Annotated in this window: 56 protein-coding genes and 1 pseudogene (2 of these 57 only partly in view); 34 read left to right on the forward strand and 23 right to left on the reverse strand. The window is 64.2% G+C overall.

Going from position 1 to position 55,586, the window contains the following annotated elements; all coding sequences use genetic code 11:
* On the forward strand, positions 1 to 514 hold the 3' end of the coding sequence (ligA, locus tag ACUXVA_RS12300; RefSeq protein ID WP_445492392.1) for an NAD-dependent DNA ligase LigA. The gene continues 1,649 nt to the left of window position 1, outside the view; the window shows 514 of its 2,163 coding nt (coding positions 1,650-2,163); its start codon lies off the left edge, out of view; it ends in the stop codon at positions 512 to 514.
* A gap of 137 nt (positions 515 to 651) precedes the next feature.
* On the opposite strand, the gene ACUXVA_RS12305 is transcribed toward ligA, so the two are convergent.
* Positions 652 to 975 carry a hypothetical protein gene (locus tag ACUXVA_RS12305; protein WP_445492394.1) on the reverse strand — a complete coding sequence of 108 codons (324 nt, stop codon included), beginning with the start codon at positions 973 to 975 and terminating at the stop codon, positions 652 to 654.
* A gap of 36 nt (positions 976 to 1,011) precedes the next feature.
* Complete coding sequence (locus ACUXVA_RS12310) at positions 1,012 to 1,269, reverse strand: hypothetical protein (protein WP_445492396.1); 258 nt, start codon at positions 1,267 to 1,269, stop codon at positions 1,012 to 1,014.
* 233 nt (positions 1,270 to 1,502) lie between these two features.
* On the opposite strand from ACUXVA_RS12310, the gene ACUXVA_RS12315 reads away from it, so the two are divergent.
* Positions 1,503 to 1,919: a nuclear transport factor 2 family protein gene (locus ACUXVA_RS12315; RefSeq protein ID WP_445492398.1), complete on the forward strand. Its 417-nt coding sequence runs from the start codon at positions 1,503 to 1,505 to the stop codon at positions 1,917 to 1,919.
* A gap of 23 nt (positions 1,920 to 1,942) precedes the next feature.
* On the opposite strand, the gene metH is transcribed toward ACUXVA_RS12315, so the two are convergent.
* Both metH and metF read right to left on the reverse strand, forming a co-directional pair.
* Positions 1,943 to 5,830, reverse strand: coding sequence for a methionine synthase (gene metH, locus ACUXVA_RS12320; protein WP_445492400.1), 3,888 nt, complete (start codon positions 5,828 to 5,830; stop codon positions 1,943 to 1,945).
* Position 5,831: 1 nt separating this feature from the next.
* Positions 5,832 to 6,725: a methylenetetrahydrofolate reductase [NAD(P)H] gene (gene metF / locus ACUXVA_RS12325; protein WP_445492402.1), complete on the reverse strand. Its 894-nt coding sequence runs from the start codon at positions 6,723 to 6,725 to the stop codon at positions 5,832 to 5,834.
* 419 nt (positions 6,726 to 7,144) lie between these two features.
* Here metF and ACUXVA_RS12330 point away from each other — a divergent pair, with 419 nt between their 5' ends.
* Together ACUXVA_RS12330 and ACUXVA_RS12335 are read left to right on the forward strand one after the other, a co-directional pair.
* Complete coding sequence (locus ACUXVA_RS12330) at positions 7,145 to 8,161, forward strand: LLM class flavin-dependent oxidoreductase (RefSeq protein ID WP_445492404.1); 1,017 nt, start codon at positions 7,145 to 7,147, stop codon at positions 8,159 to 8,161.
* A gap of 253 nt (positions 8,162 to 8,414) precedes the next feature.
* Complete coding sequence (locus tag ACUXVA_RS12335) at positions 8,415 to 8,801, forward strand: YciI family protein (protein WP_445492406.1); 387 nt, start codon at positions 8,415 to 8,417, stop codon at positions 8,799 to 8,801.
* 15 nt (positions 8,802 to 8,816) lie between these two features.
* On the opposite strand, the gene ACUXVA_RS12340 is transcribed toward ACUXVA_RS12335, so the two are convergent.
* Both ACUXVA_RS12340 and ACUXVA_RS12345 read right to left on the reverse strand, forming a co-directional pair.
* Positions 8,817 to 9,677: a prephenate dehydratase gene (locus ACUXVA_RS12340; RefSeq protein WP_265080053.1), complete on the reverse strand. Its 861-nt coding sequence runs from the start codon at positions 9,675 to 9,677 to the stop codon at positions 8,817 to 8,819.
* Between the two features lie 19 nt (positions 9,678 to 9,696).
* Positions 9,697 to 10,437, reverse strand: coding sequence for a 3-deoxy-manno-octulosonate cytidylyltransferase (locus ACUXVA_RS12345; protein ID WP_265080052.1), 741 nt, complete (start codon positions 10,435 to 10,437; stop codon positions 9,697 to 9,699).
* 198 nt (positions 10,438 to 10,635) lie between these two features.
* Between ACUXVA_RS12345 and ACUXVA_RS12350 the strand changes: the two genes are divergently transcribed.
* From ACUXVA_RS12350 to ACUXVA_RS12390, 9 genes are all read left to right on the forward strand, one after another.
* Positions 10,636 to 11,184, forward strand: coding sequence for a c-type cytochrome (locus ACUXVA_RS12350; protein WP_265080051.1), 549 nt, complete (start codon positions 10,636 to 10,638; stop codon positions 11,182 to 11,184).
* A 213-nt stretch (positions 11,185 to 11,397) separates the two neighbouring features.
* Positions 11,398 to 13,296, forward strand: coding sequence for an extracellular solute-binding protein (locus tag ACUXVA_RS12355; protein WP_445492409.1), 1,899 nt, complete (start codon positions 11,398 to 11,400; stop codon positions 13,294 to 13,296).
* Positions 13,297 to 13,301: 5 nt separating this feature from the next.
* Positions 13,302 to 15,197: an extracellular solute-binding protein gene (locus ACUXVA_RS12360; RefSeq protein ID WP_265083821.1), complete on the forward strand. Its 1,896-nt coding sequence runs from the start codon at positions 13,302 to 13,304 to the stop codon at positions 15,195 to 15,197.
* Positions 15,198 to 16,307 carry a microcin C ABC transporter permease YejB gene (locus ACUXVA_RS12365; RefSeq protein ID WP_265080049.1) on the forward strand — a complete coding sequence of 370 codons (1,110 nt, stop codon included), beginning with the start codon at positions 15,198 to 15,200 and terminating at the stop codon, positions 16,305 to 16,307.
* Positions 16,307 to 17,485 carry an ABC transporter permease gene (locus ACUXVA_RS12370; protein ID WP_265080048.1) on the forward strand — a complete coding sequence of 393 codons (1,179 nt, stop codon included), beginning with the start codon at positions 16,307 to 16,309 and terminating at the stop codon, positions 17,483 to 17,485. Before ACUXVA_RS12365 ends, ACUXVA_RS12370 begins: the two co-directional genes overlap by 1 nt.
* A 36-nt stretch (positions 17,486 to 17,521) precedes the next feature.
* Positions 17,522 to 17,737 carry a hypothetical protein gene (locus ACUXVA_RS12375; protein WP_445492412.1) on the forward strand — a complete coding sequence of 72 codons (216 nt, stop codon included), beginning with the start codon at positions 17,522 to 17,524 and terminating at the stop codon, positions 17,735 to 17,737.
* Complete coding sequence (locus tag ACUXVA_RS12380; protein ID WP_445492414.1) at positions 17,737 to 18,177, forward strand: type II toxin-antitoxin system VapC family toxin; 441 nt, start codon at positions 17,737 to 17,739, stop codon at positions 18,175 to 18,177. The genes ACUXVA_RS12375 and ACUXVA_RS12380 overlap by 1 nt, the downstream gene beginning before the upstream one ends.
* The gene (locus ACUXVA_RS12385; protein WP_445492416.1) at positions 18,177 to 19,814 is read left to right on the forward strand and encodes an ABC transporter ATP-binding protein; all 1,638 of its coding nucleotides are present in this window, start codon (positions 18,177 to 18,179) and stop codon (positions 19,812 to 19,814) included. Before ACUXVA_RS12380 ends, ACUXVA_RS12385 begins: the two co-directional genes overlap by 1 nt.
* A 7-nt stretch (positions 19,815 to 19,821) precedes the next feature.
* Complete coding sequence (locus ACUXVA_RS12390) at positions 19,822 to 20,478, forward strand: NUDIX domain-containing protein (protein ID WP_445492418.1); 657 nt, start codon at positions 19,822 to 19,824, stop codon at positions 20,476 to 20,478.
* Here ACUXVA_RS12390 and ACUXVA_RS12395 read toward each other — a convergent pair.
* The gene (locus ACUXVA_RS12395) at positions 20,462 to 21,319 is read right to left on the reverse strand and encodes a C40 family peptidase (RefSeq protein WP_265080043.1); all 858 of its coding nucleotides are present in this window, start codon (positions 21,317 to 21,319) and stop codon (positions 20,462 to 20,464) included. The genes ACUXVA_RS12390 and ACUXVA_RS12395 overlap by 17 nt on opposite strands.
* Positions 21,312 to 22,695: pseudogene (locus tag ACUXVA_RS12400) on the reverse strand (leucyl aminopeptidase family protein). Before ACUXVA_RS12400 ends, ACUXVA_RS12395 begins: the two are co-directional and overlap by 8 nt.
* A 203-nt stretch (positions 22,696 to 22,898) precedes the next feature.
* Between ACUXVA_RS12400 and ACUXVA_RS12405 the strand changes: the two are divergent.
* Positions 22,899 to 23,705, forward strand: a complete 807-nt coding sequence (locus tag ACUXVA_RS12405; protein ID WP_445492420.1) for a tetratricopeptide repeat protein — start codon at positions 22,899 to 22,901, stop codon at positions 23,703 to 23,705.
* Positions 23,706 to 23,863: 158 nt separating this feature from the next.
* Here ACUXVA_RS12405 and ACUXVA_RS12410 read toward each other — a convergent pair whose 3' ends face one another.
* From ACUXVA_RS12410 to ACUXVA_RS12455, 10 genes are all read right to left on the reverse strand, one after another.
* Entirely contained in the window at positions 23,864 to 24,838 is a 975-nt protein-coding gene (locus tag ACUXVA_RS12410) for a type II secretion system F family protein (protein ID WP_445492422.1), read from the reverse strand.
* A gap of 9 nt (positions 24,839 to 24,847) precedes the next feature.
* Positions 24,848 to 26,110: a type II secretion system F family protein gene (locus tag ACUXVA_RS12415; protein ID WP_445492424.1), complete on the reverse strand. Its 1,263-nt coding sequence runs from the start codon at positions 26,108 to 26,110 to the stop codon at positions 24,848 to 24,850.
* A 10-nt stretch (positions 26,111 to 26,120) separates the two neighbouring features.
* Entirely contained in the window at positions 26,121 to 27,599 is a 1,479-nt protein-coding gene (locus ACUXVA_RS12420; protein ID WP_265080039.1) for a CpaF family protein, read from the reverse strand.
* Between the two features lie 21 nt (positions 27,600 to 27,620).
* Positions 27,621 to 28,895, reverse strand: coding sequence for an AAA family ATPase (locus tag ACUXVA_RS12425; RefSeq protein WP_265080038.1), 1,275 nt, complete (start codon positions 28,893 to 28,895; stop codon positions 27,621 to 27,623).
* Positions 28,892 to 29,632: a CpaD family pilus assembly protein gene (locus tag ACUXVA_RS12430; RefSeq protein WP_265080037.1), complete on the reverse strand. Its 741-nt coding sequence runs from the start codon at positions 29,630 to 29,632 to the stop codon at positions 28,892 to 28,894. Before ACUXVA_RS12430 ends, ACUXVA_RS12425 begins: the two co-directional genes overlap by 4 nt.
* A 16-nt stretch (positions 29,633 to 29,648) precedes the next feature.
* Positions 29,649 to 31,061, reverse strand: a complete 1,413-nt coding sequence (locus ACUXVA_RS12435; RefSeq protein WP_265083820.1) for a type II and III secretion system protein family protein — start codon at positions 31,059 to 31,061, stop codon at positions 29,649 to 29,651.
* A 56-nt stretch (positions 31,062 to 31,117) separates the two neighbouring features.
* Positions 31,118 to 31,912 carry a Flp pilus assembly protein CpaB gene (gene cpaB / locus ACUXVA_RS12440; RefSeq protein ID WP_265080036.1) on the reverse strand — a complete coding sequence of 265 codons (795 nt, stop codon included), beginning with the start codon at positions 31,910 to 31,912 and terminating at the stop codon, positions 31,118 to 31,120.
* Between the two features lie 124 nt (positions 31,913 to 32,036).
* Positions 32,037 to 32,558, reverse strand: coding sequence for an A24 family peptidase (locus ACUXVA_RS12445; RefSeq protein WP_265080035.1), 522 nt, complete (start codon positions 32,556 to 32,558; stop codon positions 32,037 to 32,039).
* 85 nt (positions 32,559 to 32,643) lie between these two features.
* On the reverse strand, positions 32,644 to 32,787 hold the full coding sequence (locus tag ACUXVA_RS12450; protein ID WP_265080034.1) for a hypothetical protein: 144 nt from the start codon (positions 32,785 to 32,787) through the stop codon (positions 32,644 to 32,646).
* Between the two features lie 114 nt (positions 32,788 to 32,901).
* Entirely contained in the window at positions 32,902 to 33,066 is a 165-nt protein-coding gene (locus tag ACUXVA_RS12455) for a Flp family type IVb pilin (protein WP_265080033.1), read from the reverse strand.
* 276 nt (positions 33,067 to 33,342) lie between these two features.
* Here ACUXVA_RS12455 and ACUXVA_RS12460 point away from each other — a divergent pair, with 276 nt between their 5' ends.
* From ACUXVA_RS12460 to ACUXVA_RS12475, 4 genes are all read left to right on the forward strand, one after another.
* The gene (locus ACUXVA_RS12460; protein ID WP_445492429.1) at positions 33,343 to 34,170 is read left to right on the forward strand and encodes a sterol desaturase family protein; all 828 of its coding nucleotides are present in this window, start codon (positions 33,343 to 33,345) and stop codon (positions 34,168 to 34,170) included.
* A 203-nt stretch (positions 34,171 to 34,373) separates the two neighbouring features.
* Positions 34,374 to 34,871, forward strand: a complete 498-nt coding sequence (locus ACUXVA_RS12465) for a pilus assembly protein N-terminal domain-containing protein (RefSeq protein ID WP_413776542.1) — start codon at positions 34,374 to 34,376, stop codon at positions 34,869 to 34,871.
* 142 nt (positions 34,872 to 35,013) lie between these two features.
* Positions 35,014 to 35,556 (forward strand): TadE/TadG family type IV pilus assembly protein, encoded by a 543-nt coding sequence (locus ACUXVA_RS12470; protein ID WP_265080031.1) that lies wholly within the window; start codon positions 35,014 to 35,016, stop codon positions 35,554 to 35,556.
* 59 nt (positions 35,557 to 35,615) lie between these two features.
* Positions 35,616 to 36,179 (forward strand): TadE/TadG family type IV pilus assembly protein, encoded by a 564-nt coding sequence (locus ACUXVA_RS12475; RefSeq protein WP_445492431.1) that lies wholly within the window; start codon positions 35,616 to 35,618, stop codon positions 36,177 to 36,179.
* Between the two features lie 125 nt (positions 36,180 to 36,304).
* Here ACUXVA_RS12475 and ACUXVA_RS12480 read toward each other — a convergent pair whose 3' ends face one another.
* The 3 genes from ACUXVA_RS12480 to ACUXVA_RS12490 form a co-directional block, all read right to left on the reverse strand.
* Positions 36,305 to 36,517 carry a cold-shock protein gene (locus tag ACUXVA_RS12480; RefSeq protein ID WP_011474122.1) on the reverse strand — a complete coding sequence of 71 codons (213 nt, stop codon included), beginning with the start codon at positions 36,515 to 36,517 and terminating at the stop codon, positions 36,305 to 36,307.
* Positions 36,518 to 36,803: 286 nt separating this feature from the next.
* Complete coding sequence (gene infA / locus ACUXVA_RS12485) at positions 36,804 to 37,085, reverse strand: translation initiation factor IF-1 (protein ID WP_143575210.1); 282 nt, start codon at positions 37,083 to 37,085, stop codon at positions 36,804 to 36,806.
* 25 nt (positions 37,086 to 37,110) lie between these two features.
* Positions 37,111 to 38,547, reverse strand: a complete 1,437-nt coding sequence (locus ACUXVA_RS12490; protein ID WP_265080029.1) for a DEAD/DEAH box helicase — start codon at positions 38,545 to 38,547, stop codon at positions 37,111 to 37,113.
* A gap of 574 nt (positions 38,548 to 39,121) precedes the next feature.
* Between ACUXVA_RS12490 and urtA the strand changes: the two genes are divergently transcribed.
* The 14 genes from urtA (at position 39,122) to ACUXVA_RS12560 (ending at position 53,278) form a co-directional block, all read left to right on the forward strand.
* A complete protein-coding gene (gene urtA, locus ACUXVA_RS12495) occupies positions 39,122 to 40,408 on the forward strand; it encodes an urea ABC transporter substrate-binding protein (protein WP_445492435.1) in 1,287 nt (428 codons plus the stop codon).
* Between the two features lie 74 nt (positions 40,409 to 40,482).
* On the forward strand, positions 40,483 to 42,099 hold the full coding sequence (gene urtB, locus ACUXVA_RS12500; protein WP_445492437.1) for an urea ABC transporter permease subunit UrtB: 1,617 nt from the start codon (positions 40,483 to 40,485) through the stop codon (positions 42,097 to 42,099).
* 200 nt (positions 42,100 to 42,299) lie between these two features.
* Positions 42,300 to 43,469: an urea ABC transporter permease subunit UrtC gene (gene urtC, locus ACUXVA_RS12505; RefSeq protein WP_265080026.1), complete on the forward strand. Its 1,170-nt coding sequence runs from the start codon at positions 42,300 to 42,302 to the stop codon at positions 43,467 to 43,469.
* Between the two features lie 5 nt (positions 43,470 to 43,474).
* On the forward strand, positions 43,475 to 44,323 hold the full coding sequence (urtD, locus tag ACUXVA_RS12510) for an urea ABC transporter ATP-binding protein UrtD (protein ID WP_265080025.1): 849 nt from the start codon (positions 43,475 to 43,477) through the stop codon (positions 44,321 to 44,323).
* A 224-nt stretch (positions 44,324 to 44,547) separates the two neighbouring features.
* Positions 44,548 to 45,243: an urea ABC transporter ATP-binding subunit UrtE gene (gene urtE / locus ACUXVA_RS12515; RefSeq protein WP_265080024.1), complete on the forward strand. Its 696-nt coding sequence runs from the start codon at positions 44,548 to 44,550 to the stop codon at positions 45,241 to 45,243.
* 34 nt (positions 45,244 to 45,277) lie between these two features.
* Entirely contained in the window at positions 45,278 to 46,111 is an 834-nt protein-coding gene (locus ACUXVA_RS12520; RefSeq protein WP_265080023.1) for an urease accessory protein UreD, read from the forward strand.
* 16 nt (positions 46,112 to 46,127) lie between these two features.
* Positions 46,128 to 46,430 (forward strand): urease subunit gamma, encoded by a 303-nt coding sequence (locus ACUXVA_RS12525; protein ID WP_445492441.1) that lies wholly within the window; start codon positions 46,128 to 46,130, stop codon positions 46,428 to 46,430.
* 105 nt (positions 46,431 to 46,535) lie between these two features.
* On the forward strand, positions 46,536 to 46,841 hold the full coding sequence (locus ACUXVA_RS12530; protein WP_265080021.1) for an urease subunit beta: 306 nt from the start codon (positions 46,536 to 46,538) through the stop codon (positions 46,839 to 46,841).
* Between the two features lies 1 nt (position 46,842).
* On the forward strand, positions 46,843 to 48,555 hold the full coding sequence (gene ureC / locus ACUXVA_RS12535) for an urease subunit alpha (protein ID WP_265080020.1): 1,713 nt from the start codon (positions 46,843 to 46,845) through the stop codon (positions 48,553 to 48,555).
* A 298-nt stretch (positions 48,556 to 48,853) separates the two neighbouring features.
* Positions 48,854 to 49,153: a putative quinol monooxygenase gene (locus ACUXVA_RS12540; RefSeq protein WP_265080019.1), complete on the forward strand. Its 300-nt coding sequence runs from the start codon at positions 48,854 to 48,856 to the stop codon at positions 49,151 to 49,153.
* A 39-nt stretch (positions 49,154 to 49,192) separates the two neighbouring features.
* Entirely contained in the window at positions 49,193 to 49,822 is a 630-nt protein-coding gene (locus tag ACUXVA_RS12545; protein WP_445492444.1) for an urease accessory protein UreE, read from the forward strand.
* Positions 49,809 to 50,549 carry an urease accessory protein UreF gene (locus tag ACUXVA_RS12550; RefSeq protein ID WP_445493279.1) on the forward strand — a complete coding sequence of 247 codons (741 nt, stop codon included), beginning with the start codon at positions 49,809 to 49,811 and terminating at the stop codon, positions 50,547 to 50,549. The genes ACUXVA_RS12545 and ACUXVA_RS12550 overlap by 14 nt, the downstream gene beginning before the upstream one ends.
* Before the next feature lie 226 nt (positions 50,550 to 50,775).
* The gene (gene ureG / locus ACUXVA_RS12555; protein WP_445492446.1) at positions 50,776 to 51,396 is read left to right on the forward strand and encodes an urease accessory protein UreG; all 621 of its coding nucleotides are present in this window, start codon (positions 50,776 to 50,778) and stop codon (positions 51,394 to 51,396) included.
* 217 nt (positions 51,397 to 51,613) lie between these two features.
* Positions 51,614 to 53,278, forward strand: coding sequence for an HWE histidine kinase domain-containing protein (locus ACUXVA_RS12560; RefSeq protein ID WP_445492448.1), 1,665 nt, complete (start codon positions 51,614 to 51,616; stop codon positions 53,276 to 53,278).
* 131 nt (positions 53,279 to 53,409) lie between these two features.
* Here the strand turns inward: ACUXVA_RS12560 and ACUXVA_RS12565 are convergent, their stop codons facing one another.
* Positions 53,410 to 53,958: a sigma-70 family RNA polymerase sigma factor gene (locus ACUXVA_RS12565; protein ID WP_265080017.1), complete on the reverse strand. Its 549-nt coding sequence runs from the start codon at positions 53,956 to 53,958 to the stop codon at positions 53,410 to 53,412.
* Entirely contained in the window at positions 53,958 to 54,146 is a 189-nt protein-coding gene (locus tag ACUXVA_RS12570) for a NepR family anti-sigma factor (RefSeq protein WP_265080016.1), read from the reverse strand. Before ACUXVA_RS12570 ends, ACUXVA_RS12565 begins: the two co-directional genes overlap by 1 nt.
* Before the next feature lie 216 nt (positions 54,147 to 54,362).
* On the opposite strand from ACUXVA_RS12570, the gene ACUXVA_RS12575 reads away from it, so the two are divergent.
* Positions 54,363 to 55,169 (forward strand): response regulator, encoded by an 807-nt coding sequence (locus ACUXVA_RS12575; protein ID WP_265080015.1) that lies wholly within the window; start codon positions 54,363 to 54,365, stop codon positions 55,167 to 55,169.
* A gap of 311 nt (positions 55,170 to 55,480) precedes the next feature.
* Positions 55,481 to 55,586: the 5' end (the start) of a hypothetical protein gene (locus ACUXVA_RS12580; protein WP_445492451.1), read on the forward strand. It continues 302 nt past the right edge of the window; 106 of the gene's 408 nt are visible here — the first part of the coding sequence; its start codon is at positions 55,481 to 55,483; its stop codon lies off the right edge, out of view.

Below are 55,586 nucleotides of genomic sequence, written 5' to 3' on the forward strand. Positions count from 1 at the left end.
GCTCGGCATCCGCCACATCGGCGAGGGCAACGCGAAACTGCTGGCGCGCCATTACGGCAGTTTCAATGCCTTTCGCGATGCCATGCTGGCCGCCGCCGCAGGGCAGACCGCCGAGGGCAATAGTTCGGAGGCCTGGCAGGATCTTAACAACATCGGCGGCGTCGGCGAGATCGTCGCTGACGCGGTGGTCGAGTTCTTCGCCGAGAAGCGCAACGTCAAGGCGCTCGGCGAACTGCTCGACGAGATCGAGGTGCTCGATGTCGAGCAGGCCAAGTCCGACACCGCCATTGCCGGCAAGACCGTGGTGTTCACGGGCTCATTGACAAAGTTCACCCGCGACGAGGCCAAGGCCGCCGCCGAACGCCTCAGCGCCAAGGTCGCCGGCTCAGTGTCGAAGAAGACCGACTATGTGGTGGCCGGCGAGGACGCCGGGTCGAAGCTGAAGAAGGCTACCGAGCTCGGCGTCAAAGTACTCACCGAAGACGAGTGGCTGGCGCTGATCGAGGCGACGTAACGCGCTGCGGGCTGCGAGAACGCGCGACATCCGGCGAACGACGTCAGGCGGTGTCGGTCCGCTGTCCCATCGCTCAAACCAAAAAGGCCGCCCCTGCGGGCGGCCTCCGGTCCGGCGCAATGCCGAAGATGCTGCAGCTACCACCCGCGACCGCCGCCGAAGCTGAAGCCGATGCTCGGGCCGCCGCCGTAATAGCCGCGGCGCTCATAGCCGCGATTGTAGCCGCGGTAGCCGCGATCGTAGCCGCCGCCGTAACCGTAGCCACGACCATAACCGCCGCCGTAGCCGTAGCGGGGTCCGCGGGTGCGATAGCAGCGGCCGTATTCGTCGCACACCATGCGCACCTGTTCGACGCTGGCGCCAGCCTCGGCGCCGATGGCGACGGGGCTAAGCGGCGCGGCAGCTGCCGCCGTGGTCAGCAGGGCGGTCGCCGCTGCGATCGAGAGGATAAGCTTCTTCATGTCAGTCTCCGGTTTGATTCTGTAGATGGTCGTGGCTTAGCGCCAGCCGCGATGATGGCCGCGCGACCAGCCGTAATGGTGTCCGCGTCCGCGCTGCCAGCCATGGTGATGGCCGCGTCCGCCGCGGCGCATGGCGTGACCGCCGCCGTGACCATGACCGCCGCGAACCTGGATGATGTCGCTGGCGCTGGTGGTCGTCGGCGCCAACGGGCTCACCGGCATTGCCACCGCCGGAAACATCAGGCCGAGCCCGAGCAGTCCTGCGGTCGCAGCCGCGATGATCGTTCGCTTCATGTGATTCCCTCAAGGCGCAACAGGCGCGCGCAACAAGCAATGACAGACAACATTGTTCCGCGTGGGGCGCAAATGATCGGCGAAGGAGGCAGAAAGGTGCGTCGGGACCGGTCGATGCCGCCGTGCGCTCGCGGCGCGATGCGCAGCACAATCTCTGGTGGTTTGTTGCGCTGCTGCTATCATCGTTCGCCGGCAGGCGATGAACGAGCTGGTGGAAAACAGGGAGGTTTGCCATGTCCGATGAAGCGTCGAACGTTGCCGTCCTGAAAGAGGCCTACGACAATTGGCGCGCCAGCAAGGGGGCGCCGGACCACTTCATGAAACTCGTCGATCCGGCCATCCGTTTCGGGTCGCTAGCGGACGGAAAGGAGCCGCTGACCTTCGCCCGCGCATATGATGGCCGCGAAGCGCTCAGCCAGTATTTCGACGGTCTCGCTGCTGAATGGGAGATGGTGGATGCGGTGGTCGATGAATTCGTCGCGCAGGGCGAGGCCGTCGTGATGCGCGGCTCCTGCCAATGGGCCAACAAGCGCACCGGCAAGGTGCTGAAAACCCCCAAGCTGGATTTCTGGCGGATGCGCAACGGCAAGGCCGTGGAGTTCTACGAATTCTACGACACCGCGGCGGCGGGCGCCGCCGCGGCCGAATGAACGTCAGATGCGGGGTGCGCGATCTACTTCGCGCCGACCGCTTTGGCGCGATATTTCATGTGCACGGCGCAGTTGCAGCCGGGCGGATGCGAGGCCATTTCCCGGGCCGCGTCGTTGGCCGGCGCCGGCGTGGCGGCAGGCAGGGCGGTGGCCTCCTTAACGCGGCGGTCCTGATCGGACTGGTCCCGCGTCGGGATATAGTTCAGCACCGGCGCCAGCCAGCGCTCGGCCTCGGCTACGCTCCAGCCTTTTCGCGCGGCGTAGTCCTCGACCTGGTCGCGTTCGATCTTGCCGACGCCGAAATAGGCGCTCTCGGGATGGCCGAAGTACAGGCCCGACACCGACGAGCCCGGCCACATGGCAAAGCTCTCGGTCAAGGTCACGCCTGCGGTGGCCTCGGCATCGAGCAGCCTGAACAAAGTCGTCTTCTCGGTGTGGTCGGGCTGTGCCGGATAGCCCGGCGCCGGGCGGATGCCCTTGTATTTTTCCAGGATCAGCTCGTCGGGCGACAGCGTCTCGTCCGGATCGGTGGCCCAGAATTCGCGGCGCACGCGCTGGTGCATGCGCTCGGCGAAGGCTTCCGCGAGACGGTCAGCCAGCGCCTTGCACAGGATCGATGAGTAGTCGTCGTTGGCATTCTTGAACTTGTCGGCGATGACGTCCTCGCCGATCCCCGCGGTGACCACGAAGGCGCCGATATAGTCGGGAATGCCGGAGGTGGCCGGCGCGATGAAGTCCGACAGTGCCGAATTGAAGCGGCCTTCGCGTTTCTCCGGCTGCTGGCGCAGCGTATGGAAGGTGGCTATCGGCGTGCTGCGGCTCTCGTCGGCATAGACGCGGATGTCGTCGCCGTCGGCATTGGCCGGCCAGAAGCCGACGGTCGCCTTGGCCGTGAACCACTTCTCGTCGACGATCTGCTTGAGCATCTTCTGCGCATCGGCGAACAGCGAGGTGGCCACTTCGCCGACCACCTTGTCGGTGAGTATGGCGGGATAGCGCCCGGACAATTCCCAGGTCTGGAAGAACGGCGTCCAGTCGATGTAGTCGGCCAGCTCCTTCAGCGAATAGTCGCTGAAGGTCTTGGTGCCGAAGAAGGTCGGCTTCTTCGGCGGCGTCCTGGCGAAGTCGATGACCACGGCATTGGCACGGGCGTCGGCCAGCTTCAGCCGCTTCTTGTCGGCCTGGGCGCGGAAATGCGCCGCGGAGATCTTGGCATAGTCGGCGCGGATTTCCGCCGCATAGGCGTCGCGGCGGTCTGCGGACATCAGCGCCGAGGCGACGCCGACGGCGCGGCTGGCGTCGTTGACATGGACGACCGGCCCGCTCTTGTAGTTCGGGTCGATCTTCACCGCCGTGTGCACGCGGCTGGTGGTGGCGCCGCCGATCAGCAGTGGCACCTTGAGGCCCTGGCGCTCCAGCTCGCCGGCGAGGAAGCTCATTTCGTCGAGCGACGGCGTGATCAGGCCTGACAGGCCGATGATGTCGGCGTTTTCGGCCTTGGCCGTCTCGATGATTTTTGAGGCCGGCACCATGACGCCGAGATCGATCACCTCGAAGTTGTTGCACTGGAGCACGATGCCCACAATGTTCTTGCCGATGTCGTGGACGTCGCCCTTGACCGTGGCGAGCACGATCTTGCCGGCGTTCTTGCGGCCATCGCCTTCGATGCCGGCGGCCAGATTGTCGGCCTTCTCCTGCTCCATGAACGGCATCAGCCAGGCCACCGCCTGCTTCATCACGCGGGCGGACTTCACCACCTGCGGCAGGAACATCTTGCCGTCGCCGAACAGGTCGCCGACGATATTCATGCCGGCCATCAAGGGACCCTCGATGACATGCAGCGGACGCGCGACGGTGAGGCGTGCCGCCTCGGTGTCCTCGTCGATATATTCGGTGATGCCGTGCACCAGCGCGTGGCTGAGCCGCTTCTCCACCGGCCATTCGCGCCAGGCGAGATCCTTCTCCTTGACCTCCTTGCCCTGGCCGCGGAATTTCTCCGCCAGTTCGAGCAGGCGTTCGGAAGCGCCGGGATCGCGGTTGAGGATGACGTCCTCGCAGACCTGGCGCAGCTCGGGATCGATGTCGTCATAAACGATCATCTGCCCGGCATTGACGATGCCCATGTCCATGCCGGCCTTGATGGCATGATACAGGAACACCGAATGCATCGCCTCCCGCACCGGCTCGTTGCCGCGGAACGAGAACGAGAGATTCGAGACGCCACCGGAAATATGGGCGTGCGGCAGGTTCTGGCGGATCCAGCGCGTCGCTTCGATGAAGTCGACGCCGTAATTGTTGTGTTCTTCGAGGCCGGTGGCGATGGCGAAGATGTTGGGATCGAAGATGATGTCTTCCGGCGGGAAGTCGAGCTGCCCGACCAGGATATCGTAGGCGCGTTTGCAGATCTCGGTCTTGCGCGCAAACGTATCGGCTTGGCCGACCTCGTCGAACGCCATCACCACCACGGCGGCGCCATGGCGGCGCGCGATCTTGGCCTCGTGGATGAACTTGGCTTCGCCTTCCTTCATCGAGATCGAGTTCACCACCGGCTTGCCCTGAACGCATTTCAGGCCGGCTTCGATCACGTTGAATTTGGACGAGTCGACCATGACAGGCACGCGGGCGATGTCCGGTTCCGCGGCGACGAGGTTGAGGAAGGTGATCATGGCCTGCTCGGAATCGAGCAGGCCATCGTCCATGTTGACGTCGATGATCTGCGCGCCGTTCTCGACCTGGTCGCGCGCAACCTGCAGCGCAGCGGTATAGTCGCCGGCAGTGACCAGCTTGCGGAATTTCGCGGAGCCGGTGACGTTGGTGCGCTCGCCGACATTGACGAAGGGAATGGCCGGCGTGAGGTCGAACGGCTCGAGGCCGCTCAGCCGCAGCCGTGGTTCGATGACCGGCACGACGCGCGGCTTGTGGGGCGCGACGGCCTTGGCGATCGCTGCGATGTGGTCCGGCGTGGTGCCGCAGCAGCCGCCGACGATGTTAACGAGGCCGGACTGTGCGAACTCGCCGATCAGCCGCGCCATATAGTCCGGGCTCTCGTCGTACTGCCCGAACTCGTTGGGCAGGCCGGCATTGGGATAGGCGCAGACCAGCGTATCGGCGACCCGGCCGATATCCGCGATATGCGCGCGCAGGTCTTCGGCGCCGAGCGCGCAGTTGAATCCGATGGTGATCGGCTTGGCATGGCGCACCGAGTTCCAGAACGCTTCCGGCAACTGGCCTGAGAGCAGGCGGCCGGACTTGTCGGTGATGGTGCCGGAGACCATCACGGGCATGTCGATGCCGCGGGCCTCGCAGATTTCCGCGATGGCGTAGAGCGCCGCCTTGGCATTCAGCGTGTCGAAGATGGTTTCCAGCAGCAGCAGATCGGCGCCGCCGTCGATCAGTCCGTTGATCTGCTCGCTATAGGCGATGCGCAGGTCGTCGAAGGTCACGGCGCGGTAGCCGGGCGAGGACACGTCGGGTGAGATCGAGGCGGTGCGGTTGGTCGGGCCGATGGCGCCGGCGACGAAGCGCGGCTTGCCGTCTTCGGCGGAAACCTTGTTGGCCGCATTGCGGGCCAGGCGGGCGCCGTCGCGGCTCATCTCATAGGCGATGTCGGCGAGGTCGTAATCGGCCTGCGCGATGGATGTCGAGGAGAAGGTGTTGGTGGCGACGATGTCGGCGCCGGCGCGCAGATATTGCGCGTGAATGTCCTCGATCGCCTGCGGCTGCGTCAGGATGAGCAGGTCGTTATTCCCGCGCAGGTCGCGGTGAAAATCCTTGTAGCGCTCGCCGCGGAATGCCGCCTCGTCAAACTGCAGGCCCTGGATCATGGTGCCCATGGCGCCGTCGAGCACGAGAATGCGTTCGGCGGCGGCCTTCAGAAGTTCGGTACGCTTGATCGAGACGGGAACGGTCATATCAGGCTGCTTTCTGCGCGCCGTTCGGCCGGAAGCCGAGCAAATGGCTGATGGCGAAGACGAGGTCGGCGCGGTTCATGGTGTAGAAATGGAAGTCGGTGATGCCGTTCTTGGCGAGCTTCCGGACCTGGTCGGCGACGACGGTCGCGGCCACCAGCTTGCGGGTCTCGGCGTCGTCGTCGAGGCCGTCGAACTTTTCATCGAGCCAGGCCGGCACGGTGGTGCCGGCGCGGGTGACGAAATTGCGCGCCTGCTTGAAATTGTGCATCGGCATGATGCCCGGCAGGATCGGAATGTCGATGCCGCGGGCGCGCACGCGGTCGAGGTAGCGGAAGTACATGTCGTTGTCGAAGAACACCTGGGTGATGGCGCGGGTGGCGCCGGCATCGACCTTGGCCTTCAGCACATCGATGTCGGCGTCGAAATCCAGGCTCTCCGGATGCTTCTCGGGATAGGCCGAGACGGTGACGTCAATGTCGGGATAGCGCTTCTTGATGGAGGCGACGAGGTCGGCCGAAGTCTGGTAACCGGCGGGATGAGCGACATAGGGCGTCCCGATGCCGGTGGTCGGATCGCCGCGCAGCGCCACGATGTGGCGGACGCCCACCGCGTGATATTGCGCGACGACGTCATCGATATCCGCCTTCGAGGCGTTGACGCAGGTGAGATGCGCGGCCGGGATCAGCGCGGTCTCGTTGAGGATGCGGGTGATGGTGGAATGGGTACGCTCGCGGGTCGAGCCGCCGGCGCCATAGGTCACGGACACGAAGTTCGGGTTGAGCGGCGCGAGGCGCGTGATGGTTTCCCACAGGCTGCGCTCCATCTCTTCGGTCTTCGGCGGGAAGAACTCGAAGGAGATGGCGGGCAGTTTCGCCGGCTGCGTCGTCTCGCTCATATGACCAAACTCCACGGGGCTGTCCCGGCTTCACATGCGTCTGCTGAAATTCGCTCGCTGCACTGCAATATAATAGGACGGGCGGACGGCTTAAAATAGCCCATTGGCACCCTGATTATTGTGGGAATTTGCCCACTTAAGTCCAGATATGCCCTAAATATTGATCGTGATATCTATGGATGGGCAGGCCGGATCTCAAAGTGAGGCCACTCTTGATCGCGTAAAATCGCGTATATAAAAGGGTTTACCGACAAAAACTTGATCGTAACCAGCTTGAACAAAAGTGGGCAAAAAATGGTTTAAAATCTGTATCGTCGAAGATGTCCCATCATCAGCATCTCCGGCAGCCGTAATCGCGCAGTCGAACCTGGCGTATGGCTCCGGGTTGTGCGTCGATCAGGAGGCGCTAGGTTACCGTCATGATCCCCTTGTCCATTCTCGACCTTTCGGTCGTCACCTCCGGCACGCCGCCCGCCGCGGCGCTGCGCAACAGCATCGATCTGGCCCGTCATGCCGACGACCTCGGCTATGTCCGCTACTGGCTCGCTGAGCATCACAACCTGGCCTCGGTGGCGAGCCCCGCGCCGGACATCATGATCGGCCAGATCGCCGCGGTGACGAAGCGCATCCGGGTCGGCTCCGGCGGCGTGATGCTGCCGAACCACGCGCCGCTGGTGGTGGCCGAACGCTTCAAGATGCTGGAGGCGCTGTTTCCCGGCCGCATCGACCTCGGTCTGGGGCGCGCGCCCGGCACCGATGGCGCAACTGCCCATGCGCTGCGCAGCCGGCTCGACGCCCGCGATGGCGATGATTTTCTGGAGCGCCTCAGCGAGCTGTTGCTGTGGGAGACGCGTGAATTTCCTGCTGGTCATCCCTACAACAACGTCGTGGCCATGCCCAACGATGCGCCGCTGCCGCCGATCTGGCTGCTCGGCTCCAGCGACTACAGTTCGGAACTGGCCGCGCAGGTCGGCATGGGCTTCGCCTTTGCCCATCACTTCGCGTCGTTCGATGCTGCCGACGCGCTGGTGCATTACCGCGCCCACTTCAAGCCGTCGCGCTGGCGCGCCGCGCCGCACGGCATCCTCGCCGTGGCGGCAATCGTCGCCGACACCGCCGCCGAAGCCGAGCGGCTGGCAACTTCGTTCGATCTCAACCGGCTGCGCCGCGACCGCGGCGAATATCTGCCGCTGGCAAGCGTCGAGGAGGCGCTGGCCTATCCCTACACCGACAGCGACCGCGCCAAAATCGCCCGCCATCGGTCGCGGCTGTTTGTCGGCAGCCCTTCTACCGTGCGCGAGAGGCTGCAGCCGCTGATCGCGTCGAGCGCGGCGGATGAACTGATGGTGATCACCGCGGTCTACGACCACGAGGCGCGCAAGAAGTCGTATTCGCTATTGGCCGAGGCGTTTCAGCTGCGGCGAGCGGCGGCGTAGGCCACTCGCTCAAGCGCCGTCATCCCCACCGAACGCAATTGCGTTCGGCTGGAGGTACTCGCCCGAAGGGCGAGCCTCGAAGGATGCGGAGGCGAACGCCGGCGCTTGCGGCCCATCCTTCGAGGCCGTCGCAAGTGCGACGGCACCTCAGGATGACGGGAGAGAGTGATGAGCAGCGTGTCTCAGGCATGTCGGAAACTCTGTCAGTGAATCGTCCTTGATATTCAAATCCTCATGACGAAAGGCACGACCCATGCTTTACGCAATTCTGGCCTATCACGTCGAAGACGTGGTGACCTCCTGGACACCGGAGGAAGATGCCGCTGTCATGGCGGACCTCAGCAAGGCTCATGATCAGCTGAACCGCGACGGCCGGCTTGGGCCGGCAGCGCGGCTGGGGGCGACCAAGGCGGCATTCACGCTGCGCGGTCCCGGTGCCGGCGTGGTCATCGACGGTCCGTTTGCGGAAACCAAGGAACAGCCGCTTGGCTTCTATGTCGTCGATTGTGCGTCGCGCGAGGCGGCGATCAAGGCGGCGCGGGATTTGCGCAAGGCCAATCCGACCGCGGTCTACGAAGTCCGGCCGGTCGCGCTCTACCTTCCCGGCATGTCCGTTGCGGACGACGTCAAGACGGCATGACCCTGGCAGCCGGCGTCAGGTTTGCGTTTCGCCAAAGGTCGCGCGAAACGGATGCGCCGGATAGACGCCGAGGATGCGCAATTCCTTGGAGAAGAATTTCAGCTCCTCCAGCGCGAAGGCGAGCCGGGTGTCGTCGGGATGGCCGTCGACATCCGCATAGAACTGCGTGGCGGTGAAGTTGCCGTCGACCATGTAGCTTTCCAGCTTGGTCATGTTGACGCCGTTGGTGGCGAAGCCGCCCATGGCCTTGTAGAGCGCAGCCGGAATGTTGCGGACCTGGAACACAAACGACGTGACCAGCGGATCCGGGCTCTGCTTGGCCCACTTGGCTTCCTTCGCCAGCACCACGAAGCGCGTGGTGTTGTGGCTCTCGTCCTCGACGTCCTCGGCGAGAATATCGAGGCCGTAGATGTCGGCGGCCAGCCGTGACGCCAGCGAGGCGCAGCTCTTGTCGCCACGCTCGGCGACGATGCGTGCCGAGCCGGCGGTGTCCGCCGCGACGATCGGCTTGATGCCGAGCTTGCGGATGATGCGACGGCATTGGCCGAGCGCGTGCACATGGCTCTCCACGGTCTTGATGCCGTCGAGCGTCGCGCCGCGCGGCGCCATGAACTGGTGGCGGATCGGTAGAAACCACTCGCCGATGATGAACAGGCCAGAGGCCGGCAGCAAATGATGGATGTCGGCGACGCGCCCGGCGATCGAGTTCTCGATCGGGATCATGCCGAGGTCCGCTTCGCCCGAGGAGATCGCGGCCAGCGCGTCCTCGAAGGTCGGGCAGGGCATCGGCTCGGCGTCGGGATAGGCCTCGACGATGGCAATGTGGGAATTGGCGCCGGGCTCGCCCTGGAATGCAATTTTCATGGGTCTTGTCATTTCGTATGGGTTCGGAGTCTCACGATACCTTCAAAATCCGCCGTGCGGTTTCCAGATCCTCCGGCGTGTCGACGCCGAGCGGCACGGAATCGACAATGGCCGCATCGATCCGCATGCCGGTCTCGAGCGCGCGCAACTGCTCCAGCTTCTCGCGCAGTTCGAGCTGCGAGGGCGGCAGCCGGACGAAGCGCTCCAGCGCCGCGCGGCGATAGGCATAGAGCCCGATGTGATGGTAGCGCGGTCCGTCGCCGTAAGGCGCTGTGGCGCGGGTGAAATACAGCGCCCGTAGCCGTGCTGCATCCACCTGGGAGCCGATCAGCTTCACCACGCTGGGATTGCTGTGTTCCTCGTCCTTGCGGATCACGGCGGCCAGCGTCCCGATATCGACGCTGGCGTCGTCCAGCAGTCGGACGGCTGCGCCAATGTCTCCCGGCGGGATGGTCGGCAGGTCGCCCTGGACGTTGACGATGGTCCGCACCGCCCCGGCCGGGTCCAGTTTGCACAGCGCCTCATAGATCCGGTCGGAGCCGGACGGATGGTCCGCACGGGTCATCACCGCCTCGAAGCCGTGGGCGGTGACGGCGGCGGCAATCTCCGGGGTGTCGGTGGCGACCGCCACCCGGCCGATGCCGGCAGCGGCGGCCTGGCGTGCCACGTGGACGATCATCGGCTGGCCGGCAATGTCCAGCAGCGGCTTGCCCGGCAGGCGGGTGGCGGCCATGCGGGCGGGAATCAGCACCAAAGTGTGGGTCTCGGGCATTGTTATGGACTGTCTGGACCCAGCTGAAAGGCGCATGAAATGGCGGGAATTGGTCGAAAGTTCGGGCGTTTATACGGGTTGCCAGAGCGGGGGCAAACCGTTATCTCAAACCGGCTGCCAGTGCAGTGCGAATACACGATTCCGTGGCCGTCTCTGGCGGCTTTCAACAGACTTTCCCGGCGTGGGGCCTGATCGACAATGGACTCCTTCGAACTCAATAAAGTCATGGGCGCCGTGCTGGCCACGTGCCTGATCCTGCTGGTGACCAATTTCACGGCGCAGGCGGTGTTCGCGCCGAAGAAACTGGAAAAGCCCGGCTTTGACATTGCCGTGAAGGAAGAGGCCGGCGCTGGCGCCAAGGAGGCTGCCGCCCCGTCCGAGCCGATCGAGAAGCTGCTGCAGACCGCTTCGGTCGAAAAGGGCGCCACCGCCGCCAAGAAGTGCGCGGCCTGCCATACCTTCGAGAAGGGCGGCCCGAACCGCGTCGGCCCGAACCTGTACGGCACCGTCAACGAGCATGTCGGCCAGGGCAAGAATGGCTTCAATTTCTCGGCGGCCATGAAGGCCAAGGGCGGCACCTGGACGTTCGATGAACTGAACAAGTTCATCGCCAATCCCAAGGGTACCGTTCCCGGCACCGCCATGGGCTTTGCCGGCATCCAGAAAGACAGCGAGCGCGCCGACGTGATCGCCTATCTGGCATCGCTCGCGGATACCCCGGTGCCGCTGCCGACGGCGGCAAAGTAACGGTTTCCGTCCCATCACTTGTTTGATCGAAACGGCCAGGCTCTGCCTGGCCGTTTTCGTTTCCGGCATTACCAAACCTTAAGCGGGACGTTTGGCCGCAACGTGCTCAACTGGCGGGGTGGTATCCTCCGGGAAAACCGACATAATCGGTCGAATCCTCGCCGCATATGGCGTCTCTAATCGCGTTTTCGATTTGCACAGGAAGTTCGCGCTTTGACCCTATCCCGACGACAGCTTCTCCAGAGCGGCGCCCTGGCGGCGCTCGCCCCCGCGCTCGGCAGCGTCTCCGGCCTTGCCCCGATCGATGCGGCGCTGGCGCAGGCCGCGCCCGGCGAGCCGACCTGGCAGCACGCGCTGTCGCTGTTCGGCGAGATCAAATACCCCGCCGACTTCACGCGCTACGCTTACGTCAATCCCGACGCCCCCAAGGGCGGCATGGCGCGCCAAATCTCGATTGGCACCTTCGACAATTTCAACGTCGTGGTGGCCGGCGTGAAAGGGTCGATCGCACCCGCTGTCCAGTACCTCTATGAGACGCTGTCGACCGAGTCGCTGGACGAGATCAGCACCGAATATGGCTTGCTCGCCGAAGCGTCGCAGCATCCCGGCGATTTCTCCTGGGTGACGTATCGCCTGCGCAAGGAAGCCAAGTGGCATGACGGCAGGCCGGTAACGCCGGAAGACGTGATCTTCTCCATGGAGGTGCTGAAGAAATACAGCCCGCGCTACGCCGGCTATTATCGTCATGTCGGCAAGGTCGAGAAGGTTGGCGACCGCGACATCAAGTTCAGCTTCGATGCGCCGGGCAACCGCGAACTGCCGCTGATCGTCGGCCAGTTGATGGTGCTGCCGAAGCACTGGTGGGAGGGCAGCGACAGCGAAGGCCGCAAGCGCGACGTCTCGCAGACAACGCTGGAAAAGCCGCTCGGCTCCGGCCCCTACCGCATCAAGGAATTCACGCCCGGTCGCTCGGTGACCATGGAGCGAGTCAAGGACTACTGGGGCGCGAAGCTGCCGGTGCGCATCGGCCAGCACAATCTCGACGAGCTTCGCTTCGAATTCTTCCGCGACAACACGGTGGCGCTGGAAGCCTTCAAGGCCGATCAGGCCGACTGGATCGCGGAGAATTCCGCCAAGCAGTGGGCGACGCAATACGATTTTCCCGCGGTCGCGGAGAAGCGCGTGGTGAAAGAGGAGTTTCCGGTCCGCAATTCCGGCCGGATGCAGGGCTTCGTGCTCAACCTGCGACGCGACACCTTCAAGGACGCCCGCGTGCGCCGCGCCTTCAACTATGCGTTCGATTTCGAGGAGATGAACAAGCGGCTGTTCTACGGCCAGTACAAGCGCATCAACAGCTACTTCGAAGGCACCAAGCTTGCGTCGTCCGGACTTCCGGAAGGCGCCGAACTGGCGCTGCTCGAAACTTTGCGCGACAAGGTGCCGGCGGAAGTGTTCACCACGCCCTACGCCAATCCGGTGGGTGGCAACCCCGAGGCGGTGCGCAGCAATCTGCGCGAGGCCTCAAAGCTGCTGAAGGAAGCCGGCTTCGAGGTGCGCGAGCGCAAACTCGTCGACCCCGCCGGCAAGCCGGTGAGCGTCGAGATCCTGGTGCGCGATCCCGCGTCGGAACGCCTGGCCCTGTTCTACAAGCCATCGCTGGAACGTCTCGGCGTTACCGTCGCGATCCGCACCGTCGACGACGCGCAGTATCAGAATCGCATTCGCGCGTTCGACTACGACATGATCACCGACCTGTGGGCGCAGTCGCTGTCGCCGGGCAACGAGCAGCGCGATTACTGGGGCTCGCAGAGCGCCGATCAGCCGGGCTCCAACAACACGGTCGGCATCAAGAATCCGGCGATCGACGCGCTGATCGAGAAGATCATCTATGCCGTGGATCGCCCGTCGCTGGTGGCGGCGACCAAGGCGCTCGATCGCGTGCTCCTGTGGAATTTCTACGTAGTGCCGCAGTTCACCTATGGCTTCATCCGCTATGCGCGCTGGGATCGCTTCAGCCACGCCGAGCCGCTGCCGGAGTTCGGCGTGTCCGGCCTGCCGACGCTGTGGTGGTACGACGCCGACAAGGCCGCCAGGCTGGGTAAACGCTCTTGACGCCGATGATGGGTTTCAACCGTCGCGATGTGTTCGGCCTCGGGGTCGGCGCGCTGGCATCGGCGCGTTTTGCGGGCGTCGCGTCGGCGCAGACGGGCGGCGGTGCGGCGTCGTCGCACGGGCTGTCGATTTTCGGTGATCTCAAATATCCCGCCGACTTCAAGAATTTTGAGTATGTGAACCTGACCGCGCCGAAGGGCGGGATATTCTCCACCGTTCCGTCGGTACGCGCGTTCAACCAGTCGTATCAGACCTTCAATTCGCTGAACGCCTATATCCTGAAGGGTGACGGCGCACAGGGCATGGGCCTGACCTTCGCGCCCTTGATGGTGCGTGCCGGCGACGAGCCGGATGCCATGTACGGCCTTGTCGCCAGCGCCGTGCAGGTCTCGGCCGACAAGCTGACCTATCGTTTCACGCTGCGGCCGGAGGCGCGCTTTCACGACGGTAGCCGGCTCACCGCCCATGATGCGGCGTTCTCATTGACCACGCTGAAGGCCAAGGGCCATCCGCTCATCGTCCAGCAATTGCGCGACATGACCGGTGCCACCGCGACTGACGATGCAACGCTGGTCGTGACCTTCGCCGACAAGCGCGGTCGCGATGTGCCGCTGTTCGTTGCGGGGCTGCCGATCTTCTCCAGCGCCTATTACGCGACCAGGCCATTCGATGAATCGACCATGGATGTGCCGCTCGGCAGCGGCCCCTACAAGGTAGGTCGCGCGGAGATCGGTCGTTCGATCGAATTCGAGCGTGTCAGGGACTGGTGGGGAGCGGACCTTCCGGTCAGTCGCGGATCCTACAATTTCGATCGGGTGCGTTACGAATTCTACCGCGATCGCGAGGCCGCGCTGCAGGGCTTTTCCGCAAAGAACTATCTCTTCCGCGAAGAGTTCACGGCGCGGCTGTGGGCCACGGCCTACGACTTTCCCGCCGTCCGCGATGGTCGCATTCGCCGCGAGACGCTGCCGGACGAGACGCCGTCCGGCGCGCAGGGCTGGTTCATCAACACCCGCCGCGACAAATTCAGGGATCCGCGCATGCGCGAGGCGTTGACCAACGCCTTCGACTTCGAATGGACCAACAAGACCATCATGTATGGTGCCTACGAACGCACGCATTCGCCGTTCCAGAACTCCGATCTGATGGCCAAGGGCCCGCCGTCGCCGGACGAGTTGAAGCTGCTGGAGCCGTTTCGCGGGCAGGTGCCCGATGAGGTGTTCGGCGCGCCCTATATCCCGCCGGTGACCGATGGATCGGGCCAGGATCGCAGCCTGCTGCGCAAGGCAGGGGCGTTGTTGCAGGAAGCAGGCATGCCCATCAAGGACGGCAAGCGCGTGCTGCCCAACGGCGAGGTATTTCGCATCGAGTTTCTCGCCGACGAGCCGTCGTTGCAGGCCCACCACGCGCCCTACATCAAGAATCTGGGAACACTTGGCATCGAAGCGTCGCTGCGCATCGTCGATCCCGTGCAGTATCGCGCCCGCGTCGAGGACTTCGATTTCGACATGACGATCGAGCGGTTCAGCATGTCGGCCACGCCGGGCGACAGCATGCGGCCGTTCTTTTCCTCGCAGGCGGCGAAGACGAAGGGCTCGTACAATCTCTCCGGCATCCAGAATCCGGCGATCGACGCGTTGATCGACAAGATCCTGGCGGCCGATGACCGCACTGAGCTCACCATCGCCTGCCGGGCGTTCGATCGCGTCTTTCGCGCCGGACGCTACTGGGTGCCGCAGTGGTATCGCACCAGCCATCCGGTGGCCTATTGGGATATCTTCAGCCATCCCGCGGCGCCGCCGCGCTATTTCGGGGGCGTCGGCGCCATCGAATTCTGGTGGTCCGATCCCAACAAGGCGGCCAATGCCGCCGCCGCGACCCAGCCCGAGCAGGCCAAATAGATGAGCGCCTATATCGCCCGCCGTATCCTGCTGATGTTTCCGACGCTGTTGGGCATCCTGTTCGTGTCCTTCGTGGTGGTGCAGTTCGCGCCCGGCGGTCCGGTGGAGCGGGTGATCGCCCAGCTCTCCGGCGCAGACACTGGCGCGTCGTCGCGCGTCTCCGGCTCCTCCGGCGGCGATTTCGGTTCGCGCAGCCAGCCCGGCGCGGCCGGCGATGCGGTCAATTCGAAGTACCGCGGCGCCCAGGGGCTCGATCCGGCTTTTGTGAAGAGCCTGGAAAAGCAGTTCGGCTTCGACAAGCCGGCGCCGGAGCGTTTTGCACTGATGCTGTGGAATTACGCCCGTTTCGATTTCGGCAAGAGCTATTTCCGCGACGTCAGCGTGCTGCAGCTGATCAAGGAGAAGCTGCCGGTGTCGATGTCGCTGGGCATCTGGATGATGCTGCTGACTTATCTGATCTCGATTCCACTGGGCATCCGCAAGGCGGTCAAGGACGGCTCCAAGTTCGACACCTGGACCTCGGCGGTGATCATCGTCGGCTTCGCGATCCCCGGCTTCTTGTTTGCCATCCTGCTGATCATCCTGTTCTCCGGCGGATCGTTCTGGAGCATCTTCCCGCTGCGCGGGCTGACCTCCGATGGCTGGGACCAGTTCCCGTGGTACTGGAAGATCGTCGACTACTTCTGGCACATCACGCTGCCGCTGATCTCCATGGTGCTCGGCGCCTTCGCCACCATGACCTTGCTGACCAAGAACTCGTTCCTCGACGAGATCCGCAAGCAGTATGTGATGACGGCACGCGCCAAGGGCTGCAACGAACGGCAGGTGCTGTATAACCACATCTTCCGCAACGCGATGCTGATCGTCATTGCCGGTTTTCCCGGAGCCTTCATCCACGCCTTCTTCTCCGGTTCTCTGCTGATCGAGACTATCTTCTCGCTCGACGGCCTCGGCCTGCTCGGCTTCGAAAGCGTGCTCAACCGCGATTATCCGGTGGTGTTCGGCACGCTGTTCATCTTTTCGCTGGTCGGCCTGGTGGTCAATCTGATCTCCGACCTTGCTTACATGTGGATCGATCCGCGGATCGACTTCGAAGCGCGGGACGTCTGATGAGTGTGATCGCGCCCCCGCCCGTGGAGACGTCAACGACAACGCCGCTCGGCGAAGCCGTGCCGCCGTCGCGCCACCCGTTCCGCGTCTCGCCGCTCAACCAGCGCCGCTGGCTGAATTTCAAATCGAACCGCCGCGGCTACTGGTCGCTGTGGATCTTCCTGTTCCTGTTCTTCGTCTCGCTGTTCGCCGAAGTGATCGCCAACGACCGGCCGTTCTTCATCAAGTTCGACGGCAAGATGTATTTCCCGGCCTTCGTCAGCTATTCGGAGACTACCTTCGGCGGCGACTTCGAGACCGCGGCGGACTACCGCGATCCCTATCTGCAGAAGCTGATCGCCGAGAAGAACGGCACCATTGTCTGGCCGCTGATCCGCTATTCCTACGACACCCACAATCTCGATCTGCCGACGCCGGCGCCGTCGAAGCCGACCTGGATGCTGACCGAGGCCGAATGCAGGCCGGTGGTGGAGAAGAAGGGGCTCAAGAGCTGCCGCGACCTCGAATACAACTGGCTCGGCACCGACGATCAGGGCCGCGACGTGGTGGCGCGGCTGATCTACGGCTTCCGCATCTCGGTGCTGTTCGGCCTTGCGCTCACCATCGTATCATCGGTCATCGGCATCGCCGCCGGCGGCGTGCAAGGCTATTTCGGCGGCTGGGTGGACCTGCTTTTCCAGCGCTTCATCGAGATCTGGAGCGCGATTCCGTCGCTGTACCTGTTGCTGATCCTGTCCTCGGTGCTGGTGCCCGGCTTCTTCGTGCTGCTCGGCATTCTCCTGCTGTTCTCCTGGGTGTCGCTGGTCGGCCTCGTCCGTGCCGAATTTTTGCGCGGCCGCAACTTCGAATACATCATGGCTGCGCGCGCGCTCGGCGTGTCCAATGCCAAGATCATGGTCCGGCATCTGTTGCCCAACGCCATGGTGGCGACCATGACCTTCCTGCCGTTCATCGTATCATCCTCGGTGATGACGCTGACCGCGCTGGACTTCCTCGGCTTCGGCCTGCCGCCTGGCTCGCCGTCGCTCGGCGAGCTGCTGTCGCAGGGCAAGGCCAACGTGCAGGCGCCGTGGCTTGGATTTACGGGCTTCTTTGCGGTCGCCATCATGCTGTCGCTGCTGATCTTCATCGGCGAAGGCGTCCGCGACGCGTTCGATCCGCGCAAGACGTTCCGGTGAGGTTGTGGTAGGTTGGGACGAGGGAAGGAGTGGAGCATGAACAAGATCGTGCCAAGTTACCCTGTCGATCAGCTTCCTGCCGACCCGCGTGAAGGTTTGCCGGCGCACGGTTCCGTCGAAATCGAGTTCCGGCTGAAGGATCTGTCGCGACCGCGCGTCCCGCTCACCTCTTTCGTGGGATCACTCGATAGCATTTACGAAAGCGACGATGCCGTTATCGATTATATCCGCCAGATGCGAGATGAGGGCTGATGAAGCCCGCGTTGTCTGGCTCGGTGCTCTATCTCGATTCGAACATCTTCATCTATGCCGTTCAGAAGTCGCATCAGTGGGCTGAGGTTGCAGAGGGATTGCTGGCGGCGATTGAAGAAGGCAGGGTTCGCGCCGTTGCCTCCGAACTTGTCTTGGCCGAAGTCTTGGCCAAGACGTTTGCGGATCGAAATGCAGCGCACATCGAACAGTACCAGCGCCTGCTGTCGTCGGGAGCCGGCTTCTCGATGGCCGGTGTGAGCCGGGAAGTTTTGCTGCTCGCGGCCCAGTTGCGAGGCAACAAAGGTCTCAAGCTCTTTGATGCGATACATGTCGCTACGGCGCAGCTTGCGAGTCGCGATTATTTTCTGACACAAGACGAGCGGTTGGGACGTGCTTTGGCGGATCAGCCGAAATGGCTCAAACTTTCCGAGATTATGTAATGGATGCCATCAACCAGCCCTTGCTCGATGTTCGCGATCTCTCGGTGGCGTTTCACCAGCCGAGCGGCACGTCGGTCGCCGTCGATCATGTCTCGTTCCAGATCCGGCGCGGCGAATGCGTGGCGCTGGTTGGCGAGTCCGGCTCGGGCAAGTCGGTCAGCGCATTGTCGATCCTGCGGCTGCTGCCGTACCCGACCGCGTCGCATCCCTCGGGCCATATCCGCTTCAAGGGCCAGGAGTTGCTCGGCATGTCCGAGAACGAGATCCGAGGCATTCGCGGCAATGACATCTCGATCATCTTCCAGGAGCCGATGACGTCGCTCAATCCGCTGCACACGATCGAGTCGCAGATCGGCGAGATCCTGCAGTTGCATAGCGGCATGCGCGGTGCCAAGGCGAGGGCGCGGATTCTCGAACTGTTGACCCAGGTCGGCATTCCCGAACCCGAAACCAGGCTGGCCAGCTATCCGCATCAATTGTCTGGCGGCCAGCGCCAGCGGGTGATGATCGCCATGGCGCTGGCCAACGAGCCGGACCTGCTGATCGCCGACGAGCCGACCACCGCGCTCGACGTCACCGTGCAGGCGCAGATCCTGGCATTGCTCGCCGACATTCGCGCGCGGCTCGGCATGAGCCTGCTGTTCATCACTCATGACCTCGGCATTGTCCGTCGTATCGCCGACGTGGTCTGTGTGATGAAGAGCGGCAAGATCGTCGAGCAGGGGCCGGTCGAGGAGGTCTTCACTGCGCCGAAGCATCCCTATACGCGGGCGCTGCTGGCCGCCGAGCCGAAGCCGGATCCGGCGCCGCCGCGACCGGACCAGCCGGTGGTGATGTCGACCGACGATCTCAAGGTCTGGTTTCCCATCAAGCGCGGGCTGCTGCGCAAGACGGTGGGCCACATCAAGGCGGTGGACGGCGTCAGCATTTCCGTGCGCAAGGGCGAGACGCTCGGCGTGGTCGGCGAATCCGGTTCCGGCAAGACCACGCTCGGCCTGGCGCTGCTGCGGCTGATCTCGTCCGACGGGCCGATCGTGTTTCTCAGCAGGAATATCCAGGGCCTGCAGTTCAAAGACATGCGGCCGATCCGCCGGGACATGCAGATCGTGTTCCAGGATCCGTTCGGTGCCCTCAGCCCGCGCATGTCGGTGGGCGATATCGTCGCCGAGGGCCTCACGGTGCATCAGCCCGGCCTGTCGGAGGTAGACCGCGAGGCACGGGTGATCCGGGCGCTGCAGGATGTCGGGCTCGATCCGGCGACCCGGTTTCGCTATCCGCACGAATTCTCCGGCGGCCAGCGCCAGCGCATCTCGATCGCCCGCGCCGCGGTGCTGGAGCCGAGCTTCGTGGTGCTGGACGAGCCGACCAGCGCGCTCGACATGCTGTTCCAGGCGCAGATGGTCGATCTCTTGCGCGAGCTGCAGCGCAAGCGCGACCTCACTTACATGTTCATCTCGCACGATCTTCGCGTGGTGGCCTCCCTCGCGAGCCATCTGATCGTGATGCGTCACGGCAAGGTGGTGGAGGAGGGCGAGGCCGCGGATTTGTTCAAGCATCCGAAGACCGACTACACCCGCGCGCTGTTCGCCGCCGCGTTCCGGCTCGAGACCGCGCCGGGCGACGCAACTGCCCAGTAGGAACATCATGCACGATTCCAGGACGACCGAACCCGCGATTGCCGATCGCGTGGCCGATGTCTCGCTGTCAGCACCCTCAGTGGTCGGCCGCGGCTTCATGACCTATGAGCGCTACGACGTCGCACTGCCGCGCGCCGGCGAGGCCACGCTGCACCAGAACCGCGACGTGCTGCGCGCGTCCCGCGTCGCAGCGGTGCTGCCCGTCGATCTGGCGCGCGGGCAGATCGTGCTGCTGCGCCAGTTCCGTCTGCCCGCGCATCTCGCCACCGGTCGAGGCGACATGGTGGAGATCGTCGCCGGCCGCGTCGATGAGGGCGAGGACGCCCTGTCTGCCGCATCGCGCGAATGTGTTGAGGAAATCGGCGTGACGCCGCAGCGGCTGATCGAACTCTACAGCGTGCTGCCGACGCCGGGCTTTACCGACGAATACGTCACCTTCTTTCTCGGCTTCGTTGATGCGTCGAAAGCGCTGACGCGCGGCGGTCTCGGCTCGGAGAGCGAGGACACGCGGCCCTTCGTTGTCTCGATGGACGAAGCGATCGCAGCGCTGGAGCACGGCGCGGTCGCCAACGGCCTGTTCGTCAGCGCGCTGCAATGGCTGGCGCTGCATCGCGAGCGGCTGCAGGACTACTACGACAGGGCGATGCCTAGCCCAGCCGCCTGATCCCGGTCACTTCGCTCCCCGCCGCGGCGATCCGCGCGATGGCGTCCTGCGTGTTCTCAATCGCGGTCGCCATATGAAACGCATTGGCATGCACGATGGTGGTGGCGTCGCGCACGATGGCCACATGGCCTTTCCAGAACATCAGGTCGCCGCGCTGCAGATGGCCGGCCTCGGTCGCGGACAACGTTCGCCCGAGCGCCGCTTCCTGCATGTCGCTGTCACGCGGGCAGCCGATGCCGCATGCGGTCAGCGCGACTTGCACAAGGCCGGAGCAATCGACGCCGAGGCTGCTCTTGCCGCCCCACAGATAGGGTGTGCCGATGAAACGTTCGGCCACGGCAACGAAATCGTTTTCGAATGTATCGATGGCGCCGACATGCGATGCCGGCAGGAAATGGCCCTCGCCGGTCACGGCGAACGCCTCGTGAAACCGGACCACCGCGATGCGTGCGCCGAGCGGCAGTGTGTCCACCGGTGGCAGCTTGATGGAGGGGCCGGGAAACGCAAAGGTGCGCAGGGCCGTCACCTTGTGGGTCGGCGGCGGGCCGGGCCGGTAGAGTGCCAGGTCCGGCAGCCAGCCGACATAGCCGTCGCTCTGCAACTGCCCCCACGCCCAGCCTTCGCTGGTGCGATCGTAGACGGTGACTCGCTCGCCCTTCAGCGCCTGCGTCTCCAGCGTTGCGCCGGAGAACGGCTCGCGGCGCATGGGGGCCACGCCGTCCATCACTTCGAACTCTTCGCCGTCGACGAAGCGCGCGGCGTCGACCTTGCCTTCGAGATATCTGGCGGCGAGGTCGGGCCGGGCCGGCGTCAGCCGCGGATCGCTGCCGAAATCATGCATAGCGTTCGCTCAGCAAGGCATAGATCGCCCGCGCCGCCTGGCACTCGCCGCCTTCCGGACGCGCGGGTTTTGCCGAGGGTGTCCAGCCGTAGATGTCGACGTGCAGCCAGTTGGTGGTCGGCTCGACGAAGCGCTGCAGGAACAGTGCGCAGGTGATCGAGCCGGCAAAGCCGCCGGTCGGCGCGTTGTTGATGTCGGCGGTCTTCGAATCCAGCCACGCGTCATACGGCGCCCACAGCGGCAGCCGCCACAGCGGATCGTTCTCCTGTGTCGCAAGGCGCGCGATGTCGAGCGCGAGCGACTCGTCGTTGGTGTAGTAGGGCGGCAGGTCCGGCCCCAGCGCCACGCGCGCCGCGCCGGTGAGGGTGCCGAGATCGACCAGCAGGTCGGGCTTGTCTTCGTCAGCCAGCGCCAGCGCGTCGGCCAGCACCAGCCGGCCCTCGGCGTCGGTATTGCCGATCTCCACCGTCGGCCCCTTGCGCGATCCGAAGATGTCCATCGGGCGGAAGGCGTTGCCGGCCACGGCATTCTCCACCGCCGGGATCAGCACGCGCAGCCGGACCTTCAGCCCGGCATCCATCACCATCAGTGCCAGCGCCAGCACATTGGCGGCGCCGCCCATGTCCTTCTTCATGATCAGCATGCCGGAGGACGGCTTGAGGTCGAGCCCGCCAGTGTCGAAGCAGACGCCCTTGCCGACCAGCGTCACCCTGGGATGGCTGGGATCGCCCCAGGAAAAGTCGATCAGCCGCGGCGCGCGGGTCGAGGCCATGCCGACGGCGTGAATCAGCGGAAAATTCTGCGCCACCAATTCGTCGCCGGTGATGCAGCCGAAAGTCGCGCCGAAGCGCTGCGCCAGCGCCTGCGCGGCGCCCGCCAACTCCTCAGGCCCCATGTCGTTGGACGGCGTGTTGATCAGGTCGCGCGCCAGCGCGGCGGCTTCCGCGACGCGGCTGATGTCGGCGATGTCGATATCGTCGGGCGGCACCAGTCTCGACCTTCGGCGCTTCGTTCTTGCGGTAGCGGCCGAAACGATAGCTGCCCAGTGCAAAGGCCAGCACCGCCATCCGCATGTCATGCGGCGCGTTGGCGAAGCGGTAAAGGCCGGGGGGCAGCAGGCCGGGCAACTGGCCGGGCCGAAACAGGTCGCGGCTCTTGCTGCCGTCGTCCTCGAGGCCGAACACCACCTGGGCGATGGCGCCGTCCGGCGCCGGCAGGATCAGGCAGGCGCCGGGCTTGGCGGCATAGTCGCTGGCCTTGGCAAATTGCTGCGCCGGAGCAGGCAGGGCGGCCAGGATTGCCGGCCAGCTTGTCTTGGTGGCGAAGGTGACGGGAATGGCCGGCGTGGATGATGCGGCTTCAAAAGCAGAATGCATAAGCGGGGTCTCGCGGAAGGCAGCAGCGGGGACGCCCCACAGGCTTACCCCATGACGGCCGGAAATGTCAGAGGCCGGCGGCGAGATTGCGCATTGTCTCAGGCGGCCAGGTTCCGGCCGGCCGGTTAACCGGCCATTAGGGTTAACACTCTATTTCTGAAGCCATTCCGCGTTTGTCCAGCGCGCAGCACGAGTTCACGTTCATGCGTCCAACGTCCAGTATTGCCCGGCTTCTCGCCTCTGCCGCCGCGATCGCGGTGTTGGCTGTTGGACTGGCCGGCTGCCAGACCGCCGGCATGCCCGATATCACCGGCTCGCTCGGCGCCAGGGCCGAAGCGCGGCCGGACGTCGATCCCCGCGCGTCCATCGATGCCTACGGCGAGCGTTACCGCAGCAATCCCAAGGACGCCGACGCGGCGCTGCGCTACGGCCAGGCGCTGCGCACCGCCGGACAGCGCGCCCAGGCGGTCGCGGTGTTCGAACAGGCCACCATCGCCAATCCCGGCAACAAGCAGCTGCTCGCCGGTTATGGCCGTGCACTCGCCGACAACGGCAATTTCCAGCGCGCCTTTGACGTGCTGGCTGCCGCGCACACGCCCGCCAATCCGGACTGGCGGATCCTCTCGGTCCAGGGCGCCGTGCTCGACCAGATGGGTCGCCATGACGAGGCGCGCCGCTATTATGACAGCGCGCTGAAGATGCGCCCGGAGGAGCCGTCGGTCCTGTCCAATCTCGGCCTGTCCTACATGCTGTCGAAGGATCTGCCGCAGGCCGAGTCGACGCTGCGCCGCGCCTATGGCGGCGGCAACGCCGATCCGCGCGTGCGGCAAAATCTCGGGCTGGTGGTCGGGCTGCAGGGCCGCTTCAGCGAGGCCGAAAGCATCGTCAAGGCCGATCTGCCGGCCGATGAGGCCGCAGCCAATGTCGCCTATCTCAAGCAGATGCTCAGCGGCAAGGGCAGCCCCAAGGTCGGCGCCGCCGGCCGTGACGACGCGCGCGGGCGGTCATAAGCATTCTCCAAAGCCGTCATCCTGAGGTGCTCGCCGTCTTCGGCGAGCCTCGAAGGATGCGGCGACATGCTACGGCGCTTGCGGGCCATTCTTCGAGGCCGTCGCAAGAGCGACGGCGCTTCAGGATGACGGCGTAGTTTGGAGCAAGCAACGAAAGCTTACTGCATCGCGGCGACCTTGATGCCGGTCGGTCCGAGAATGACCACGAACAGCACCGGCAGGAAGAACAGGATCATCGGCACAGTCAGCTTCGGCGGCAATGCGGCGGCCTTCTTTTCGGCCTCGTTCATGCGCATGTCGCGGTTTTCCTGGGCCATCACGCGCAGGCTCTGGCCGAGCGGGGTGCCGTAACGTTCCGACTGCATCAGCGCCAGGCAGACCGACTTGACGCCTTCGAGGCCGGTGCGCTTTGCTAGGTTTTCATAGGCCACCTTGCGATCCGGCAGGTACGACAGTTCGGCGGTGGTGAGGGTGAACTCCTCGGCCAGCGCGATCGACTGCGAGCCGATCTCGATGCTGACCTTGCGAAATGCGGTCTCGATCGACATGCCGGATTCGACGCAGATCAACAGCAGATCGAGCGCATCGGGAAATGCCCGCCGGATCGACAGCCGGCGCTTGGAGATGGCGTTCTTGAGGAAGATCATCGGGGCCTGCATGCCGAGCCAGGCCGCGGCGATGCACATGCCGATCTTGATCGGCAGCGACTGCTGCATCTGCGAGATCACGAATACATAGAGCACCGCCAGGACCAGCAACGCGATCGGCATCACCGCGCGAAAGAACAGGAACGTGACGTAAGGCGCCTGGCCGCGATAGCCGGCCATCACCAGCTTGTCGAGGGCAGCCTCCTGGGCCAGCCATTTTCCGAGGTTGAAGTCGGTGACGACCCGCGACACCAGTTGCTTCGGCGATTGCCGCAGCGACACCCGCTCGTTCTTGGTGAGCCGGTCGCGTTCGCGCGCGCGGATACGTTCGCGCTCGGAAGCCACCGCCTTCATGCGCTTGGCCAGGCCGTCGCCGGCCAGCAGCGGCGTGATCAAACTCCAGGCCGTCGCGCTCGCGGCGACGGCGGCCATCAACATCGTCAGGAAGCGGACATCGTGAAGCTTCGTGACCAGGTAATCAATCATGTTGCACCGTCAGAAGTCGAAGTTGATCATTTTCTTCATCACGAAAATGCCGCACGACATCCATACCGCGCTGGCGGCCAGCATCAGCCGGCCGGTCGGATGGGTCCACAGCAGCGAGATGTAGTCGGGCGTGCTCAGATAGACCAGCAGCATGACGATCGGCGGCAGCGAACCGATGATGGCCGCCGATGCCTTGGCTTCCATCGACATCGCCTGGATCTTCTCGGCCATCTTCTTGCGGTCGCGCAGCACCTTCGACAGGTTGCCGAGCGCTTCCGACAGGTTACCGCCTGATTTCTGCTGGATAGCGACGACGATGCCGAAGAAGTTGGCTTCCGGCACCGGCATCCGCTCGTACATGCGGGCGCAGGCCTCGCCAAGCGGCATGCCGATGGCCTGGGTCTCGATGATGGCGTAGAACTCGCTCCTCAGCGGCTCGGGTGCGTCGGCGGCCACCACCTTGATGGAATCGAACAGCGGCAGGCCAGCCTTGATGCCACGCACGATCACGTCGACGGCGTCAGGCAGTGCCTTGAGGAAGTTCTTCTCGCGGCGCTTCTTGAGAAAGTTCAGCACCCAGCGCGGCAGGCCGAAGCCGGCGGCAAAGCCGAGACCGAGCGCGGCAAGCAGGCTGCTGAAGAGGTCGCGGGTGACGGCGACATTGTACGCCACCATCTGCAGTCCCTTGTCGTCGAGCAGCACCATGCTGGCATCGCCCGTGGTCAGGCCTGTCACGAAGATGCTCTGTTCGGTGCGGCGGAGAACTTTCAAAACCTGCGGTGCGCTGACCTGCACGTTCCGGATCTCGCGCGGGAGTTCGATCACGATGGATTTTCCATAGCCGAGATCCAGTGCCCGCGACGTGCCCGGCCCGTCGAGAGCCGTCTCGCGAAGATAGCCCGGGGAGGTCAGCCCGGGATTGAGTGCCAGAAACATCGGAATGCCGAAGGCCACGGCGCCCAGAATGCAGGAAACCACCAGGAACTTCTGCGCCGTCCAGTCCAGCCCGGCCTGCGCGATACGGATCGGCAGCGCTACGTTCTTTTCCTTCAGGCGACGCGCCTCGACTTCCTTCAGCGACCCCTCGACCTGCTCGCGGCGGGTACGCTGCGCCTTGTCGACCTGGCGCACGACCGGGGCGGTCCGGGCCACCGAGGCGCGGCGCTGCTCGGCCTTTTTCTCGCCGGACAGCATCGGATAGATGAATACCCACGCGACTCCGCCGACCGCGGTGAAAGCGAGAAAGGCCAGTGCGAGCGCCTGTATGTTCATGGTCGCTGCCTCAGTTCGCCACGATGATTTCAGCCGCGTCAAGCGCTGCCGCCAATCGCTTTTCCTCGCCGTAATACCGTGCCCGATCCCAGAACCGCGGCCGGCCGATGCCGGTGGAGCGGTGGCGGCCGATGATGTGGCCGTTGGCGTCCTCGCCGACCATGTCATAGAGGAACAGGTCCTGGGTGATGATGGTGTCGCCTTCCATCCCCATGACTTCGGTGATGTGGGTGATGCGGCGCGAGCCGTCGCGCAGGCGCGCGGCTTGCACCACGACGTCGATTGAGGCGCAGATCATCTCGCGGATGGTGCGCGACGGCAGCGAGAAGCCGCCCATGGTGATCATGGATTCGCAACGCGACAGCGCCTCGCGCGGATTGTTGGCGTGCAGCGTACCCATCGAGCCGTCATGGCCGGTGTTCATCGCCTGCAGCAGATCGAAGGCTTCGGGTCCGCGGACTTCGCCGACGATGATGCGTTCCGGGCGCATACGCAGGCAGTTGCGCACCAGTTCGCGCATGGTGACCTGGCCTTCGCCTTCGATGTTCGGCGGGCGGGTTTCCAGGCGCACCACATGCGGCTGCTGGAGCTGCAGTTCGGCGGCGTCCTCGCAGGTGATGATACGCTCGTCGTCGTCGATATATTGCGTCAGGCAGTTCAGCAGGGTGGTCTTGCCGGAGCCGGTACCGCCGGAGATCAGCACGTTGGCGCGGCAGCGGCCGATGATCTGGAGGATGGTGGCGCCTTCCGGCGAGATCGCGCCGAACTTGACCAGCTGGTCGAGCGTCAGCTTGTCCTTCTTGAACTTTCGAATCGTGAGCGCGGGGCCGTCGATCGCCAGCGGCGGCACGATGGCGTTGACGCGGCTGCCGTCGGCGAGGCGGGCGTCGCAGATCGGCGAGGATTCGTCGACGCGGCGGCCGACCTGGCTGACGATGCGCTGGCAGATGTTCAGCAGCTGCTGGTTGTCGCGGAAGCGGATGCCGGTCTTCTGGATGCGGCCGGCGACTTCGATGAACACCGTGCCCGCGCCGTTGACCATGATGTCGGAGATGTCGTCGCGCGACAGCAGCGGCTCCAGCGGGCCATAGCCGAGCACGTCGTTGCAGATGTCGTCGAGCAGTTCCTCCTGCTCGGCGATCGACATCACGATGTTCTTGATCGCGATGATCTCGTTGACGATGTCGCGGATTTCCTCGCGCGCGGATTCGCCGTCGAGCTTGGCGAGCTGGGCCAGATCGATGGCCTCGATCAGCGCGCCGAAGATCGTTGCCTTGACTTGGTAGTAGGTGTCGGAGCGACGGCCATCCAGGGCAGGCGGAGGCGGCGCTGCGCGGGCCGGGGACAGCGGTGGCGAAGACACGTGTTGCGCCGGTGCCTCCGGCGCGCGTGACGTGACGGCCATCCCGCCCGGCGAATTTCCCGGCGGGATGCTTGCGGGCTGCAGCGCCCGTTGATCTGTATCTGTGCCGCTACGCTTACCGAACACGACGACGCTCCAGGCGGTGTCTTACTTTGACCGCAACTTCTCGAGGAAAGGCGACAGGAACGAACCCTTGGGCTTCTTGGTTTCGCCCCGGCCGGTCAGCCGCTGCGCGATCTGCAGGAACATCTCGGTGGTGCGATGACCGGCGGCGATTTCCGCGATCATCTGGCCGTTGTTGGCCGCCGAGCCGAACATCTGCGGATCGAACGGGATGGCTGCGATCGGCGCGCTCTCGATCGCCTTGGCGAATTCGCTCGCGCTGATTTCCGGCCGCTTCGGCACGCCGACCTGGTTGAGGCAGTACAGCGGCGCGCGGTCGTTGGGCCGGGCCGCCTTGAGCAGGTCGTACATGTTCTTGGTGTTGCGCAGATTGGCGAGGTCGGGCGAGGCGACGACCAGGATGTCGTCGGCGCCGACCAGCGCCCGCTTGGTCCAGCCGGACCACTGGTGCGGCACGTCGAGGACGATGCAGGGCATCGTCGAGCGCAGGGTGTCGAAGATCGAGTCGAAGGCGTCGGCGCCGAAGTCGTAGACGCGCTCCAGCGTCGCCGGCGCGGCGAGCAGGCTGAGATGGTCGGTGCACTTCGACAACAGGCGGTCGATGAAGGCGGTATCGACGCGGTCCGGCGAGAACACGGCGTCGGCGATGCCCTGCGGCGGATCCTGATTGTAGTCGAGCCCGGCGGTGCCAAAGGCGAGGTCGAGGTCTGCCACCACGGAATCCAGCGCCAGGTCGCGGGCGATTGCCCAGGCGACGTTGTGGGCGATGGTGGAGGCGCCGACGCCGCCCTTGGCGCCGACCACGGCGATGATGCGGCCGACGGCCTTGGCTTCCGGCGCGGAAAACAGCCCGCAGATCGAGCGCACCACGTCGATGGTTGCGACGGGGGCAATGACATAGTCGCTGACGCCGCGGCGAACCAGCTCACGGTACAGCGTGACGTCGTTGACCTTGCCGATCACCACGACCCGTGTGCCAGCGTCGCACACCGATGCCAACTGGTCGAGACCGGCGAGGATGTCGGTGCGCGGTTCGGTCTCCAGCACGATGACGTTCGGCGTCGGTGCCGCGCGATAGGCTTCGGTGGCGGCGGCCATGCCGCCCATCTGCACCTTGATGTGGGCCTTGGCCAGCCGGCGATCCTCTGCGGCGGTCTGCACGGCCGCTGCGGTTTCCACGGTCTCGCAGAACGCCTGCACCGACACCCGGGGTGCCGGCGCAATGTGTTCATCCTCGGCGGGACGCGCCGGGGCGGCACTCTGTTCTTCTGCGCTCGGTTGGCGTGAGTAGGTAATCATTGGCCCACATTACTTATCTTGTTTTTGTCCGCATCGGGATTGGCCGTCGCCGTGGACTGGCCCTGACGATACTTGTCGAGAACGTAGGTGCGCCGCCCGGTGTAGATGCCGGCCTCTGCGCGCGGCTGCACCAGGTCTTCCGGATTGGCGACCATGGCAGCGAGGTTGCGCTGCTGCGAGCAGCCGAGGTTGTAGTACGGCTTGTTCTCGAAATAGCTCTTGTTCTTGATCGACGGTCCGAGATCTTCCGGCCACGTGCCGCAAGGTCCGGCCTCGGCAACGATCCGCGGATAGTTGAGCCGGATGGTGGCGAACTGGCGCGGGCTTTCGGTGCGGTAGTTGCGCATCACGAGGCCGCGCGGCGGCACGCCGCCGGCTGCCAGCAGCGACTGCACCTCGCGATATGCGTCCGCCGCGGCGCGGGCATTGGGCGCGTTGACGGGGACTTCGGCGGTGATGACGCCGGTGCCGGTCTGCGTCCAGGTCCCGGCGAGGGCCATGACTTCGGCGCGCTGCACGGCGGTCAGGCCGCCCCGCCCGGAGCCCACGAAAATCTCGACGAAGCGGTTGGATTCCTGCAGCACGATCGGATGCCGCGCCCGATAATCGGTGGGAACGCTGGCGGTGATGTCTTCGGCCTTGTGGGTGCAGGCGCCGAGAGCGATCGCGACGCCGACGAGCGCGAGCACGCTACGCAGGCGGCGGCCGGGGCTGTGGAATGGCTGGGTGGTTGTCATAAATTCCTCGTCCGCCTCAGTCCGTGATGAAGCCGTAGGTGCCGCGATAGCTCTTGTTTCCGGCTTCGACGCGGCCCGGGGCGCCGTAGATACGATTGATGTTGCCGAGCAGGTCGGACTGCGGATCGGACGGATCGGCGAAGCCGTCATCCGGACGCGACAGGTCCTTCTGCGCCACGGCGCGCACCACGTAGGGCGTCACCATGATCATCAGCTCGGTGTTGTTGTTGACGTAGTCGCGGCTGCGGAACAGTGCGCCGAGCACCGGCAGTTGCGACATGCCGGGCAGGCCGCTGATGCTCTGCTTGGTCTGCTGCTTGATCAGGCCGGCCATCACCATGGTGCCGCCGGAGGGAATTTCCAGCGTGGTGTCCGCGCGGTTGGTCTTGATCGCCGGGATCGACGTGCCGCTGATGGTCACGGCATTTTCCTGGGTCACTTCGGAGACTTCGGTGGCGACGCGCATGCTGATGCGACCTTCGCTGAGCACGACCGGCGTGAAGCCGAGCGAGATACCGAACTTCTTGAAGGTGATCTGGGTGGTACAGATGCGCGTGGTCGGATCGCAGGTATTGCCGCCGGGTACCGGGAATTCGCCGCCGGCAAGGAAATTGGCGGTTTCGCCGGAGATCGCGGTCAGGCTCGGCTCGGCGAGCGTGCGCATGACGCCGGCGTTCTCCATCGCCTTCACCGTCGCCGTGACTGAGGGCGTCGAGCCGAACGATGCAGCGAGGCTGTTGCCGTCGACCAGGTTGCGGCCGAGTGCGGTGAACGGCGTGGTATTGTTGAACTTGACCACGGAGGTGCCGTAGCCCAGCGACGCCGACAGGTCGACGCCCATCTGCTTGACGATGTTGCGCTGGACTTCGGCGACGGTGACTTTGATCAGAACCTGATCGCGACCGCGCACCGTGATGCTGTTGACGACCTTGTCGGCCCCTCCCGCGAGCCGGGCGGCGATATCGCTGGCCTGCTGGGCCTCCTGCGGGCTTGCCACCGTGCCGGTCAGCATGATGCCGTCGCCGATGCCTTCGATACGGATATCGGCATTGGGCAGCACCTGCTTCAGCGCAGCACGGGCACCGTTGATGTCGCGGGTGACGGCGATGTCATAGGCTGCCATCTGCTGGCCGCTGGCATCGAAAAACACGATATTGGTCTGTCCGACGGTGGCGCCGATGATGTAGGCACGCTGCGCCGAGCGCACGACGGCATTGGCGATCTTGGGGTCGGCGACCAGCACATCCTTGATGTCGCGCGGCAGGTCGATGACGATGGATTTGCCGACGCCGAGCGCAAGAAAGCGGCCACCCATCTGTCCGTCGCCCGACAGCGCTGCCGCGGCGCGCAGCTCGGCTGCGTACACCGGCGTCAGCACCGGGTTGAGCGTGAACGCGCTCACAGCCGTGAACGACAGGGCGCGGACCATCAAGGTCTGGATCGATCCGCGGGTTGTCATGCGCCTCATCGCCTGCGTCCTCTTGGTCACTTGGTCGTGGTCGTCGTCGAAACGCCGAAGCGAATGATGTTGACGCTGGCGCTCTTGCCGTTGCGATCGTCAGTTGCAGTTTCGGGCACGTTGGCGTCGACCAGCGCGCGCAGCGCCAGCGACAGGGTGCCGCTCTGGCGCGCCCGCGCCAGCACCTCGGCCTGATCCGGCTTCAGCTCCAGCGTCGCGGTCTTGCCGACCACGGAGTTCTGGCCGTCTCTTTCCTTGGGAGCCTGGTCGATGGCCAGCACGCGCACGTTGCTGAGGATCACCTCCGAATTGACGACCTCGCCGCTGCTGCCGCGATCGGGATTCTTGTCGCGCTTGGACAGGATCACGTCGACGCGGTCGTTCGGCAGGATGAAGCCGCCGGCGCCGGTTTCCGGTGAGATTTCGGTGGAGACGGCGCGCATTCCGGCGGGCAGCACCGCCGCCATGAATCCGGAGCCGTTGGCGCGGACCAGCTTGGGCTCGCGGATGGGCTCGCCCGCGATGAACGGGGAACGCGCGATCGCGCCGGCGATCTGGGTGGTGGCGTCGGGACGTTCGGTGCGGCGAATGACGTTGGCGCTGGCGGCGGAGGCCGGCCAGCTCTGCCATTGCACGTCGGCCGCGTTCAGCGACTGGCCGAGCGCGATATCGGATCTGGCGACGAGAACGTCGACGGTCTGGAGCTGTGCGACCGGTTCGGCCTGCGGCGGCGGCTGCTGGTCGACGCCGCTTGCGAGATACAGCGCCACGCCACCGGCTCCGATGGCAATGGCCAGGACCACAATGCGTGCGGTATTCATACGCTTCACTTTCCACATTACGCTGCGACGCGGGCGCCGCTGTAATGGGGAGTTGACCAGCTATTCGTCAAAGCATGGTTAATGAGGCGTATCTAAATCGCGCGAGCGGTATTTTCTGCCGCCGTCAGTAGACGAAGCGCGCCAGGTCGATTGCCTTGATCCACTCGGTCTGCGGATAGATCATCAGCGCGCCGAGGGCGAGCGCGATGCCATAGGGAATGCCGCTGTCCTTGTGATGCAGCCGCAGCAGCCAGCTCTGGCCGCCCAGGGAATAGGGCAGCGGCCAGGCCCGGAACTGCAGCATGAGCAGGGTGAGGGCGCCGCCGAACAGCGAGGCGTAAACCAGATAGTCGAGCAGATGGCCGAAGCCGAACCACAGCCCGGCGGCTGCGGCCACCTTGGCGTCGCCGCCCCCGACCCAGCCCATGGCGAAACAGCCGAAGGCGACCACCAGCACGGTCAGTCCGGCGCCGATGTGGGACAGGGTATCCTGCAGGCCGAGGCCACCGAACAGCGCCAGCGCGAAAAAGCCGGCGACCAGCAGCAGCGACACGCGGTTGGAAATCGTCATGGTGAAGAGGTCGCTGGCGGCAGCGAAAGCCATCAGGGCCGGAAAAAACGTCAGGCGCGCAATATCAATGATCATGGCTTCACCAGCCCGTGCTTCAGGCGATCTGCCCGGGGGGCCGGCAGGAGTCTAGCCGGCACAGATGAACAATCGGGAAACGGCGTTACGGCCAGACGTTGGCGATGCGCAGCGCCAGAACCACGACGGCCAGCGCCAGCCCGCCGCAGACCAGCCGGATGGATTCGTCGTCCCGCCCGCGTTCGGGCAGAGGGCGCGCTGCGGCGCGGTCGGAGGCTGGCTTACTCATATACAGGGAACCTGGCTCAGGGAACCTTGCCGGGACTGCGCGCGCCGTCTGCGGACAGTCCCTGCAAACAACAAAGGCCCCGGTAACCGGGGCCTTTGATGACACAGCCGTCGCTTACTTGAGCGAGGAGTTGATCGAACCGAACTTGGTGTTCAGGTTGGTGCCGAGGCCGTTAACGACCGCGATGATCGCCAGCGAAATGCCGGCTGCGATCAGGCCGTATTCGATAGCGGTGGCGCCGGATTCATCCTTCACGAAACGCGCAACGAGATTCTTCATAATACACTCCATGTGACACGTGGCTGTCGAACTCAGGTTGGTCTCGCCGGCGTTCTCAGCACCGTGACCATGGCGTCACCATAGGGTCGGGAAATTGCAGCGCAGTTAATTCAATCGCGTAAACATGGCTGCATCTCCGTGTTCGAGAGCAGGGTAAACGACCACTTAAGGGGACAGCGTACCTGGCGTCTCTGGCCTGGTTCATCGCTCCTTAAGCACGTTGCGCTAACTGTGGGTCTCTGCGGTCTTCGGTCTCCGCGGTCTCATGAGGCGATCATGTCCACCTTGCCCCTCGAAGTCATTGAAATGCTCGGCCAGACCATCGCCAAGGTGGTGCCGATCACCATCGTGCTGGCGCTGACCTTTACGGTGCTGACCCACTTCTGGGCCTGCAATCCCGGCAAGCCCTGGTGGCGCAAAACCGAGATCGTCACCGACACCTGCTACTGGTTTTTCGTGCCGGTCATTTGCCGTGTGGTGCGGATCGGGCTTCTGGTGGTCGGTGCGGCGGCGGTGTTCAATATTCACGGCGCCGACGAATTGATTGCATTTTACGACAATGGTCACGGTCCGCTGGCGGAGCTGCCGCTGTGGGTCCAGGCGCTGCTGTTTCTCGTCGCGTCCGATTTCATGCTGTACTGGTTTCACCGCATGTATCATGGCGGCGGGTTCTGGAAGTATCACGCCATCCATCATTCCTCGACGGAGATCGACTGGATCTCGGCGGCGCGCTTTCACCCGGTCAACCTGTTCCTTGGCACCGTGGCGGTGGACGTCATCCTGCTGATGGCCGGCATCTCGCCCAACATCATGCTGTGGGTCGGTCCGTTCACGACGTTCCATTCGGCCTTCGTGCACGCCAATCTCAACTGGAGCCTCGGGCCCTTCAAATATGTGATCGCGACCCCGGTGTTCCACCGCTGGCACCACACCTCGCTGGAGGAGGGCGGCAATACCAACTTCGCCGGCACCTTCCCGATCTGGGACATCCTGTTCGGCACCTACCGGATGCCCGCCGACCAATTGCCGGAGACCTACGGCATCGATGGCGAGCCGCTGCCGTCGGAAATCGTCGGCCAGCTTGCTTATCCGTTCCGGCAATAGCTGTTCTGCCGCCTTCTTTCTTCCTTCTCCCCGCGCGCAGCGAAGCTTCGCGAGGAGGGAGAGGCTCGCAGGCAAGGCAGGCAAGCCGCCCCGTCAGCTGATCGTTTGCAGTTCCTTCATCAATTAACGGCACATTTGCCATGTCGGGCGCCGGCACCGCTGCGTATCTGCTTTTGCCGGCTTGTATCGTCCCGGAGTACAGAATGTCGTTTCAGTTTTTGCGCACACAGCTGCGCGCGTCTTTTATCGGCCTATCCATTGCGGCCGGAGTTATGCTGGTCTCCGCCGGAGGCGTCGCTGCAACGGCTGACGATGTCATCGAGGTGAAGGTCGACCAAGCCAAGCTGGTCAAGTTTCCTGCTCTCATCGCCACCGTCGTGATCGGCAATCCGATGATCGCCGATGTGTCGCTGCAACCGGGCGGCGTTGTCGTCGTGACCGGCAAGGGGTACGGCGCGACAAACCTCATCGCCTTGAACCGCCGCGGCGAAGTGCTGATGGACCGGGTCATCCAGGTCGCAGGTCCGTCGGACAACGTCGTCACCATCTATCGTGGCGTCAATCGTGAATCCTACAGCTGCGCGCCGGCCTGCGAGCGCCGGGTCACGCTTGGTGACGGCAATGAGTATTTCAAGACCACCCTGGAGCAGGCTGGCTCACTCAGCTCCTCGGCAGGTGGCGCCGCCGCGAAGGAAAACTGATCTGTCGGGCGCGACTATCGGGCATCATGGTAAATGCGCGGTTAATCCGCCGGGTCATTCTGTTCCGATCGTACGAAACACTTCCACAATCTGTTTCGGCTATGCCTGACCGGTAGATTATCCTCCGCCCAGGGTTTGACCGATGCTATTGCCTATCGTTTCGCCGGCCGCCATCGCAGCATCCCTTCGCCGCTTCCGGCGCAACAGGCATGGCTCCGCGGCGGTCGAGTTCGCGCTGGTGGCGCCAATTTTCTTCGCGCTGATCTTCGCCATCATCGAGACCTCGCTGGTGTTCTTCGCCGGGCAGGTGCTGGAGACCGGCAACCAGGACACGGCGCGCCTGATCCTCACCAGCCAGGTCAAGACACAGGCGGACTACAAGCAGTATCTGTGCGACCGCATTTCCGTATTGATGACCTGCGCGAACGTCGACATCGACGTCAGGTCCTATCCCGCAGGGACGGCATTCACCATCAAAGATCCGATCGTCGGCGGGGTCTATACCCCGAACTTCGTCTATCAGTTGCCGACGCCGGGCAGCAACGAGACGACCGTCGCCCGCGCCTTCTATCAATGGCCGCTGATCGTGACGCAGCTCGGCTACAACATCGCCAATATCTTCAACGGCAACCCTGCGAACAACAAGCGCCTGCTGGCATCGACGGCCGCGGTGCGGCAGCAATGACGGGGAACGCCATGATCAGGATCTTAAGGTCATTCGCGTTGCGTCGCTTGGGATCGCCGATGACGCGCTTTGCCCGCGACACAAGCGGGCTCGCCGCCGTGGAATTCGCGCTGATCGTCCCGCTGATGCTGGTGATGTTCTTCGGAACCATCGAGATTTCGAACGGCGTGGCGGCCGATCGCAAGGTCTCCATCATGACGCAAGCGATGTCCGATCTGACGTCGCGCTACACCTCGGTCAACGATACCGATATGAGCAACTTCCGCGCGATCGCGGTGGCGATGCTGACGCCGTATTCCGCGACCGGCCTGAAGTCCACCATCACCGAGGTCTATATCGATCCGACGTCCGGCGTGGCGCGCGCGCAGTGGAGCAAGGGCGATGCGGTGCGCAAGGACGGCAGCACCGTGCCGGTGCCGGCGGCGCTGATCGGCAAGGATTCCGCCGGCAAGATCATCGCCAACCAGTATCTGATCTTCAGCGAGGTGAGTTATCTCTACACGCCGGCGGTCGGCTATGTGATGGGGAAGGCCGGCGTCACGCTGACCGACCAGACCTATACGCGGCCGCGGCAGTCGACCTGCGTGTTCTACAGCCCCGACATTGCCTGCACCACGAAGTAGGGCGCGCCGGCGCGATCCGTCCATGACGCAGCAAAAAGGCCGCGCTGGAAGCGCGGCCTTTTCGTATTGGTGTCGCTGAAACTCCGCAGCCCTGAACCTTGCAATCCCGACTGGCGGAATTCCGTTTAGCCAGCGGCGCGCAGATTGTCGGCCGAGGACTTGCCAGAACGACGATCGGCAACGATTTCGTAGCTGATCTTCTGGCCTTCACGCAGGGTGCCAAGGCCGGCACGCTCGACGGCGCTGATGTGCACGAACACGTCGTTGCCGCCGTCATCCGGCTGAATGAAGCCGAAGCCCTTGGTCGCGTTAAACCACTTCACAGTTCCCATGCTCACGGGGGTAGTCCCTTCTCAAGAATATAGTAGTAGCCCACGATCATGCGGGCTGGTGATATCGAATTTTTGGAAGGGTCGTCAGTCTAGACCGGCTGTACCGGGGGATAGATAATGTCGTCCGGCCGAAAATCGATTAGCTCATGTTAAGCGAAGCGGGCGGTCAAGACAATCCTGACGCGCACGATTTTTTGATTGTGTACATCCGATCGAAACCAACGCCTTGCCGCGCAGGCATTTGCTGCCATGCGCGGTGTAGTTGTTGTGCAGTGCGTCGGTGCGAAGCGGGTTAGCGCCGACGGAACTGGCCGCGCGGCGGAGCGCCACGCGGGGCTCCGCCGCCGGGGCGTTCGTCCTTGTGGCGGAAGATCAACCGGCCCTTTTCGAGGTCGTAGGGCGACATCTCGATGGTCACGCGGTCGCCCGCGAGGGTCTTGATGCGGTTCTTCTTCATCTTGCCGGCGGTGTAGGCAACGATTTCATGCCCCGCATCGAGCTGCACGCGATAGCGCGCATCGGGGAGGATTTCCGTCACCAGTCCTTCGAACTGGATCAGCTCTTCTTTGGCCATTCGTTAGCTCCAGATCGATCGTGTGTTAGCGCGGACGCTGGGTGCGGTTCGGCGTGGTGTTGGGTCGGCTCTCGCGATGCAGGAAAGCGACGCCCTGCATCCCTTCTTTAGTCGTAGTTGCCGCCTGGGCGGCGGGACGTGAGATCGGTTCATGCCGTGCGGTCTCGTGACGTGGATTCTCGCGGTTCGGTTGCGCTGCGCCGCGGTTGCCGCCGGGGGCGCCACGACGGTTGCGTGCACTCTTGGCGCCCGCGCCGTCGCCGCCGCGCGGCTGCTGCGAGGACGACCGTCCACCGCGGCCCTGCGAGGGCGGCGGACCGACGTCGTTGCGGCCGGGGGTGCGGCGGTCTTCCTTCGGCAGGGTGATGCGGATCAGCTTTTCGATGTCGCGCAGATACGCCATTTCCTCGCCGGAGCAAAGCGAGATCGCGATGCCCTCGGCGCCGGCGCGCGCGGTGCGGCCGATGCGGTGGACGTAGGTTTCCGGGATGTTCGGCAGGTCGAAGTTCACCACGTGGGTAATTCCGTCGACGTCGATGCCACGGGCGGCGATGTCGGTGGCCACGAGGGTCTTGATCTCGCCGCTGCGGAAGTTCGCCAGCGTGCGCTCGCGGTGGTTCTGCGACTTGTTGCCGTGGATCGCGTCGGCGCGGATGCCGGCGCGCTCGAGGCCCTTCACGACCTTGTCGGCGCCGTGCTTGGTGCGGGTGAAGATCAGCGCGCGGTTGACCGTCTCCGACTTCAGGATCTGCGCCAGGATGGTCGGCTTGGCGGAGTGATCGACCTGGATCACGCGCTGTGCGATGCGCTCGACGGTGGACGCCACCGGGGTCACGGCGACGCGGGCCGGATCCTTCAGCATCGATTCGGCGAGCTCGGCGATGTCCTTCGGCATGGTGGCCGAGAAGAACAGGGTCTGGCGCTTGATCGGCAGCTTGGCGACGATTTTCCGGATGTCGTTGATGAAGCCCATGTCGAGCATGCGGTCGGCTTCGTCGAGCACGAGGAACTCAACCAGGTTGAGTTTCAGGCCGTTGCTCTGCACGAGGTCGATCAGCCGGCCGGGTGTGGCGACGAGGACGTCGACGCCCTGCATCAGCGAGCGCACCTGGCGGCCCATCGGCACGCCGCCGATGGCCAGCGCCGAGGTGAGGTTCATGTGGCGGCCGTAGGCGTTGAAGCTCTCGAGGATCTGGCCGGAGAGTTCGCGGGTCGGGCTCAGCACCAGCACGCGGCAATGCTTGGGCTGCACCTTGATGCGATCGAGCAGCAGGCGGTGAAGGATGGGCAGCGCGAAGGACGCGGTCTTGCCGGTGCCGGTCTGGGCGATGCCGATGACATCCTTGCCGGTGATGGCGATGGGGATGGTCTGCGCCTGGATCGGGGTCGGCGTGGTGTAGTTTTCTTCCTTGAGCGCACGGGTAATGGGATCGGCGAGGCCGAATTCCTGAAAGGAGGTCAAAAGATGTGTCTTTCCATAATGAAAGCAGGCGCCCGGCGGATATCAGCCAGGAGCGCGCGAGGGTGTCTGGAGACACCCGCGTGTCTGGGGCGTCGATCTGGTTAGCTGAAGGGGCAAGCCAGAAACCGTCATGTGAAGACGGGATCAGAACACGCGGCTCGCAATGACCCGATGATTCTCAAGGTCGTGGTGGTCATATGGAACATGAAGGCGGCGGTTTCAAGGTGAATCGCAGGCAACGGGCTTTCGCAGTCTTGATTCTGCCCAGGGGTCGCGACAATTAACCGCTGCATGAAATTTAGACAAAAAATACAATGCGCCTGTTTTTCGTGCTGCTTGCTGCGTGAGTGATCATTTTTGTGGCCTAAAAATAAGGCGGCAACTTTCGTGAATATCGCCGAAAAACGGAAATATATCTTACATATCAATATTTTGCGCGAATTCTTGTTGATGGCACGCTTCTTGCGATTCCGTTAACGCAGACGGCCGTGGGGCCGTTCCGCATTATTTTACGTCTGCGTCAGGGAGATGAGCGCACATGATCAATAATTTGACTCACGCGATAGCGAGACCGATGACCCGCCGTGGCCTGGTGGCTGCGACCGCGGGCCTGGTGATGGGCCTTGCGAGTTTCTCTTCAGCCAATGCCGCGGACGACACCATCAAGGTCGGCGTCCTGCATTCTCTCTCCGGCACCATGGCGATCTCCGAGACCACGCTCAAGGACACCGTTCTGTTCATGATCGATGAACAGAACAAGAAGGGCGGCGTGCTCGGCAAGAAGCTGGAAGCCGTCGTGGTCGATCCCGCTTCGAACTGGCCGCTGTTCGCTGAAAAGGCGCGCGAGCTGATCACCAAGGACAAGGTCGCCGTGGTGTTCGGCTGCTGGACCTCGGTGTCCCGCAAGTCGGTGCTCCCGGTGTTCAAGGAGCTGAACTCGATCCTGTTCTATCCCGTGCAGTACGAGGGCGAAGAGTCCGAGCGCAACGTGTTCTACACCGGCGCCGCCCCGAACCAGCAGGCGATCCCGGCGGTCGACTACCTGATGAAGGACGAAAAGGTGAAGCGCTGGGTGCTGGCCGGCACCGACTACGTCTATCCGCGCACCACCAACAAGGTGCTGGAAGCCTACTTGAAGTCGAAGGGCGTCAAGTCCGAAGACATCATGATCAACTACACCCCGTTCGGTCATTCGGACTGGCAGACCATCGTCGCCGACATCAAGAAGTTCGGCTCGGCCGGCAAGAAGACCGCGGTGGTCTCCACCATCAATGGTGACGCCAACGTGCCGTTCTACAAGGAACTCGGCAACCAGGGCATCAAGGCCAAGGACATCCCGGTGGTGGCGTTCTCGGTCGGCGAAGAAGAACTCGCCGGCATCGATACCAAGCCGCTGCTCGGCCATCTCGCCGCCTGGAACTACTTCCAGTCGATCAAGGATCCCGAGAACGAGAAGTTCATCAAGGCTTGGCAGGCCTTCACCAAGAACCCGAAGCGCGTGACCAACGACCCGATGGAAGCCACCGTGATCGGTTTCAACATGTGGGTGAAGGCGGTCGAGAAGGCCAAGTCGATCGAAGCCGACAAGGTCATCGACACCCTGCCGGGCATCGAAGCCAAGAACCTGACCGGCGGCACCTCGAAGATGCTGCCGAACCACCACATCACCAAGCCGGTGTTCATCGGCGAGATCAAGGGTAACGGCCAGTTCGACGTGGTCTGGAAGACCCCGGGTCTGGTGGCCGGCGATGCCTGGTCGAAGGAGCTCGAGGGCTCCAAGGACCTGATCGGCGACTGGGTCGGCAAGAAGTGCGGCAACTACAACACCAAGACCAACAAGTGCGGCGGTCAGGGTTCCTGATTTCCTGAGACTCCCAAAACTGGGGAGGGCGGCATTGCCGTCGCCCTCCCTTTCCTTCCGCCCGGGGTCAGCCAGTGCTCATCAATTTGTTCGACCGTTTTCGCACGCTCGTATTTGTCGTCTTTCTGATCGCCGCGTCCGCCATTCCGGCGCTGGCAGGTCCCTTCGAGGATGCTGTCGCAAAGTTCGCCAATGACGATTATTCCGACACCGACGACGCCATCGGCGTGATCGCCACCTCCGGCAATCCGCAGGCCTTCGCCATCATCAGCGCGCTGCAGGACGGCCGCGTGATGGCCGATCCCGACAGCAAGAAAGTCTATCTCACCGATACGGACGGCAAGAGCGTCGAACTGGCCACCGGCACCCCGGTTGCCAGCGTGCCTGACAGCGCCGCCGCAGTACGCCTCAACAACCGCCTGCGCCGCACCATCGATGCCGCTTTGGGCGGGCTGACGCTGATGTCGCCGGATCCCGACAAGCGCGTCGAAGCCGCGCAGTCGGTGTTCAAGACCCACGACGCCGCGATGCTCCCGGTGGTCGACCAGGCCCTGGAAAAGGAAACCAACAAGAAGGCGAAGCAGGCCTTCATCGAAGCCCGCGCCGCCATCCTGCTTTTCAAGGAGGACGCCACCGACGCGGAGAAGATCGAATCCATCGCGGTGATCAAAGCGCGTGGCGACCAGGAAGCGTTGGCGCTGCTGACCGGCCTTGCCGGTGCCGAACAGTCCATCGGCGTGGCGCGCAGCGCCGCCAGCGCCACCACGGCGATCCAGAGCCGGCAGACCCTGTGGTCGATCGCCCAGAATGCCTGGTACGGCCTGTCGCTCGGCTCGGTGCTGCTGCTGGCCGCCATCGGCCTCGCCATCACTTTCGGCGTCATGGGCGTCATCAACATGGCCCATGGCGAGATGGTGATGATCGGTGCCTACGTCACCTTCGGCGTGCAGGAGATCATCCGCACCTCCTATCCCGCTCTGTTCGACTATTCGCTGCTGATGGCGGTGCCGCTGGCCTTCCTGATCGCAGGCATGATCGGCGTCGTCATCGAACGCACCATCATCCGCTTCCTCTATGGCCGTCCGCTGGAAACCCTGCTGGCCACCTGGGGCCTGTCGCTGGTGCTGCAGCAGGCGGTGCGCACCATGTTCGGCCCGACCAACCGCGAGGTCGGCAATCCCTCCTGGATGTCCGGCGCCTTCGAACTCGGCCAGATCACCATCACCTACAACCGGCTGTGGATCCTGTGCTTCACGCTGGCCGTGTTCGCGATCCTGCTGGCCATGCTGCGCTACTCCAGCATTGGCCTCGAGATGCGCGCCGTGACCCAGAACCGCCGGATGGCGGCCTCCATGGGCATCGCCACCTCGCGCGTCGATGCGCTGACCTTCGGGCTCGGCTCCGGCATTGCCGGCATCGCCGGCGTGGCACTGTCGCAGATCGACAATGTCAGCCCCAACCTCGGCCAGAGCTACATCATCGACAGCTTCATGGTCGTGGTGTTCGGCGGCGTCGGCAATCTGTGGGGCACGCTGGTCGGCGCCTTCACGCTGGGCATCGCCAACAAGTTCCTCGAGCCGGTCGCCGGCGCCGTGCTCGGCAAGATCGCGATCCTGGTGCTGATCATCCTGTTCATCCAGAAACGCCCGCGCGGCCTGTTCGCGCTCAAGGGCAGGGCGATCGAAGCATGATGATGATTTCCATTCTTCTCGGCCAGGAACTGCGCTCGTCATGTCCCCTCTCCCCTTGTGGGAGAGGGTCAGGGAGAGGGGGGGCACAGGCGACAGCGCTTGCGGCCTCCCCCTCTCCCGGCGCTACGCGCCACCCTCCCCCACCCAGCGAAGCTTCGCTTCGCGCGGGGGGAGGGGACCATCAGCGGCGGAGCCATGTCATGACCCCGCACATCCTCACTCGCTCGCTCGACCGCAGCGCCAGTGTATTCCTGCTGGTCGTCGCTGCGGTGGGCATCCTGATCCCGCTGTCGAACCTGCTGCTGCCTGCGGATTCCATATTCCAGGTGCCGACCTATCTGATGGCGCTGTTCGGCAAATATGTCTGCTACGCCATCCTGGCGCTGTCGATCGACCTGATCTGGGGCTATTGCGGCATTCTCTCGCTGGGTCACGGCGCGTTCTTCGCGCTCGGCGGCTACGCCATGGGCATGTACCTGATGCGCCAGATCGGCCCGCGCGGCGTCTATGGCAATCCGGTGTTGCCGGACTTCATGGTGTTCCTGAACTACAGCAAGCTGCCGTGGTACTGGTACGGTTTTGACATGTTCTGGTTTGCGGCGCTGATGGTGCTGGTCGTCCCCGGCCTGCTGGCCTTCGGCTTCGGCTGGCTCGCGTTCCGCTCCCGGGTCACCGGCGTCTATCTGTCGATCATCACCCAGGCCATGACCTACGCGCTGCTGCTCGCCTTCTTCCGCAACGATTTCGGCTTCGGCGGCAACAACGGTCTCACCGACTTCAAGGATATTCTGGGCTTCAACGTCCAGGCTGGCGGCACCCGCGCGGCATTGTTCGCGCTGAGCTGTCTCGCGCTGATGCTCGGCTTCCTGATGTGCCGCGCGGTGGTCACCTCGAAGCTCGGCAAGGTGCTGATCGCCATCCGCGATTCCGAATCGCGGACGCGCTTCCTCGGCTACCGCGTCGAATCCTACAAGCTGTTCGTGTTCACTTTGTCGGCCTGCATGGCCGGCGTCGCCGGCGCGCTCTACGTGCCGCAGGTCGGCATCATCAATCCCGGCGAATTCGCGCCGGCCAACTCCATCGAGGCGGTGATCTGGGTGGCAGTCGGCGGCCGCGGCACGCTGATCGGCGCGGCGCTCGGTGCCGTCGTGGTCAACTACGCCAAGACCGTGTTCACCTCCGGTCCGCTGGCGCCGTACTGGCTGTTCATGCTCGGCGCGCTGTTCATCCTGGTGACGCTGCTGCTGCCCAAGGGCATCATCGGCACCTTCAACGCCTGGTGGGAGCCGTGGAAGGCGCGGCGCGACACCGCCCTTGAAGACAGCGCGGCGGCGGAAGACGGCGTCACCAAACCCCATCTGGCGGAGTAGGGCGCATGACCTCCATCGAACAGCCCGTCCTCGACAAGCCGGCCGCCCACGCGCCCGCCGCCATCGACGCCCAGGCCGCCGCCCGCGAGGCCGAGGCGCGGCAGAAGCGCATCACCTCGGCGCAGTTGTATCTCGACGGCGTCCACGTCTCGTTCGACGGCTTTCACGCCATCAACAACCTGTCGCTGGTGCTGGCGCCGGGCGAGATGCGCGCCATCATCGGCCCGAACGGCGCCGGCAAGACCACGATGATGGATATCATCACCGGCAAGACCAAGCCCGACGAGGGCGACGTCTATTTCGACGGCACCCATGACCTCACGCTGCTAGACGAAACCCAGATCGCCACCCTCGGCATCGGCCGCAAATTCCAGAAGCCGACGGTGTTCGAAAGCCAGACCATCTGGGACAACCTGCTGCTGGCGCTGAACGTCGACCACCGCGTCCGCGGCACCCTGTTCTGGCGCAACACCAGGGAGCAGACCGAGCGCATCGGCAAGGTGCTGGAGACCATCCGCCTCACCGATTCCCGCCACCGCCTCGCCGGCAACTTGTCGCACGGCCAGAAGCAGTGGCTGGAGATCGGCATGCTGCTGGCGCAGGACCCCAAGCTGCTGCTGGTCGACGAGCCGGTCGCGGGCATGACCGACGTCGAGACCCACCAGACCGCCGAACTGCTGAAGGAGATCAACCGCGACCACAAGACCGTGGTGGTGGTCGAGCACGACATGACCTTCGTGCGCGAACTCGGCGTCAAGGTGACCTGCCTGCACGAAGGCACCGTGCTGGCCGAGGGCACCATCGATCAGGTATCCACGAATGATCGCGTGGTTGAAGTGTATTTGGGGCGATAGCGAATGGGATGGATTCGCGATCTCACAACCACCACTGTCATCGCCCGGACTGCGCGCAACGCGCGCCAGGACCGGGCGACCCAGTACACGCAGGTGGCCGTGATGGAGCCGCGACGCCGCCGTTTACTGGATCCCCCGCTTTCGCGGGGGACGACAGCAAACCATGTTGCGGCTCTGCGCGCGTGCCGCGGCGCATCCCGGACAGACCAACGAAAGATGTTGCCATGCTGAAAGTCGACAACATCAGCCTGTATTACGGCGCGGCGCAGGCGCTGCGCGGCGTTACGGTGGCGGCGGAGCCCGGCAAGGTGACCTGCGTGCTGGGCCGCAACGGCGTTGGCAAGACCAGCCTGTTGCGCGCGCTGGTCGGCCAGCAGGCGATTTCGGCGGGCTCGATCACCTTCGACGGCCAAGACATCTCGGCCCTGAAGCCCTATGAACGCGCACGGCGCGGCATCTCCTTCGTGCCGCAGGGCCGCGAGATATTTCCGCTCCTTACGGTGGAAGAGAACCTCCGGACCGGCTACGCGCCGCTGAAGCGCGCCGACCGCAACATTCCCGACGACGTGTTCTCGCTGTTCCCGGTGCTGCAATCCATGCTCGGGCGCCGCGGCGGCGATCTGTCGGGCGGCCAGCAGCAGCAGCTCGCCATCGGCCGCGCGCTGGTGATGCGGCCGAAGCTTTTGCTGCTGGATGAGCCCACCGAAGGCATCCAGCCTTCGATCATCAAGGACATCGGCCGCGCCATTTCCTATCTGCGCAGCCTCGGCACCATGTCGATCGTGCTGGTCGAGCAATATCTCGATTTCGCCTGCGAGCTCGGCGACAATTTTGCGGTGATGGACCGCGGCGTGGTGAAGTTCGCCTGCGATCGCGCGACGCTGGATCCCGCCGAGATCAGCCGCCAGATGGCGCTTTGAGTTGGCGGCTGGCATGATGGCGGCCGGAGACAACATGGCCCCCGATTCCCCGAACGCATCATCCGCGATCTTCGCCGCCAACCGCGCGCGAGGCAGGGTGGCGTTCGACGTGCAACTGGTGGACGGCAGGACGCGTCGCCGCGAGTTGCATGAATCCGGCTCGCTGCGGGTGCGCTTCCCGTCGCCGGAGGACCACGGCCTGTCGGCGATGTTCGTCAACACGGCCGGCGGCGCCGCCGGCGGCGATCGTTTCGACATCGATATTGCCGCCGGCGAAGGCACCAGCCTGACCGTGACCACCGCCGCCGCCGAAAAGGTCTATCGCTCCCACGGGCCCGCCGCCGAGATCAACATCAAGCTGAGGGCGGGTGCGGATGCGCATCTTTCCTGGCTGCCGCAGGAGACCATCCTGTTCGACCGGTCGCGCACCGAACGCCGCATCGATATCGACCTCGACGCCACGGCCTCGCTGGTGGTCTGCGAGATTGTCATCTTCGGCCGCGCCGCTATGGGCGAGACAATGCTGTCCGGCGGCTTTGTCGATCGCTGGCGGCTGCGCCGTGGCGGCAGACTGGTGTTTGCCGAGACCGTGCGGCTCGACGGCGATCTCGGCGCAAAGCTGGCGCGCCCGGCCATTGCGGGTGGCGGCCTGGCCATCGGCACGGCGCTGATCGTGCCCGGTGACGAGGCGCTGGTGGAGCGGATCCGCGAGGCCGCGGAAAACTTCGGCGGCGAGGTCGGCATCTCCAGCTGGAACGGATTTGCAATGGCCCGCTTCTGTGCGCAAGATGCGGCGAAGCTGCGCACTGACATGATGAACGTGCTGGCGCGCTCCGGCGCTGCGCTGCCCAGGCTGTGGCTGAACTAGCAATCAAGAGTATGCGATGAATCTGTCCCCCCGCGAAAAAGACAAGCTGCTGATCTCGATGGCCGCCATGGTGGCGCGCCGACGGCTGGAGCGCGGCGTCAAGCTCAACCATCCCGAGGCCATCGCCATCATCTCCGATTTCATCGTCGAGGGCGCCCGCGACGGCCGCACCGTGGCCGAGCTGATGAAGTCCGGCGCCGAGGTCATCACCCGCGCCCAGTGCATGGACGGGATCGCCGAGATGATCCACGATATCCAGGTCGAGGCCACGTTTCCGGACGGCACCAAGCTGGTCACCGTGCATGAACCCATCAGATAAAACTCCGTCATGCCCGGCCTTGTGCCGGGCATCCACGGCAGCGCGGAACATCGTGGATGGCCGGGACAAGCCCGGCCATGACGTCGCGAAACACGAGGTGACTACATGATCCCCGGCGAATTCTTCATCCAGGACGGCGACATCGAGCTCAATGCCGGCCGCGCCACCGTGACGCTGACTGTGGCCAATTCCGGCGACCGGCCGATCCAGGTCGGCTCGCACTACCATTTCTTCGAGACCAACCCCGGCCTCAAATTCGATCGCGCCAAGGCGCGGGGCATGCGCCTCGACATCGCCGCCGGCACCGCCGTCCGCTTCGAACCCGGCCAGAGCCGCGACGTTCAACTGGTCGAACTGGCCGGCAAGCGCGAGGTCTACGGCTTCCGCGGCGACGTGATGGGGAAGCTGTAAGATGTCCGTCAAGATCAAGCGTTCCGTCTATGCCGACATGTTCGGCCCCACCACCGGCGACCGCGTCAGGCTGGCAGATACCGATCTCATCATCGAGGTGGAGAAGGATTTCACCATCTATGGCGAGGAGGTGAAGTTCGGCGGCGGCAAGGTGATCCGCGACGGCATGGGACAGTCGCAGGCCACCAATGCCGAAGGCGCGGTGGACACCGTGATCACCAACGTGCTGATCGTCGACCACTGGGGCATCGTCAAGGCCGACGTCGCCATCAAGGAGGGGTACATCTGCGCCATCGGCAAGGCGGGGAATCCCGACATCCAGCCCGGTGTCACCATCAATGTCGGGCCGGGCACCGACGTGATCGCGGGCGAAGGAAAAATCCTCACTGCCGGCGGCTTCGACAGCCACATCCATTTCATCTGCCCGCAGCAGATCGAGCACGCGCTGATGTCCGGTGTCACCTCGATGCTCGGCGGCGGCACCGGCCCGTCGCACGGCACGTTTGCAACGACCTGCACGCCGGGCCCGTGGCACATCGGGCGGATGATCCAGTCCTTCGATGCCTTTCCGGTCAATCTCGGCATTTCCGGCAAGGGCAACGCCTCGAAGCCAGCGGCCTTGATCGAGATGATCAATGCGGGCGCCTGTGCGCTGAAGCTGCACGAGGACTGGGGCACCACGCCCGCCGCCATCGACAACTGCCTGACGGTGGCCGACGATCACGACGTCCAGGTGATGATCCACTCCGACACGCTGAACGAGTCCGGCTTCGTCGAAGACACCATCGCGGCCTTCAAGGGCCGCACCATCCACGCCTTCCACACCGAAGGCGCCGGCGGCGGCCATGCGCCTGATATCATCAAGGTCGCGGGCCTGCCCAACGTGCTGCCGTCGTCGACCAATCCGACCCGGCCGTTCACCCGCAATACCATCGACGAGCATCTGGACATGCTGATGGTCTGCCACCACCTCGATCCGTCCATCGCCGAAGATCTGGCCTTCGCCGAAAGCCGCATCCGCAAGGAAACGATTGCGGCTGAAGACATCCTGCACGATCTCGGCGCGCTCTCGATGATGTCGTCAGACAGCCAGGCGATGGGCCGGCTCGGCGAGGTCATCATCCGGACGTGGCAGACCGCCGACAAGATGAAGAAACAGCGTGGGTCCTTGCCGCAGGACAAGGGCAACAACGACAATTTTCGCGTCAAGCGCTACATCGCCAAATACACCATCAATCCGGCCATCGCCCACGGCGTCTCGAAGCTGATCGGCTCGGTGGCGGTCGGGAAGCTCGCCGACCTCGTGCTGTGGTCGCCGGCGTTCTTCGGCGTCAAGCCGGACCTGGTGGTGAAGGCCGGCATGATCGTGGCGGCGCCGATGGGCGATCCCAACGCTTCGATTCCGACGCCGCAGCCGGTGCACTACCAGCCGATGTTCGGCGCCTTCGGCCGCGCGCTAACGCAGTCGTCCTTCGTGTTCACGTCAGGAGCGGCGATCTCCAACGGGCTGCAGGCCCGGCTCGGCACCCAGAAGGCGCTGTACGCGGTGGAAAACACCCGCTCCGGCATCTCCAAGAAGAGCATGATCCACAACGACGCGACGCCGGATATCCAGGTCGATCCGGAGACCTACGAAGTCCGCGCCGATGGCGAGTTGCTGACTTGCGCCCCGGCCGAGGTGCTGCCGATGGCGCAAAGGTATTTCATGTATTGAGGGCGCGTCTTTCTTTCCCTCTCCCCCGGCGCCGCGAAGCGGCGTTGATGGGAGAGGGTGGATCGAAGCCCCGCGAAGCGGGGTTCGAGACGGGAGAGGGGGCTATTCCGGAGCGCGCGGCTTTCCCTCTCCCGCCTTCGATGCGCTCAGGCACCCTCTCCCGCGGCGCGCAGCTTCGCTGCGCTGGGGGAGAGGGAAAGGGAGCGACCGCTGCAAGCCCCCTTCATTCCCGCGCCATAACCCCCTAAGGTCCGCCCCGGCCGTCTCAGCGCCACAACAAAACACCGGGAGAACCGCCTTGATCTACGTCGTCGCCACCCTGTCCGTGAAACCTGAAATGCGTGCTGAACTGATCGAAGGCGCGAAAGCCTGCATCGCCGGAACCCGCAAGGAGCCCGGCAATATCGCCTATGACATGCATGAGAGCGTGACGGATCCAACCAAGATGGTTTTCGTCGAGCAGTGGGAAAACGCCGAAGCGCTCGTGCCGCATCGCCAGACCGAGCACATGAAGGCGTTCGGCCGTATCGCGGTGCAATGCTTCAGCGCGCCGCCGAAGATCGAGATCATCACCCCCGCCGACGTCGTCGTGCGATAGTCACGCGCTGGCGCGGATATTAAATATGAGAGTAAAGCCATGATCCGCGCCACCGACGTCAAGGGGCAGCACCTCTTCAAGCAAGCCGCGGCGGACACCGTCGTGCTGGATTTCGACGACCGGCATCGTCGCCGCATGGCGATGACCGGGACCCGCGGGCTGGAATTCCTGCTCGACCTGGAAAACGCCGTCGCCTTGCGCGGCGGCGATGCGCTGGTGCTGGAAGACGGCCGGCTTATCGAGGTGGTCGCCGCGCCCGAGCCGCTGATCGAGGTCCGCGGCTCTGACCCCGCCCATCTGGTGCGCCTCGCCTGGCATCTCGGCAATCGCCATTTGCCGACCCAGATCACCGGCCGCGGGCTGCGTATCCGCCGCGACCATGTCATCGAGGAGATGGTCAAGGGGCTCGGCGCCCGCGTCATTGCCATCGAGGCGCCGTTCGATCCCGAAGGCGGCGCCTATGCGGCCGTCGCCGAGACGCACGACCATGCCGGCCATGGCCACGCGCATGATCGCCACGACCACGGCCATCATGGTCACGCGCATGGCAAGCACGGTCACGACAGCCATGACCATGCCGCCCATGGCGATGCCGGACACGTGCACGACGAGACCTGCGGTCACGACCACGGGCACCACGACCATTCCCATGCTCATGACCACAAGTAGGCCGGCGGATCTCATGCCGCCGGTCGACACCGTCGCGCTGTCCGCGGACGAGGGCGCGGCGCTGTACCGGCTGATGACGTGGCTGTCGCCGGCATTTCCGGTCGGCGCCTTCTCCTATTCCAGCGGCATCGAATGGGCGGTGGAAGCCGGCGACATTGTCGATGCCGCCAGCCTGCAGGACTGGCTGTCGGCCATGCTCACCGATGGCTCCGGCTTTTGCGACGGCGTGTTCCTCGCCCAGGTGCATCGTGCGGCGGTCGCCGGCGACGAAACGCTGCTGCGCGAGATTGCCGAACTGGCAAGCGCCTTCGTGCCGTCAAAGGAGCGCCAGCTCGAGACCACGTCGCAGGGCCGCGCCTTCATCGAGATCGCGCGCAGCGCCTGGAATCACGACGGCCTCGACCGCCTGATCGCCGCTTGCGACTCGGCAATCGTCTATCCGGTCGCGGTCGGCTTGGTCAGCGCCGCGCACGGCATTCCGCTGTCCGCCACCATGCACGGCTTTTTCCACGCAGTGACCTCGAACTGGATCTCCGCCGGCGCACGACTGGTGCCGCTCGGCCAGACCGACAGCCAGCGCGTGCTGGCGGCGCTGGAGCCCGTCGTGGTCGCCACCGGCAAGCGTGCGATGGCCGCCAGCCTCGATGATCTCGGGGGCGCCACGTTCCGCGCCGACCTCGCCAGCCTGCGCCATGAGACGCAATATACGCGGCTGTTCCGGTCGTGAATGTCCATGATGCACGCGCTCGCACGACACCCACCGCTGTCATCGCCCGGCCTGCGCGCAATTGCGCGCCAGGACCGGGCGATCCAGTACACGCCGGCGCCAGCGATCAATCACGAACACCTGCGTCTACTGGATCCCCGCATGCGCGGGGATGACATTTCTTTGTGTGGCTGCGTATTGCATGGCTACACTTCGGCCCAACACTTCAACCCAGAGAGCATCTGACATGTCCTCCCTTCACGGTCCGCTGCGCGTCGGCATTGGCGGTCCCGTCGGCTCCGGCAAGACCGCGCTGATGGACCTCTTGTGCAAGACCATGCGCGAGCGCTACGACATCGCGGCCATCACCAACGACATCTACACCAAGTGGGATGCCGAATTTCTGGTGCGCTCGGGCTCGCTGACCGCCGATCGCATCGCCGGCGTTGAGACCGGCGGCTGCCCGCACACTGCGATCCGCGAGGACGCTTCCATGAACCTCGCCGCGGTCGCCGATATGCGCGCAAAATTTCCCGACCTCGACATGGTGCTGATCGAATCCGGCGGCGACAATCTCGCCGCCACCTTCTCGCCGGAACTGGCCGATCTGACCATCTACGTCATCGACGTCGCCGCCGGCGACAAGATTCCCTCCAAAGGCGGGCCGGGCATCACCCGCTCCGACCTGCTGGTGATCAACAAGATCGACCTCGCGCCCTATGTCGGCGCTTCGCTGGAAAAGATGGACACCGACGCCCGGCGCATGCGCGGCAGCCGGCCGTTCGTGATGACCAACATGAAGACCAACGACGGTCTCGAGACCATCATTCGGTTCATCGAGACCAAGGGCGGCCTGCAGGCGTCCTGAAACAATTTGATTTTGTCCGGAACAAATCGGCTCTGGCGTGATTGGATCAGGATAGGTCGTCCAAAGGCGGACAATAAGGGTTTCCAGCCACCGGCCGTGTGGGTGTTGTCGGCGTCTTCATTTTCCGGGCAGTGTGGCGTGCATTTCAAACCAGTCTATAGGCCGTGCCGGCGCTCCGCCGGAGCAGTTCATCTCCTTCTCATGACCGGGTAAGTCCTTGATCCGGCTCGGATTCATTATCAGTCTCGTAGCCCTGATCGGGGTGCTGCTGTCGGGTCTCGCGGCCTTTCGGGTGCACGATCAGGAACTGGCCATCGACGGCATCGCACTGGCGCGGGCCGTGGATATCCATGCCAGCCTGGTGCAGGACCGCCTCACCGAGCGCGAATTGCTGGCGCGGGTCGGGGCCGGCCTGTTCCGTGCGCCGTCGGTCATCAAGGCCAACATGCTGCAGCCGCTGCGCTCGTCGATCTATGCCTTCAAGGTCGATTTCGTGGTGGCGAGCTGGATCGCCCGCTTGCAGCCTGGCGAACTGGCATCGGCATCCGCCGAGCTGTCGAGCGCCGGCTTCCGCAATCCCACCATCCGCAATTTCGACGACAAGCCGCTGGATGCCCAGTCGCGCGATACGTCGCTCGACGTGCTGATGGACCTCGAGCCGCGCAACTCCGAGACCGAGGGCTTTGCCGGCCGCGCCTTGAATTTCAGTCCCGCGCTGGGGCCGACGCTGGCGCGCGCCCTGGCCGAGGGCAAGCCGGTGGCGTCCGATCCGACGCCGCTGCTGCGGCCGAACGGCCCGGTCGGCATCGTGCTGGCCGCACCGGTGCTGCAGGAGGGCAATGCCAAGCCGGCGGGGTTTGTCTCCTTCTCCTATGAACTCGGCCCGCTGATGCTGGCGAACGACGAAATGTCGCTGTTCTCGGTGGCGCTGAAGGATCCGCGCAAGGTTGACGGCGAACTGGTCGCTGACGACAACGGGACGGTCACAGAGCGATCGTTGGTCCCCAACGGGCCGGCGCTGGCGATTCTGCGCACCGTCAGCTTCGGCAATCGCGACTGGTCGCTGGGCTATTATCCCAAGACGAATTCGGTGGTGCGCGCGCAGCAGACCGCGTTCATCGTCGGCGGCATCGGCGTCGCGCTGACCGCCATCATCTGCGGCCTGTTTGGTTACGTCGGCTACAACAACCTGCGGCTCAGCCGCGAAGTGCAGATGCGGATCGGCTTCGAGCGGCGGCTGACCGCCGTGATCGACGAGCTCAACCACCGGGTCAAGAACATCCTTGCCGTCATCCAGTCCATCGTCACCCGCACGCTGCGCCACGGCAGCGACGTCGACGTCGACGTCGCCCGCGATCTGCTGATCGGGCGCATCCACGCCATGTCCAACGTGGTCTCGCTATTGTCCGAGAGCCAGTGGCAGGGCGTCAACCTGAAGGGGCTGTTCGAAGCGCGTGCGATTCCCCATGCCGACCGCATCGCCATCGACGGTCCTGACATTGTCGTCAGTGCCCGCGCGGCCCAGAGCCTGTCGCTGCTGTTCTTCGAGCTGGCATCGCATTCCGACGAGGGCCTGTCGCTGGTCGGCAAGCATCCGCACATCGTCGCCCATTGGGATGTGGAAGGCGCCGGCCCGGACGCCCTCTTCCATTTCCGCTGGGAGGAATTCAACACCAGCGCGGCGACCCGGCGTGCCGACAGCGACTTCGGCGTGGTGCTGCTCGACCGGGTCGCCCCGGAAGCGCTCGGCGGCACATCGAAGCGCTACTTCACCGACGTCAGCTATGTCTACGAGCTGACCGCGCCGATGGAGACCGTGGTCGACATGACCGAGCGCGATCGCACCGAGGCGCTGGCGGCGCCGATCAGGCGCCGCTCCTGAGCGGTTTCCGGCAAGCCGGACGCATCACAATTCCGCCCCCGGTTTGCCGCAACGCCGTCGCAAGCAAATTCGCATAAAAGAGCGGCCACCGCGAGGTGGCCGCTTTGGCATTTTGCAGGTGAGCGCCGGTGCTAGCCGCCGCTGCCGCCGATGACCGCCCGCGTGGTGTTGTCGGGGCCGAAATCGTCGGCGCCGTCCACATAGAGCAGGGCGCTCAGCTTCGAGCGCGCGCGGTTGACGCGGCTCTTGATGGTGCCGACCGCGCAGCCGCAGATCGTTGCCGCATCCTCATAGGAGAAACCCGACGCGCCCACCAGGATCAGGGCTTCGCGCTGGTCCTGCGGAAGCTTCTCCAGTGCGGCACGAAACTCCTCGAACTCCAGATGAGCGTTCTGCGCCGGCTGGGTCTTCAGAGTCTTGGCATAGCTGCCATCGGCATCCTCGACCTCCCGCCGCCGCTTGCGGTAATCCGAGCGGAACAGGTTGCGCAGGATCGTGAACAGCCAGGCCGGCAAGTTGGAGCCGGGCTGGAATGAATCGATGTTGGCGAGCGCACGCAACAGCGTTTCCTGCACCAGATCGTCTGCCCGGTCGCCATTGCCGCTCAGCGAAATCGCGAAAGCGCGCAAGCTGGGGACCGACGCCAGGATGTCGTCGCGAAGAGAATCTGTGAGGGGCATTATTCGCTCCCTTCGGTTTTTGCCGCGGGATCGACGGCTTCAGGACCGTCAAGCTTGCGGATCAACTCCGCGAAGCGATCCGGGACGCCTTGCCGCACCACATCGTCGTACATAGCGCGAAGCTGGTGCCCGATCCGGGACTGGATCTCGGCATTGAGACCACCCTGCTTGGACTTCACATCTTTCATGACCCGTTCCACATTCCCCAAGAGTTGAGCCCCTGGAATTCGAGAAATTTTCTTGATTTCTGAGGCCTTTGCGGCGTCTGTACAGCTGCTAATGCAAAGCTGGCTGGAAAGTTCCGGGAGAGTGGAACTTTTGTCCGGCTGGGGCGTAAACATTGGCATCGCGCTGGGGATCCTTGCCCAGGCGTTATGCTTTGACTCAGACATGATGGAGTGGGGATGTCCCGATCACAGCTCGTAGCTGAACATTTACCCCTGTTGCGGCGGTATGCCCGTGCCTTGACCGGAAATCAGGCCTCAGGCGATGCCTATGTGGGAGCGATGCTGGAAGCGTTGCTGCAGGACCAGTCGCTGCTCGACGAAAAATTCGGCCCGCGCGCCGCGCTTTTTCGCCTGTTCACGCAGATCTGGAATTCGGTCGCGCTCAATGACGATACCGATGCCACAGCGCTGCCGATGCCGTCCGAACGCCGGTTGTCCAACATTACGCCGCTGCCGCGTCAGGCCTTCCTGTTGCTCTCGCTCGAAGGGTTCTCGGAAGAAGAAGTGGCTTTCGTGCTCGATACCGACGTCGCCGAGATCCGCACCCTGGCCGACACCGCCGGCCGCGAGATGGCTGCCGAGATCGCCACTGACGTGCTGATCATCGAAGACGAGACCTTCATCGCCATGGATCTCGAAAGCCTGGTCAAGAACCTCGGCCACAACGTGATTGGCGTTGCACGCACCCATTCGGATGCGATCGCACTTGCCAAGAACAAGAAGCCCGGGCTGATCCTCGCCGATATCCAGCTCGCCGATGGCAGCTCCGGCCTCGACGCGGTGAATGAACTGCTGCGGATCTTCGAGGTACCGGTGGTCTTCATCACCGCCTATCCCGAGCGCTTCCTGACCGGTGAGCGGCCGGAGCCGGCCTTCCTCATCTCGAAGCCGTTCCAGCCTGCCATGGTCTCCGCGGTCGCGAGCCAGGCTTTGTTCTTCCAGCGCAACTCGCGCAACAAGGCGCCGAAAGCGGCGGCGTCCTGATCCAAGCGCGCCCGTGCATTCCATGAAAAACGCCTGCATTGCAGGCGTTTTTTTATTGGGGGAGCATTCGACTGTCAGACATAAGAATGCGGGACGCAGCCGGCATCACCACAGCCGCGCCCCGCGTCGCCGGTCTTTTGGGGCAGGGGACGACCGGCTGCAGACTTGACGCACAATCCGAAAAAACGTTCCGGCGGATGCGAGAAAATCGCCACACGGTTAATTGATCGAACGATCAAGAACTGAGCCTCGACAACTACGTTGCTAGGATGGGCGTCGAATGGCGCTGGAGAGCGACGAGCGAGGCGGCGATGTCTCAGGTCTTGAACGGAATTTTTGGAGTGCTGGCGGCAACGGCAACCTTCGGTGCGATCCAGTTCGCCTCCGGTAGTGATCTCGGCAGCATCCATGGCGACA

Source organism: Rhodopseudomonas sp. RCAM05734, from assembly GCF_052658035.1.

Excerpts from the sequence above, each read along its gene's own strand:
- ACUXVA_RS12305 (WP_445492394.1), bottom strand. The coding sequence starts at position 975 with ATGAAGAAGCTTATCCTCTCGATCGCAGCGGCGACCGCCCTGCTGACC.
- ACUXVA_RS12310 (WP_445492396.1), bottom strand. The coding sequence starts at position 1,269 with ATGAAGCGAACGATCATCGCGGCTGCGACCGCAGGACTGCTCGGGCTC.
- ACUXVA_RS12315 (WP_445492398.1), top strand. The coding sequence starts at position 1,503 with ATGTCCGATGAAGCGTCGAACGTTGCCGTCCTGAAAGAGGCCTACGAC.
- metH (WP_445492400.1), bottom strand. The coding sequence starts at position 5,830 with ATGACCGTTCCCGTCTCGATCAAGCGTACCGAACTTCTGAAGGCCGCC.
- metF (WP_445492402.1), bottom strand. The coding sequence starts at position 6,725 with ATGAGCGAGACGACGCAGCCGGCGAAACTGCCCGCCATCTCCTTCGAG.
- ACUXVA_RS12330 (WP_445492404.1), top strand. The coding sequence starts at position 7,145 with ATGATCCCCTTGTCCATTCTCGACCTTTCGGTCGTCACCTCCGGCACG.
- ACUXVA_RS12335 (WP_445492406.1), top strand. The coding sequence starts at position 8,415 with ATGCTTTACGCAATTCTGGCCTATCACGTCGAAGACGTGGTGACCTCC.
- ACUXVA_RS12340 (WP_265080053.1), bottom strand. The coding sequence starts at position 9,677 with ATGACAAGACCCATGAAAATTGCATTCCAGGGCGAGCCCGGCGCCAAT.
- ACUXVA_RS12345 (WP_265080052.1), bottom strand. The coding sequence starts at position 10,437 with ATGCCCGAGACCCACACTTTGGTGCTGATTCCCGCCCGCATGGCCGCC.
- ACUXVA_RS12350 (WP_265080051.1), top strand. The coding sequence starts at position 10,636 with ATGGACTCCTTCGAACTCAATAAAGTCATGGGCGCCGTGCTGGCCACG.
- ACUXVA_RS12360 (WP_265083821.1), top strand. The coding sequence starts at position 13,302 with ATGATGGGTTTCAACCGTCGCGATGTGTTCGGCCTCGGGGTCGGCGCG.
- ACUXVA_RS12365 (WP_265080049.1), top strand. The coding sequence starts at position 15,198 with ATGAGCGCCTATATCGCCCGCCGTATCCTGCTGATGTTTCCGACGCTG.
- ACUXVA_RS12370 (WP_265080048.1), top strand. The coding sequence starts at position 16,307 with ATGAGTGTGATCGCGCCCCCGCCCGTGGAGACGTCAACGACAACGCCG.
- ACUXVA_RS12375 (WP_445492412.1), top strand. The coding sequence starts at position 17,522 with ATGAACAAGATCGTGCCAAGTTACCCTGTCGATCAGCTTCCTGCCGAC.
- ACUXVA_RS12380 (WP_445492414.1), top strand. The coding sequence starts at position 17,737 with ATGAAGCCCGCGTTGTCTGGCTCGGTGCTCTATCTCGATTCGAACATC.
- ACUXVA_RS12385 (WP_445492416.1), top strand. The coding sequence starts at position 18,177 with ATGGATGCCATCAACCAGCCCTTGCTCGATGTTCGCGATCTCTCGGTG.
- ACUXVA_RS12390 (WP_445492418.1), top strand. The coding sequence starts at position 19,822 with ATGCACGATTCCAGGACGACCGAACCCGCGATTGCCGATCGCGTGGCC.
- ACUXVA_RS12395 (WP_265080043.1), bottom strand. The coding sequence starts at position 21,319 with ATGCATGATTTCGGCAGCGATCCGCGGCTGACGCCGGCCCGGCCCGAC.
- ACUXVA_RS12405 (WP_445492420.1), top strand. The coding sequence starts at position 22,899 with ATGCGTCCAACGTCCAGTATTGCCCGGCTTCTCGCCTCTGCCGCCGCG.
- ACUXVA_RS12410 (WP_445492422.1), bottom strand. The coding sequence starts at position 24,838 with ATGATTGATTACCTGGTCACGAAGCTTCACGATGTCCGCTTCCTGACG.
- ACUXVA_RS12415 (WP_445492424.1), bottom strand. The coding sequence starts at position 26,110 with ATGAACATACAGGCGCTCGCACTGGCCTTTCTCGCTTTCACCGCGGTC.
- ACUXVA_RS12425 (WP_265080038.1), bottom strand. The coding sequence starts at position 28,895 with ATGATTACCTACTCACGCCAACCGAGCGCAGAAGAACAGAGTGCCGCC.
- ACUXVA_RS12430 (WP_265080037.1), bottom strand. The coding sequence starts at position 29,632 with ATGACAACCACCCAGCCATTCCACAGCCCCGGCCGCCGCCTGCGTAGC.
- ACUXVA_RS12435 (WP_265083820.1), bottom strand. The coding sequence starts at position 31,061 with ATGGTCCGCGCCCTGTCGTTCACGGCTGTGAGCGCGTTCACGCTCAAC.
- cpaB (WP_265080036.1), bottom strand. The coding sequence starts at position 31,912 with ATGAATACCGCACGCATTGTGGTCCTGGCCATTGCCATCGGAGCCGGT.
- ACUXVA_RS12445 (WP_265080035.1), bottom strand. The coding sequence starts at position 32,558 with ATGATCATTGATATTGCGCGCCTGACGTTTTTTCCGGCCCTGATGGCT.
- ACUXVA_RS12450 (WP_265080034.1), bottom strand. The coding sequence starts at position 32,787 with ATGAGTAAGCCAGCCTCCGACCGCGCCGCAGCGCGCCCTCTGCCCGAA.
- ACUXVA_RS12455 (WP_265080033.1), bottom strand. The coding sequence starts at position 33,066 with ATGAAGAATCTCGTTGCGCGTTTCGTGAAGGATGAATCCGGCGCCACC.
- ACUXVA_RS12460 (WP_445492429.1), top strand. The coding sequence starts at position 33,343 with ATGTCCACCTTGCCCCTCGAAGTCATTGAAATGCTCGGCCAGACCATC.
- ACUXVA_RS12465 (WP_413776542.1), top strand. The coding sequence starts at position 34,374 with ATGTCGTTTCAGTTTTTGCGCACACAGCTGCGCGCGTCTTTTATCGGC.
- ACUXVA_RS12470 (WP_265080031.1), top strand. The coding sequence starts at position 35,014 with ATGCTATTGCCTATCGTTTCGCCGGCCGCCATCGCAGCATCCCTTCGC.
- ACUXVA_RS12475 (WP_445492431.1), top strand. The coding sequence starts at position 35,616 with ATGACGCGCTTTGCCCGCGACACAAGCGGGCTCGCCGCCGTGGAATTC.
- infA (WP_143575210.1), bottom strand. The coding sequence starts at position 37,085 with ATGGCCAAAGAAGAGCTGATCCAGTTCGAAGGACTGGTGACGGAAATC.
- urtA (WP_445492435.1), top strand. The coding sequence starts at position 39,122 with ATGACCCGCCGTGGCCTGGTGGCTGCGACCGCGGGCCTGGTGATGGGC.
- urtC (WP_265080026.1), top strand. The coding sequence starts at position 42,300 with ATGACCCCGCACATCCTCACTCGCTCGCTCGACCGCAGCGCCAGTGTA.
- urtD (WP_265080025.1), top strand. The coding sequence starts at position 43,475 with ATGACCTCCATCGAACAGCCCGTCCTCGACAAGCCGGCCGCCCACGCG.
- urtE (WP_265080024.1), top strand. The coding sequence starts at position 44,548 with ATGCTGAAAGTCGACAACATCAGCCTGTATTACGGCGCGGCGCAGGCG.
- ACUXVA_RS12520 (WP_265080023.1), top strand. The coding sequence starts at position 45,278 with ATGGCCCCCGATTCCCCGAACGCATCATCCGCGATCTTCGCCGCCAAC.
- ACUXVA_RS12525 (WP_445492441.1), top strand. The coding sequence starts at position 46,128 with ATGAATCTGTCCCCCCGCGAAAAAGACAAGCTGCTGATCTCGATGGCC.
- ACUXVA_RS12530 (WP_265080021.1), top strand. The coding sequence starts at position 46,536 with ATGATCCCCGGCGAATTCTTCATCCAGGACGGCGACATCGAGCTCAAT.
- ureC (WP_265080020.1), top strand. The coding sequence starts at position 46,843 with ATGTCCGTCAAGATCAAGCGTTCCGTCTATGCCGACATGTTCGGCCCC.
- ACUXVA_RS12545 (WP_445492444.1), top strand. The coding sequence starts at position 49,193 with ATGATCCGCGCCACCGACGTCAAGGGGCAGCACCTCTTCAAGCAAGCC.
- ACUXVA_RS12550 (WP_445493279.1), top strand. The coding sequence starts at position 49,809 with ATGACCACAAGTAGGCCGGCGGATCTCATGCCGCCGGTCGACACCGTC.
- ureG (WP_445492446.1), top strand. The coding sequence starts at position 50,776 with ATGTCCTCCCTTCACGGTCCGCTGCGCGTCGGCATTGGCGGTCCCGTC.
- ACUXVA_RS12565 (WP_265080017.1), bottom strand. The coding sequence starts at position 53,958 with ATGCCCCTCACAGATTCTCTTCGCGACGACATCCTGGCGTCGGTCCCC.
- ACUXVA_RS12570 (WP_265080016.1), bottom strand. The coding sequence starts at position 54,146 with ATGAAAGATGTGAAGTCCAAGCAGGGTGGTCTCAATGCCGAGATCCAG.
- ACUXVA_RS12575 (WP_265080015.1), top strand. The coding sequence starts at position 54,363 with ATGTCCCGATCACAGCTCGTAGCTGAACATTTACCCCTGTTGCGGCGG.